Source organism: Allorhizobium borbori, assembly GCF_014196535.1.
GTDB classification, from domain to species: Bacteria; Pseudomonadota; Alphaproteobacteria; order Rhizobiales; family Rhizobiaceae; genus Ectorhizobium; species Ectorhizobium borbori.
Genome location: NZ_JACIDU010000004.1, coordinates 111724 through 166292 on the forward strand (window position 1 = coordinate 111724; position 54569 = coordinate 166292).

Below are 54569 nucleotides of genomic sequence, written 5' to 3' on the forward strand. Positions count from 1 at the left end.
CCGCGTAGTTGCGGTAGGCTTCGTCGGTACGGGTAGCGGAATCATGCGACGAGGCATATTGCGCCGACATGATCTCCATGGCCACGTCGATCAGGCCCATGGCCAGGATCGCGGACTCGAAACGTGCACGGTAGCGGCTTGGCTGCAGCAGAATGGCCTCCAGCACCACTTCCTTCATGTGGCGGCTGGCGCGCAGCACAAGCTCGATGGGAATGGCAAGGCGCGCGTGCACGATGCCTATGTGTCGCTGCTCGGTCAGCAGGTTCGGTACATCGGCAACGTCGAGGCGAGTGAAAAGGTGGGTAATCCAGCGTTTGAAGGAACTGTGGAGCCGGGCATCGACCGCCTCATGGGTCACGAAGGCGACGGCCTTGTCATCCTCAAGCAGGGTACGGTAAAATCGATCCGAGAAATCCGCTGCTCTCTGTTCCACCAGAACCGCCAGCAAGGCTGCTGCATCCGGTGAAACATTTCTCAAAAGGTGCTTCCACTGCTGTTCCATATGCCAATCGACCTGCATGGGGACGGACGCGGATACAATCCAGGACCATCATGGTGCCCGGATAACCTTATTCATGCAGCGCGCCACTATCCGCCGGCGAATATGAAGCTATGCTGAATGAAAGCGCCTCGTTAAGTTCCCGCTTAAATTCTAAAGTTTACCGTAAACGCCAGGTGTCGGCATTGTAAAGGGTTTGCGCTCAATCCGCCTCTGTTTCGAGTGCAATGGTAGCGAAACTCGCTAGCCAGTGTTCCCCCATGTAATCGCCGCCGCTCATGGTTGCGGGCAGGGCGGCGTCAAGGTGGCGCGCGCCGGCTGCGAACATGATCTGTCGGCGCGGGTCGTCTCCGGCCAGTGTTCGGGCCAGTGACCGCCAGCACCAGGCGCGGCTGAGGTTCAGCCCGTCCAGATGGGCGATCTTGCCATCGCTGCGATCCGAAACCACAGCCGGAGCAAAGACCGGGGCGGGAAGAGCGTCGGCGAGGCGCGGCAGGAAGCGGTCAAACCACGGCTGAAAATCGGCCTGCGGCAGAAGGCGGCGCATGCACTCGGCCTCGATCAGCGCCGGGGACAGGAAGTCGTCGCCCGACGGCTCACCCCAGGCGGGGCAATCCGCATCGGCGCCGTACCAGCGCAGCGCCGTTTCACGAAACAGTTCCAGCAGGGCCGTGTCGTCAGCGGTTTCCGCGTAGTCGGCGGCGAGGCGTAATGCAAAGGCTGTGTTGAAATGGGTCCCGACGCGCACGGGATAGGTGGCGAGCGGCAGGAAATCGCGAAAGCGCTGGACGAAGGTGTCCGTCAGTGGTTGCAGAGCAGCGGTCCAGCGTGTTTCGGGCAGAAGCCGCAATTCGGCGGCCAACTTCAGCAACCAGCCCCAGCCATAAGGCCGTTCATAGCCGCGCGCAGTGGGAGCGTTGAGATAGGCGCATTCACCCGCCACCTTTTCCGAAACCAGTTGCGTATCGAACAGGGCGCGAATATCGGCGGCCGTTTCCATTGCCGGAAAGCGCCGTAAAAGCCGGGCCAGCATCCAGTAGGCATGAACGCAGGAATGCCAGTCGTAACTGCCGTAGAAAACGGGATGCAGTTGCGCCGGCGTACGGGCATCCTCCGGACCGGCCAGCACATGGCCAGGCTTGTTGGGATATTCGCGCCGGACATGGCCAAGCGCGATCCGGCTGAAGCGGGTGGCTATGTCCTGCGTCAGGCCGGGCAGATCGCGCATGGCCGTCTCAGAACTCGACGGCTTCGACCTTGCGACCGACGAAGCGCAGGCCAATTTCGCCGGAGATCAGCTTCAACGCCTTGTCGCCGAAGAGATCGCGGCGCCAGCCGTGCAGGGCGGCCACTTCGGCATCCGCACCCTGCGCGGCAATCTTGTCGAGATCGTCGCTGGAGGCGATGACCTTGGCGGCTACGCCTTCCTTTTCGGCGGTCAGTCGCAGCAGCACCTTGAGCAGTTCGGTGGCGGCCTGCGCGCCTTCCGGGGCATGGTTCTGCTTGGCCGGCTGCGGCATTTCCGTCTTGGGCAGGGTAAGCGCCGCATTGACGGCGCCAACGATGGCGGCGCCCGCAGACGAGCGCTCCCAGCCCTTCGGAATGGTGCGCAGGCGCGACAACGCCTCGGCATCGCGCGGCTGCTGCTGGGCGATCTCGAACAGCGCATCGTCCTTCAGCACCCGCGAACGCGGTACGTTCCGGCTGCGGGCCTCACGCTCGCGCCAGGCGGCGATGGAGCGCAGCACGGCCAGTTCCGGCGGCTTGCGCAGGCGCGACTTGAGGCGCAGCCAGGCATCGTCGGGGTGAAGGTCGTAGGTCTCGCGGCTTTCCAGGATTGCCATTTCCTCGGTCAGCCACAGCGCCCGGCCATCGCGCTCCAGCTTGATCTTGAGCGACCGGTAGACGTCGCGCAGATGGGTGACATCCGCCAGCGCATAGTCGAGCTGCTTTTCGGAAAGCGGACGGCGGCTCCAGTCGGTGAAGCGCGACGACTTGTCGAGCTGGACGCCGGTGATCTTGCCGACGAGCTGGTCATAGGACACCGAATCGCCGAAGCCACAGACCATGGCCGCGACCTGCGTGTCGAAGATCGGATGCGGAATAAGGCCGCCGAGATGGAAAATGATCTCGATATCCTGCCGCGCGGCGTGGAACACCTTCACCACATTGGTATCGGCCATCAGGTCGAAGAAAGGCTTGAGGCTGAGGCCGGAAGCAAGCGGGTCGATCAGCACTTCCAGGTCGGGGCTGGCAATCTGGATCAGGCAGAGTTCCGGCCAGAAGGTGGTTTCGCGCAGGAATTCGGTGTCGACGGTGACGAATGCGGATTTGGCAAGCGCGCGGCATGCTTCTTCGAGCTGGGCAGTCGTTTCAATCATTTCGCTGAACTGGCTTTACTTGAAGGAAAAGGATTATTCTTCCTTCCCCTTTGAGGACGTGTTGTCAACACGTCCAGCCGCGAAAACGGACTGTCATCGCGATTCCTTGTCATCTTCCGCCGGGGCTGCCAGACGGCTGAACCACGCGGATGTGCGCAGCAGCGCCCGGAAACGTTGCCGGCGTTCGCCGGCCGGCACACCGGGCCGCGCCATCATGCGCCGTACCGTATAGGCCGTGAAACCGATCTGGATGATCGCGGTGTAGATGAAGAAAGAGCGGGGGCCGAAAATATCGAGCAGCATCGAGGCAAGCAGCGGCCCTGCCGTCGCTCCCATCGACCAGTAGAACAACAGGCCGGCGGAGACGAGCGCGTGCTGGCCCTCTCGGGCGAAATCATTGCCATGGGCCGAACAGAGCGAATAAAGGGGCAGCGCAAAGGCGCCGAACAGGAAGACCCCGACAATGTTCAGCCAGGTATCCGTACCAGCGAAGAAGGCGAGGAAGAGGCTTGTCGCCGCCGCGCCCATGGTGGTGGCAAGGATGACCAGCCGCCGGTCGAGACGGTCCGAATAAAGGCCGAGCGGATATTGCAGCACGACACCGCCGACGATGCCCGCGCTCATGAAGTTGGCGATGCCCGTCACGGACATGCCGATCTCGGTTGCATAAATCGGCCCGAGATTGCGGAAAGAGGCCATGGACAGGCCGACGCAGATGACGCCGACGACGGCCAGCGGCGAGATGTTCCATACTGTCTTCAATTCGAAATGGATCGCTTCCGGTACCGAAGGAGCGGAGCGGTCGGCAAGCGCAATCGGCACGATGGAAAGCGTGATGGCGATGCAGATCAGGCTGAAGATCGTTGGTCCCTCGACGCCCACCGCCGGCACCAGATATTGCACGGCGGTAACGGAGAAAAGGTCGACCAGACGATAGACCGAGAGTGTCCGTGCCCGGTTGGAATTCGTGACCATCGAGTTGATCCAGCTTTCGATGGCTGCAAAAAGGCTCGCTACACAGATGCCGATGACGAAGCGCATAGCGAACCAGAAGGGCGGCTCGATGACGAGCGACATGGCAAGCGAAGCGGCAGCCGTGATTGCAGCCATGGCGGCGAAGGTGCGGATGTGGCCGATGGCGCGCAGGATGCGGGCAACGTAGATGCAGCCGATCGCAAAGCCGATGGAATAGCCGGCGCCAATGGCACCGATCACCGAGGGGCTGAAGCCTTCGGCCCCGCCGCGCAGCGCGATATAGGTGCCCTGCAACCCGTTGCCGCCGATCAGAATGCCGGCGGTGGCGAGAAGCGGGATGAGCGGTCGGATGGAACTCATGCCGGGGCTTTCGATGCGGGTGGAATCAGGCTGCGAAATGGTCTGCACCGATTTGATAGCCAAGGCCTGCCCGCAAAGACAGCCCAAAACGGTCGTGGGACACCATGCGGCTTGACAAAGCGGCGTGTCCGTGCGCTTTTCCGCGCGGTTTTACCGCTGCGCCGCCGGCTGTTTCAGCCTGGCCCGCGCGCCCTTTTAAAAGTCCGGGATTGATTGAGATGCATCGTTACCGCAGCCACACCTGTGCCGCCCTGAGCAAGTCCGAAGTGGGCGCCACCGTCCGTCTTTCGGGCTGGGTCCATCGCGTTCGCGACCATGGCGGCGTCCTGTTCATCGACCTTCGCGACCATTACGGCATCACCCAGGTCGTCGCCGACCCGGATAGCCCGGCCTTCAAGGTGGCCGAGACGGTTCGCGGCGAATGGGTCGTGCGCATCGACGGTCTGGTGAAGGCGCGTGCGCCGGAAACCATCAACGCCAACATGGCGACCGGCGAAATCGAACTTTACGCGCAGGAAATCGAGGTGCTCTCCGCCGCCAAGGAACTGCCGCTGCCGGTGTTCGGCGAGCCGGATTATCCGGAAGACGTGCGCCTCAAGTACCGCTTCCTCGACCTGCGCCGTGAAACGCTTCACCGCAACATCGTCAAGCGTACGCAGATCATTTCGGCCATGCGCAAGGGCATGGGCGAGGCTGGCTTTGCCGAATACACCACGCCGATCCTGACGGCTTCCTCGCCGGAAGGCGCGCGTGACTTCCTTGTGCCGAGCCGTATTCATCCCGGCAAGTTCTTCGCCCTGCCGCAGGCGCCGCAGCAGTACAAGCAGCTTCTGATGGTGGCCGGTTTCGACCGCTACTTCCAGATCGCGCCGTGCTTCCGCGATGAAGACCCGCGCGCCGACCGCCTGCCGGGCGAGTTCTACCAGCTCGATGTGGAAATGAGCTTCGTGACCCAGGAAGACATCTGGGAAACGATGGAACCGATGATGACCGCCGTCTTCGAAGAGTTTGCCGAAGGCAAGCCGGTGACGAAGCAGTGGCCGCGCATTCCCTATGACGAAGCCATCCGCAAGTATGGTTCCGACAAGCCGGACCTGCGCAATCCCATCGTCATGGAAGCTGTCACCGACCATTTTGCCGGTTCGGGCTTCAAGGTGTTCGCCGGCATGATTGCCTCGAACCCGAAGGTCGAGATCTGGGCCATTCCGACCAAGACCGGCGGCAGCCGCGCCTTCTGCGACCGCATGAACGCCTGGGCCCAGTCGCAGGGTCAGCCGGGCCTCGGCTACATCTTCTGGAAGGAAGAAGAGGGCAAGGTTGCCGGCTCCGGCCCGCTTGCCAAGAACATCGGCGAAGAGCGCACCGCAGCGATCGCGGCCCAGCTTGGTCTGGAAGCAGGTGACGCCTGCTTCTTCGTGGCGGGTGAACCTTCCAAGTTCTACAAGTTTGCAGGTGAGGCCCGCAACCGCGCCGCCGACGAACTGAACCTCATCGACCGCGACCGCTTTGAATGCTGCTGGATTGTCGATTTCCCGTTCTACGAATGGAACGAGGACGAAAAGAAGATCGACTTCGCCCACAACCCCTTCTCGATGCCGCAGGGCGGTCTGGAAGCGCTCCAGACGCAGGACCCGCTGTCGCTGAAGGCCTACCAGTATGACGCGGTCTGCAACGGCTTTGAAATCGCCTCGGGCTCGATCCGTAACCAGTCGCCGGAAACCATGGTCGCTGCCTTCGAGAAGGTCGGTCTGAGCCAGCAGGACGTGGAAGAGCGCTTCGGCGGCCTCTACCGCGCCTTCCAGTATGGCGCGCCTCCGCACGGCGGCTGCGCTTTCGGCATCGACCGCGTGGTCATGCTGCTCGTCGGCGCCAAGAACCTGCGCGAAATCTCGCTGTTCCCGATGAACCAGCAGGCGCAGGATCTGTTGATGAACGCGCCGGCACCGGCATCGCCGACCCAGCTTCGCGAACTCGCGTTGCGTGTTGTGCTGGACCCGAAGAAGACGAACTGAGGTTCACACCTCCCGGAATGCGAAACGGCGGCCTTTCGGCCGCCGTTTCTGTTTTATTCCGGATCTTCGTTGGCGGTGACGGTCGTGTCGGTGCCGTTGAGGATTTCCAGCGGCGACGAGACGATCTGCAGCACCGGCACCGGCTTTTCAGGCGCATATTCGATGCTCAGGTTCTGCGGATTGCCGATGAAGGTCTGGATCGCGTTGGTAATGTTGTTTTCCGGGTCCTTGATGCCATATTGCGCCAGAAGCAGCGGCACCATGGCCTTGGCGGCGTCGCCGGCCTGCTTGCCGGAAATGCCCTGCGACTTGCCGGCATAATCCAGCGCGCGCTTGGTGAAGCCGTCGTCTTCGAACGACAGGCTGAGGTCGCTGACATTGATCTGCTGGGCAATCCCGAACAGGGCGAGCTGGCCAGCCTGCGCCTGTGCGGCATCGTCGCCGCCGGCGTTTTTCAGCGATTCCGTCGTCTGCTTGATCGAGCCGTAAAGCTGTTCCGTCATGCCCGTCAGGCCGAGATAGAGGCTGAGCGTGCCGAGCTTGTCGGCGGTCAACGTTACCTCGTCGAGCGTAATTTCACCATCCTGGGCGAGCCACGAGCCGCTGACGGCGAGTTCACCACGCAGCGAACTCATGCCGAAATCGGTCAGCCAGGCGGCATCCGACGGTTCCGGCGTGATGGCTACGGCGGTGGCATAGGTTTCGAAGGCCACGCCCGGGCCGTCTTCGGCCGGTGTCATGGAGGATTCGACGGACCCGATGGAAAGATACTGCTTGCCGTTGGTCGTGACCGTGATCGGGCCGATATTGGCCTTGTCGTAGTAGGACAGGGACTTGAGCCCCGGCGCCTTCGGATCGGCCGGCACAACGAGACCGCTGATCGAGATGGCCCCGATTGCCAGTTCCGTGCCTTCGTTCGTCGTCTTGACGGAGGGTGTCGTGACCTCGCCGATCACATAACCGCCATCGGCCTCTTCCTTGACATCGGTCAGGCTGACATCGCTGAGGGTGAAGGAATGATCCGGACCGCCCGCCTTGTCCGGAGCGGTGAAGGTGACGTTTTTCAGCACGACATTGTTGCCGCTGACATTGGTTTCTGCGGCGGAAATCTTCAGGCCGCCATTTTCGGCCTGCACGGCGTTGATCTTCGCCAGCAGCGCCTGCCCGTCAAGGGCCAGCGCCGGCAACGGCAGGAGCGCGGTGGACACGAGACCGGCGGTCAGGAGCGCGCGAACAGGGCGGAAGGTGGCGTTCGAAGCCATGCAAAAACCTCAGAGGTTCGAATTGGACAGGCGCAAATCTGTAGCGGTAAAGCGATAAGATTTGATTGCGGCGAATCTTAAGCTTTGCGCGGCTTCGTCGTCCACAGCCCATTTTCCCGGCTTTCTTGCCGGAATCGCCTTTTGGCGCTAGTCAGGGACTTATGGGCAAAAATCTTGTGCCGCCCGGCGGCGGATCTGACAATGGCGGACATATCCAGGCGGTCGATCTCAAGGCGGCGCTGGAAGAGCGTTACCTTGCCTACGCGCTTTCCACCATCATGCACCGGGCGCTGCCGGATGTGCGCGACGGCCTGAAACCGGTTCACCGCCGCATCGTCTATGCGATGAGCGAAATGGGCCTCAAGTCCAATTCGTCCTTCCGCAAATGTGCGAAGATCGTCGGCGAAGTGATGGGTAACTACCATCCGCACGGCGACCAGTCGATTTATGACGCGCTGGTGCGCCTGGCGCAGGATTTTGCCGTGCGCTATCCGCTCGTCAACGGGCAGGGCAATTTCGGCAATATCGACGGCGACAGCGCCGCAGCCATGCGTTACACCGAATCGAAGATGACGCCGGTGGCCGAGCTTTTGCTCGACGGGATCGCCGAGGACGCGGTCGATTTCCGCGATACTTACGACGAGTCGAATTCCGAGCCGATCGTTCTGCCCGGTGCATTTCCGAACCTGCTCGCGAACGGTTCCTCGGGCATTGCCGTGGGCATGGCGACTTCCATTCCGCCGCACAATGCCCATGAACTGTGCGACGCAGCGCTTCATCTCATCAAGCATCCCGATGCGCCGGTCGAAAAGCTGATCGAGTTCATTCCGGGGCCCGATTTCCCCACGGGCGGCATCATCATCGATGGCCGCGACCAGATCGTCGAAGCCTACAAGACCGGCCGCGGCGGGTTCCGCCTCCGCGCCAAGTGGGAGATCGAGGATCTGGGGCGTGGTGGCTACCAGATCGTCGTCACCGAAATTCCCTATCAGGTGCAGAAGTCGCGGTTGATCGAGAAGATTGCCGAACTCCTGATCGCCAAGCGCCTGCCGCTTCTCGAAGATATTCGCGATGAATCGGCTGAGGACGTCCGCGTCGTGCTGGTGCCGAAGAGCCGCACCGTCGATGCGACGCTGCTGATGGAATCCATGTTCAAGCTGACCGAGCTTGAAAGCCGCTTTCCGCTCAACCTCAATGTGCTGTCTGGCGGGCGCGTGCCCAAGGTCATGGCGCTGAACGAGGTGCTGCTGGAATGGCTGGATCACCGCAAGGACGTACTGATCCGCCGTTCGAAGTTCCGGCTGGCCGCCATCGAGCGCCGGCTGGAAATTCTTGGTGGTCTGCTGATCGCCTATCTCAACCTCGATGAGGTGATCCGCATCATCCGCGAGGAGGACGAGCCGAAGCCGGTGTTGATGGCGCGGTTCACGCTGACCGACAATCAGGCCGAAGCCATCCTCAACATGCGGCTGCGCAGCTTGCGCAAGCTCGAAGAATTCGAGATCCGCACTGAATTCGACAACCTGACGAAGGAAAAGGCCAACATTGAGGCTCTGCTGGCTTCGCCGGACAAGCAGTGGCAGACCGTTGCCTGGCAGATCGGCGAGGTCCGCAAGGCCTATGCCAAGGCCACCGAACTCGGCCGTCGCCGCACGCAGTTTGCCGAGGCGCCGCAGGCCGACGACGAGGCAATCCTGCAGGCGATGATCGAAAAGGAACCGGTGACGGTCGTCATCTCCGAAAAGGGCTGGATCCGCGCGCTGAAGGGCCACATTGCCGATGTCTCCGGCCTGACCTTCAAGGAAGGCGATGCGCTGAAGATTGCTTTCCCGGCGCAAACCACGGACAAGCTCATTCTGTTCACCACGGGCGGCAAGGCCTACACGCTCGGCGCCGACAAGCTCCCCGGCGGTCGCGGCCACGGCGAACCGATCCGCATCATGGTGGATATGGAGAACGATCAGGACGTTCTGACCGCCTTCGTGCATGACGCGTCGCGCAAGCTGATCGTTTCCTCCACGGCGGGTAATGGCTTCATCGTTGCCGAAAGTGACATGGCCGCCAACACCCGCAAGGGCAAGCAGGTGATGAATGTCGCCATGCCGGACGAGGCGCGTCTTGTGGTTCCGGTTTCGGGCGATCATGTTGCCGTGGTTGGCGAGAACCGCAAGATGGTGGTCTTCCCGCTGGAGCAGATCCCGGAAATGGCGCGCGGCAAGGGCGTTCGGCTGCAACGCTACAAGGATGGCGGCATCTCCGACCTTAAATGCTTCACCATTGCCGATGGACTGACCTGGGAAGACACGGCTGGCCGCAAGTTCGTCAAATCCAAGGATGAACTGATAGAATGGCTGGGCGACCGCGCCTCTGCCGGCCGCACCGTGCCGAAGGGCTTCCCGCGCTCGGGCAAGTTTTCCGGCTGAATCGATCTCTCAGGCAAGTGAACTAAATGCCGGAAAGGGATAGCTCTTCCGGCATTGTTGATTCAAGGGGTGAGGGGAACGCAGAAATCCCGAAAGAAGCGCGTGGCGCCTTCTTCATCAATCTCGCCGGCTGCGATGGCGAGAACGAAAGTGTAGAGGTGGGCTTCGTCGGCATCAATTTCGTAACCGTTTTCCATCAGAAAGACAGCCGAAGCGACGATGGCAATTCGCTTGTTGCCATCGATGAACGCATGGTTGCGTGCAAGTCCGAAGAGATAGGCTGCGGCTAGTTCCATCAGATCATCACAGCCATAAGCGGCTCTGTTGACTGGACGAGCGAGGGCCGATTCCAGAATGCCGGCATCTCTGAGGCCATAGGCACCGCCAAAACGTTCGATCTGCATTTCGTGCAGTCGCTCGATGACTGCACGGTGCAGAAAAATCGGCGCGCTCATTCTGCAAGCTTCTTCAGCGCGGTCTTGTACTTGTCCATGAAGCGCTCGGCGTGCTGAAGCTGGCGGGAGAAATCTTCGTCCGCGGCGCGGATCGACCATTCGCCGGCAGTGCTTTCCGAGATTTCCAGACTGTCGCCCGCTTTCAGGCCGAGCTTGTTCAGCACTTCCTTCGGAATGATGATGCCTTCGGAGTTGCCGATCTTGCGGATGGTGACGTTCACGGTGGAGCCTCGTTACGATGTTGTAACGGGGTTATAACATGGGCGCGGTAGCCCTGCAATTGTCGGGTATCAGCCGTCTGTTTCCGGATCGTAAAGCGCCCAGCCTTCCGGCTTCAGGTGTTCCTGCGGCTGGAAGCGGGTCTTGTAATGCATCTTCTGCGAGCCTTTGACCCAATAGCCGAGATAGACGTAAGGCAGGCCGAGCGCGGCGGAGCGACGGATGTGCTCGAGAATCATGAAGGTGCCGAAGGACCGCTTCGGCAGGTCAGGATCATAGAAGGAATAGACCATGGAGAGCCCGTCGCTCATGAAGTCGGTCAGTGCGACACCGATAAGCTGACCGCTCGGGCGACGCTCGATGCCGGAGCCTTCCTGCCGCAAGCGATACTCGATGAGGTGTGTGTTGACATGGGTGTCCTCCACCATCACCGCGAAATCGAGCGCCGTCATGTCGGACATGCCACCCTGCTGGTGGCGGCTGTCGAGATAGCGGCGAAACAGAGAGAATTGCTCGGCGGAGGGCGTCGGAGGCAAGACGGTGGCGATGATGTCGGCGTTGGCAGTCAGCACGCGCTGGAAGGAGCCGTTCGCCCGGAACTGGTCTGCAAGAATGCGGACCGACACGCAGGCGCGGCAACTTTCACAGGCGGGGCGATAGGCGATGTTCTGGGAGCGGCGGAACCCGCCCTGCGTCAGAAGATCGTTCATCTCGCTGGCGCGGGGGCCGGAAAGGTGGGTAAAGACCTTGCGTTCCACCTCTCCCGGCAAATAGGGGCACGTTGCCGGTGCGGTGAGATAAAACTGCGGTGAGCGTGTGGTCTGTGTGTTCATTCTAGTCGGGCTTGCCCCTGAATGCGCTCCTTCAATAATGGAAGCATGTCTGAAGAATGGAAAACGTCAAGCCACACTTATCTGCGGCCTGACGCTGTGAAGCATTATTGCCGCTCGCGGGCTCCCCGGCGAACGAATGTCCGCTCAAAGGGTGCGGATGGCGGCGGTTCCCACCAGCAGATCGTGGATGAGTCGCGACCGGTCGGTAAAAAGGCCGGCCAGCAGAATGAGCGGCGTCAGTACCGAATTCAGCACCCAGAAGAGAATGAGATGCACCATGGCGGTGACGAAATCGATCTTGCGCCCGTCCACCCGCACCAGCATCACGCCCATCATGCGCATGCCGGGGCTTGCCTGCGAGGCACCCCCGATCGAGAAGCCGAAATAGAGCGCGGCAACGATCAGGCCAAGGCCGGGGAAAAGATACCAGGCGAGGCCGAGCGTCGGGATGCCGAGAAGGAACAGCACGACAGCCGCTGGAACGATCAGGATGGCGATCAGCACATAATCCACGCAGAACGCGATGACCCGCCGTATCAACGTGCCGGAATAGGCACGCCAGTCTTCAGGGGCGGCATAACGGGAAACAGTATCAAGCGACATTTGACCCTCCGGCGAAAATCCTGATCAAGATATGGTGATTTCCGCCGGAAAAACAATGGAGGCCGGTTCAGGCCTTGCCGGCCAGCTTGCGCGCCACGTCCACTGCGAAATAGGTCAAAATCCCGTCACAGCCGGCGCGCTTGAAACAGAGCAGCGTTTCCATCGCCACCCGGTCGCCGTCGATCCAGCCATTGGCGGCGGCGGCCTTGATCATCGAATACTCGCCGGAGACCTGATAGGCGAAGGTTGGAAGCCCGAAGGTCTCCTTCAAGCGCCAACAGATATCGAGATAGGGCAGGCCGGGCTTGACCATCAGCATATCAGCCCCTTCTTCCACATCGAGCGCTGCATCGCGCACGGCTTCGGTGCCGTTGGCGGGGTCGATGTAATAGCTCTTCTTGTCGCCCTTCAGCAGGCCGCCGGTCGAAATCGCCTCGCGATAGGGACCGTAGCAGCCGGAGGCGAACTTCGTGGCATAGGCCATGATGCCGACATTCTGAAAACCGGCGGCGTCCAGTCCCTTGCGGATGGCGCCGATGCGCCCGTCCATCATTTCCGATGGTGCGATGATGTCGGAGCCGGCCTCGGCTTGCAGTATCGCGGCCTGAACCACCTGCTCGACGGTTTCATCATTGACGATCTCGTCGCCGCGCAGAATGCCGTCATGGCCATGACTGGTGAAGGGATCGAGCGCCACATCGGTAATGACGCCGATGTTCGGCACGGCCTTTTTGATGGCGCGCGTGGCAGCATTGATGAGGTTGCTGGCTTCAAGCGCATTGGAACCGGTCTCGTCGCGCAGTTCCATTTCGATGTTCGGGAAGGTGGCTATGGCGGGTATGCCGAGATCGGCCGCCTCGCGCACAGCCTCGACGGCAACATCCACGCTCATGCGGTTTACGCCGGGCATGGCCGGGATCGGTTCGCAGATGTTGGTGCCGGGGACGAGAAAGATCGGCCAGATCAGATCATCGACGGTCAGGTGATTTTCCTGCACCAGCCGGCGTGTCCAGTCGGCCTTGCGGTTGCGCCGCATGCGGCGGTGGCCGGTAATCTCGTCGACCAGATGTGTCTTGTCCTGCATGGTTTGGCGTCCCTTGCTGCCGTCAATTGTCTTTTGCTGATTATCACTAAGCCCCCAGCCGGAAAACTGCCTATTTCCGCCTGCAAGTGGGGTGTTTTGGCGCAGGCTGTCCTACCGGGCGTTCTGCGGCAGGCCATCGGCAATCTCGTAGTAATCACCCTTGTCCGCCACGAAGATGTGGAGTGCGAGCCGGGTGTTCGTCGCCCCGTCGAAGGCGCCCATGGCGATGGCGATCCAGTCCCGGTGCGGCGGATCGAAGAATAGCGAGGAACCGCAGACCGAACAGAAGCCGCGCCGCACCTTTTCGGATGACGAGTACCATCGCACGAATTCGTCTCCTTCGACGAAAAGCCGGTCCTTCGCCACTTCGGTCGATGCGAAGTAGTGGCCGGAGTGCTTGCGGCATCTGGAGCAATGGCAGGCATCGGGCGGGGCAAGTTCCCCTTCGACCCTGAACGTGATCTTTCCGCAAAGACAGGAGCCGCGATGCATGATGTTTCCCTCAAGCTTTCTGGATGCGGTGATCTTTGCCGGATTTACCGGTCATGCCCAGAGTGAAAATGACCGAAGCATGGCCGCTCGCTCACGGTGCGACGTATGAAACGGGGGAAGGTGGGGCGGCCATCTGGCGGGTGAGGGCGCTTGCCCTTATCCTCCGCCTATGGAGACCGATTCGAAAGGCACACCGAGAAATACGCTGACCGAGACCCTGTTCGTGGTGTTCCTGCGAATGGTGGCGGTGTCGTGTTTCTGGTTCGGCCTGCAATATTGGGCGATGCTGGTGGGTTATGCCGGGGGCGGCATGGCGCGCTTCGACCTGTTGCTGCCTGCCTGGCGGGCAGCCGGCGTTTCGCTGGCCGTCGTCTTTCCCGTAGCGGCATTGGGGCTGTGGCTGGCGGTCTCCTGGGGGCCGGTCATCTGGATCTGTGCCGCGCTGGGGCAGGTTCTGATGTATACGGTGTGGCGGGACGTCTTCGGCAGCAATATTCTGGTTCCGGCCATGCATGCGCTGATCGTCACCGTTTACGCGCTTTTCCGCATCGCGCTCTTCCTGGAACGGCGCGAAAAGGCCAGCCGGGTAAGCTCCGGTTTACCCTGATTGATGCGGGTTCGCTGGTAAGGGGCTGTTAAGGCTGCGTTTTAAGTAGAATTTTATGGGTATTCGATAGGGTCTCACTCAAGGCGGGAACAAAAGAAACACCGCCACCAAAACAGTGAGGCAGTCATGATCAACACCAAGTCCAAACAGCAGCCGCAGCCCGTTCACGAAGAGCAGGAAGAAGCCCTGCGTTCGCTCTACCTCGAATCGCTGCATCTGGTGGAACGTCTCCATCGCCGTCTTCTCGACGTTATCAAGGACGAGTTCGACCGTCAGGGGCGCTCCGATGTCAACGCCGTTCAGGCCCTTCTCCTGTTCAATATCGGCAACTCCGAACTGACCGCCGGTGAACTGCGCTCGCGCGGCTTCTATCTCGGCTCGAACGTTTCCTATAACGTCAAGAAACTGGTCGACCTCGGCTTCATCAACCACAAGCGCTCGCGTATCGACCGTCGCTCGGTCCGCATCAGCCTGACCGATAAGGGCCAGGAAATCGCCGAAACGGTTGCCAAGCTCTATGAGCGCCATGTCGGTTCGATCCAGAAGGTCGGTGGTATCGGTGAGAGCGAGTTTTCGGAAATGAACAAGCTGCTCCAGCGCCTCGACCGCTTCTGGAACGACACCATCGCCTATCGCATGTAATTGCGGCGGTCGCCGCAAGAGCAAAAACAAAATCGCGGCACGCTTTCTCCCGGGGGAAACGAAAACCGGACACGTCCTGACGGGCGTGTCCGGTTTCCTTGTGTTCACGCGCGGTTGAACGCGGGCCACGGCCATGCGACACGAATTGGCCATATTGATATGTGACCGCAATTGCAGGGAAAAGGGCTGAAGACTCAGGTTTTTCGAAGCCGGCGGCGGTAACGTGTTGAACGCGACGCGCCGCAATGCTTAAGCCTTTCCAAAGAAGAGCGGGCCTCGGTGCGGCTTTGTTAACGATGATCGATCATGATCCGCGTGCAGTCCGACAGTGGCTGGCCCGAAGTGCGTGGAATGAACGAGATGGTGCGATAGATGTCAGATAAGACCGGAATGGATGTGTTTTCTCGCCGCGCGGTGTTGCGTTCGGCTCTTTCGGCAGGGGCCGCGGCTCTGGCCGCACCGGCCTTTGCCCAGTCGGCCATGGATGATATTATCAATGCGCCCCGTCGCGGTAACTGGGACGACCAGTTCGACGCCAAGGTTTCGCGCGCGGCCGTCAACGTCACGTCCAACAACCCGATCCTCGGCCCGGGCTCGGCCCAGAACGTGCAACTGGCGATGTCTCAGTATCAGATGATCGTTTCGAACGGTGGTTGGCCGCAGGTGCCGGAAACGGCAAAGCCGCTCCAGCTTGGCGCCGTCGACTCGTCCGTGCAGGCCCTGCGCCAGCGCCTGATGATCTCCGGCGACCTGCCGCGCGATGCCGGCGTGTCCAGTTCCTTCGATTCCTACGTCGATGGCGCGGTGAAGCGCTTCCAGGCCCGTCATGGCTTGCCGACTGATGGTGTCATGGGCGAATATACGATGAAGGCGATCAACGTGCCCGCCACGACGCGCCTGACGCAGCTCCAGACCAATATGGTGCGTCTGCAATCCATGTCGGGTGATCTCGGCCCGCGTTTCGTCACCGTGAACGTGCCCGCCGCCATGGTCGAGGCTGTGGAAAGTGGCCGTGTGGTGATGCGCAATACCGCCGTCGTGGGCCGCATCAGCCGCCCGACCCACCTCATCAATTCCAAGATTTACGAAGTCATCCTCAATCCTTACTGGACTGCGCCGCGCTCGATCGTCGAAAAGGACATCGTGCCGCTGATGCGCAAGGACCCGACCTATCTGGAAAAGAACAACATCCGTCTGATCGACGGGCAGGGCAACGAAGTGAGCCCCTCCAGCGTCGACTGGAATGCGCCGAAGGCGCCGAACCTGATGTTCCGTCAGGACCCCGGCAAGATCAACGCGATGTCGTCCACCAAGATCAACTTTCATAACCCGAACAACGAATACATGCACGACACGCCCTCGCAGGGCCTGTTCAACAAGCTCATGCGCTTCGAATCGTCGGGCTGCGTGCGCGTGCAGAACGTTCGTGACCTCGTGCTGTGGATTCTCAAGGATACGCCCGGCTGGGACCGCCAGCACGTCGAGCAGGTGATCGCCAGCCGGCAGAACACGCCGATCAGGTTGCAGCAGGAAGTGCCGGTCTATTTCGTCTACATCACCGCTTGGTCGGCCAAGGACGGCGTCGTGCAGTTCCGCGACGACATCTATGAGAAGGACGGCGACCAGCAGCTCGCGCTCCAGACGACGACCGGCGTCGAGCCTGTCTCCAGCGACGACGACCTGCTTCCGCGCAACTGATCTTTCGTTCTGACCAAGAATTTCACCGGCCGCGCACCTTCCGCGGCCGGTTTGCTTTTCCGCCGCCGCCCGGTTTCAAGCGCGAATAGCGCGACAACGCGGGGTAAAATGCGTGTTGCATATTGCTCTTGGCGGGGCAGGCGGATAATACCCCTTCGCATCCGTTTGTCGCAGGAGCCCTTGCCATGTCCAACCTCGAAGCCTTCTTCAATCGCCCGCTCGCAGAGACCGATCCGGACATCTTCGGCGCCATCGGCAAGGAGCTCGGTCGTCAGCGCCACGAGATCGAACTGATCGCCTCTGAAAACATCGTTTCCCGCGCCGTTCTCGAGGCGCAGGGCTCGATCATGACCAACAAGTATGCCGAGGGCTATCCGGGCAAGCGCTATTACGGCGGCTGCCAGTTCGTCGATATCGCCGAGGAACTCGCCATCGAGCGCGCCAAGAAGCTGTTCGGCGTTAACTTCGCCAACGTCCAGCCGAATTCCGGTTCGCAGATGAACCAGGCCGTGTTCCTCGCGCTGCTTCAGCCGGGTGACACCTTCATGGGTCTCGACCTGAACTCCGGGGGGCACCTGACCCACGGTTCGCCGGTCAATATGTCCGGTAAGTGGTTCAACGTCGTGTCCTACGGCGTGCGCGAGGAAGATCACCTTCTCGACATGGACGACATTGCCGAGAAGGCGCGCAAGAACAAGCCGAAGCTCATCGTGGCTGGCGGCACCGCCTATTCGCGTATCTGGGACTGGAAGCGCTTCCGCGAGATCGCCGACGAAGTCGGCGCCTACCTGATGGTCGACATGGCCCACATCGCCGGCCTCGTTGCCGGTGGCCAGCACCCGTCGCCGTTCCCGCATTGCCACGTCGCCACCACGACGACGCACAAGTCCCTGCGCGGCCCGCGCGGCGGCATGATCCTGACCAACGACGAGGATCTGGCCAAGAAGTTCAACTCTGCCGTTTTCCCCGGCCTGCAGGGCGGCCCGCTGATGCACGTCATCGCCGCCAAGGCCGTGGCTTTCCAGGAGGCGCTGCAGCCGGAATTCAAGGAATACGCCGCGCAGATCGTCAAGAACGCCAAGGCGCTGGCCGAGACGCTGGTTGAAGGCGGTCTGGACATCGTGTCCGGCGGCACGGACAACCACCTCATGCTGGTCGATCTTCGCAAGAAGAACGCGACCGGCAAGCGCGCCGAGGCTGCTCTTGGCCGCGCCTATATCACCTGCAACAAGAATGGCATTCCCTTCGATCCGGAAAAGCCCTTCGTCACCTCCGGCGTCCGTCTCGGCACGCCGGCCGGCACGACGCGCGGCTTCAAGGAAGCGGAATTCCGTGAAATCGGCAAGCTGATCGTGGAAGTACTCGATGGTCTGAAGGTCGCCAATTCCGACGAAGGCAACGCCGCCGTCGAGGCTGCCGTCCGCTCCAAGGTCGAGGCTCTGACCGGCCGCTTCCCGATGTATGGCTATCTGGCGTAAGGGCTCGCCATGCGCTGCCCCTTCTGCGGTTCGGAAGATACCCAGGTGAAGGATTCGCGCCCGGCGGAGGATGGCACGTCCATCCGCCGCCGGCGTATCTGCCCGGATTGCGGCGGCCGCTTCACCACCTTTGAACGGGTCCAGCTTCGCGAACTCATGGTCGTGAAGAAGACAGGCCGCAAGGTGCCTTTCGACCGCAACAAGCTGGTGCGCTCTTTCCAGATCGCCCTGCGCAAACGCCCCGTCGATGCCGACCGCATCGAACGTGCCGTTTCGGGTATCGCCCGGCGGCTGGAAAGCTCCGGCGAAACGGAAATCACCTCGGAAGAAATCGGCCTGCAGGTGCTGGAGGCGCTGAAGAGCCTTGATGACGTGGGCTTCGTGCGCTACGCCTCGGTCTACCGCGATTTCTCCCACGCCGAGGATTTCGAGAAGGTGATCGAGGAAATTAACGCCAAGATTGCCCGCGATCCCGGTCTGGGTGGTTAAGCCATGACGGCGGCGCAAGACCGGCTCTTCATGGAAGAAGCCATCCGGATTTCGCGCCGCAACAAGGGTCAGACGGCTTCCAACCCCTGTGTCGGCTGCGTTATCGTCCGTGACGGCGAAATTGTCGGGCGCGGCGTGACCGCCCGTCTCGGTCGTCCCCATGCCGAACCGCAGGCGCTGGCCGATGCGGGCGAAAAGGCGAGGGGGGCGACGGCCTATGTTACCCTCGAACCCTGTTCCCATTTCGGCAAGACCCCGCCCTGCGCCAATGCGCTGGTCGCGGCGGGCGTTGCCCGGGTCGTCGTCGCGCTGACCGATCCCGATCCGCGGGTATCCGGGCGCGGCCTCGGCATTCTGGCGGATGCCGGCATTGCGGTGGAAAGCGGTGTGATGGAGGAGGAGGCGCGGCGCATGCTCGCGCCCTATCTCACCCGCCAGACGAAGAAGCGCAGCCATGTGATTCTGAAGCTTGCGGTTTCCGCCGATGGCATGATCGGTGTGAAGGGTGGCGGGCAGGTGGCGATCACCGGTCCGGAAGCCCGCGCCGAAGTCCATCGCTTGCGCGCCGAAAGCGACGCGATCCTTGTCGGTATCGGCACGGCGATCGCCGATAATCCCGAACTCACCGTGCGTCTGCCGGGAATGGAAGACCGTTCGCCGCTGCGCATCGTGCTGGATCGCGACCTGCGCCTTCCGCTGACCTCCAGGCTCGTGCAGACGGCAAAGGTCGTGCCTGTCATCGCCGTCGGTTCGCGCATCCATGGCGTTGGCTATGACGAGCGCCGTGCGGCGCTTGAGGCTGCGGGCGTCGAGGTCATCGAGACGGGGTCGCTTCCCGAACTTCTGGCGCTGCTCGGCGAACGCGGCATCAACGGCCTGATGGTCGAAGGCGGTGCGGTTGTGGCCGATGCCTTTCTCAAGGCCGGGCTGGTGGATGCGATCGCGCTTTATGAGGGGCCGGGCGAGATCGGCGCCGAAGGCATTGCATCGCCGCTGACGCGCGCCCATATCGGACCGGAATTCAGATTTTTGGGCGAAAGCCGCTTCGGCCCGGATCGCCGTTTCGACTACGAAAGGATTGACTGATGTTCACGGGGATTGTCACCGATGTCGGAACCGTCGAAAGCATCACGCCGCTGAACGAGGGCATTCGCCTGCGCGTGGCGACCGCCTATGATCCGGCCACCATTGCCATCGGCGCCTCCATTGCCCATGCCGGTACCTGTCTGACGGTGACGACGCTGCCCGCCGAAGGCGACAATTCCCGCTGGTACGAGGTTGAGGCATGGGAGGAAGCACTTCGGCTGACGACCATCGCCGGATGGGTGCCTGGCACCCGTATCAATCTCGAACGCGCGCTGAAAGTGGGCGATGAACTCGGTGGCCATATCGTTTCCGGCCATGTCGATGGCACGGCGGAAATCCTGTCGATCACCCCGGAAGGCGACGCCCAGCGTTTCCGCCTGCGTGCACCGGATGAGTTCGCGAAATTCGTGGCCCCCAAGGGCTCTGTCACGCTCGACGGCACGTCGCTGACCGTGAATGCCGTGGATGGCTCGACCTTCGATGTCCTCATCATCAGCCACACGCTGGCCGTTACCACCTGGGGCGAACGCAAGGCGGGCGACAGGGTGAACTTCGAGGTGGACACGATGGCGCGCTATGCAGCGCGGCTGGCGGAGTTCGGCTGAACATTCCGTTCAAACCTGCAAAAGCGTGAATTTGCTTGCCAGCAGGGGCAAGCCGTGGTTAGACGCGTCAATCCTGTAAGTACGTTGTTCCGTATCCCGGCCGCATGGCCGCTGAACCTGTTGGAAAACCGCGATGTCTGCTCCTGCTCCGCACCTCCTCATCGTTGAGGCCCGCTTTTACGACGATATTTCCGATGCCCTGCTCGATGGCGCCAAGTCCGCGCTCGATGCTGCTGGCGCGAGCTACGATGTCGTGACCGTTCCCGGCGCGCTGGAAATTCCCGCTGCCATCGCCATGGCGTTGGATGGCATGGATTCCGGCACGGTTGCCTATGACGGCTTCGTGGCGCTCGGCATGGTCATTCGCGGCGAAACCTATCACTTCGATATTGTTTCGAACGAATCGGCCCGCGCGCTGATGGATATCGCCGTCAGCGAATCCCTGCCCATCGGCAACGGCATCCTGACCGTCGAAAACGAGGCGCAGGCTTGGGCCCGTGCCCGCAAGTCCGAGCTGGACAAGGGTGGCTTCGCCGCCCGTGCGGCGCTGACGATGATCGAACTCAAAGACAAACTGGGCGGCTGAACATGACGCAGGACGACACCGGCCACCCGGTCAAACCGGCCAACCAGCGCGGCGCGGCACGTCTTGCCGCCGTGCAGGCCCTGTATCAGATGGATATCGGCGGCACAGGCGTTCTGGAAGTCGTGGCCGAATACGAGGCCTTCCGTCTCGGCCAGGAAGTCGATGGCGAAACCTATCTGAAGGCGGATGCCGCCTGGTTCCGCTCCATCGTCGCCGGCGTGGTGCGTGACCAGACGAAGATCGACCCGCTGATCAAGTCAGCCCTGCAGGACGACTGGGCGCTGTCACGCCTCGACAGTACGGTGCGCGCCATCCTGCGTGCCGGCACCTTCGAGATTCTGGAGCGCAAGGACGTGCCGATCCCGGTGATCGTCACCGAATATGTCGAGATCGCGCGCGCCTTCTTCGAGGAAGACGAACCGAAGCTCGTCAATGCCGTTCTCGATCGCATCGCCAAGCAGATGCGCGGAGACATTCGCAAGTAAGGAACAGACGCATGGATGCGATGCAGGGCGGCACGGTGCCGGGGCTTGAAGGGCAGATGCGCTCGGCCAGGCGTAATGTCACGCTGCTGGCGGCCGCGCAGGCCATTCTCGGCTCGGCCGGTCCCATGTCCTTTTCCGCCGGTGCGCTGGTCGGCTATGAACTGCTCGGGGACGACAAGTCCCTGGCAACCGCGCCGCTGACCGGTTTCAACATCGGTGTTGCCCTTGGCGCCATCGTCGTGGCCACCGCTTCCCGGTTTCTGGGCCGCAAGGCTTCCTTCATGCTCGGAGCGCTGCTGGCCGGTGCCGGCGGTCTTGTGGCATCGCTGGCGTTGTTCCGCTCCGATTTCTGGCTGTTTGCGGCGGGCTTGTTGCTGATCGGCCTTTCCGGCGGCTTCACCCAGAAAATCCGCTTTGCCGCGGCAGATGCCTCGCCGTCCTTCTACAAGGGTAAGGCCATCTCCTGGATTCTGGCCGGTGGCATCATCTCGGCTATCCTCGGCCCGCAGCTTGCCATCTGGGCGAAGGATTATTTCGCACCCGTCACCTTTGCCGGAACCTTCTTGGCGCTGGTTCCGTTGGCGGCGGCGGCCATTCTGGTCCTGTCCTTCCTGCGCCTGCCGCAAAAGCCGGTCGGGCACGATCACACCGATGAGCCAGCGCGTCCGCTCAGGGAAATCGTGCTGACGCAGCGTTTCCTCACCGGCCTTGTCTGTGGCATCGGCTCCTATGCGCTGATGACCTTCATGATGACCGGCGCGCCGCTCGCCATGGTCATCGGCTGCGGCATGCCCTCGGAAATGGCGACGCTCGGCATCCAGTGGCATGTCATCGCCATGTTCGGCCCGAGTTTCTTCACCGGCATGCTGATTGCCCGCTACGGCGCGGAAAAGGTCGTGGCGCTCGGCCTCGTCATTCTCATGGCCTGCGCGCTCGTCGCCCATGCCGGCGTCGAACTGTGGAACTTCTGGACGGCGCTTGTTCTGCTCGGTATCGGCTGGAATTTCGGCTTCATCGGCTCGACGGCCATTGTCGCGGCCAGCTATCGCCCGCATGAGGCCGACAAGGTGCAGGGCTTCAACGATATCGTGCTGTTCGGCACGGTGGCGTTGTCCTCCTTCTCCTCCGGCCGGGTGTTCACGGCCTATGGCTGGAACGTCATGAATCTCGTGATCTGGCCTGTCACCATCCTCTGCCTCGTTCTGATTCTCGCAGAAATGCGCGCGGCCCGTTTGCGCGCCGCAGCATCGCGCTGATTTTTCAAACGTTTAAGCATTGATTTTTCTCATTCTGCATTGCGGCGGAATGTCCTCTTTCCCTACACCTTTAGGCGTAGGGCTTGACGCCCCGCGCCAAGGGGACGCACTCTCCCTTCATAAATGGAGCGGGCGCCTGAACGATCGGCGCAATGCCGGTCGGGTTCCCGCCCCCCAAGGAGGAAATCATGGGGAGGCAGAGCGTATGAGTGTTGTCTACGGGGTTATTCTGTGTGGCTTGCTTTCGATCGTCTACGCCATCTGGGCGACGCGGTCGGTGCTGGCGGCGGATCAGGGCACGGCCCGGATGCGCGAGATCGCCGGCTTCATCCGCGAGGGGGCGACAGCCTATCTGACGCGTCAGTATCTCAGCATCGCCTTGGTGGGCGTGGTGGTGTTTGCCGGTAGCTGGTGGCTGCTCTCTGCCACGGCCGCCTTCGGCTTCCTCATTGGCGCTGTTCTGTCAGGCCTGGCTGGCTTCATCGGCATGCATGTTTCGGTTCGCGCCAATGTCCGCACGGCGCAGGCCGCGTCCGTCAGCCTGTCCGCCGGTCTTGATATCGCGTTCAAGTCGGGTGCCATTACCGGTCTTCTGGTGGCGGGGCTCGCGCTGCTTGGCGTCTCCGGTTATTTCCTGCTGCTCACGCAGGGTCTTGGCCATGAAAGCGGTTCGCGCGAAGTCATCGACGCGCTGGTTTCGCTCGGCTTCGGCGCTTCACTCATTTCCATCTTCGCCCGTCTCGGTGGCGGCATCTTCACCAAGGGCGCGGATGTCGGCGGTGACCTTGTTGGCAAGGTGGAGGCCGGCATTCCGGAAGACGATCCGCGTAATCCCGCGACCATCGCCGACAATGTGGGCGACAATGTCGGCGACTGCGCCGGCATGGCGGCCGACCTTTTCGAAACCTATGCCGTTTCGGTGGTGGCGACGATGGTTCTCGCCGCGATCTTCTTCGCCGGCACCACGGTTCTCGATGCCGCGATGATCTATCCGCTCGCCATTTGCGGCACCTGTGTGGTGACATCCATCATCGGCTCCTTCTTCGTGAAACTCGGCGTCAACGGCTCCATCATGGGCGCGCTCTACCGCGGTCTTATCGTCACGGGTCTGCTCTCCATCGTCGGCCTCGGGCTGGCCACCAGCCTCACCGTTGGCTGGGGCCAGGTCGGCGCGGTGGATGGACTGGTGGTCACCGGCACCAACCTGTTCATCTGCGGACTGATCGGTCTGGTCGTGACGGCATTGATCGTGGTGATCACGGAATACTATACCGGCACCAACAAGCGCCCGGTGAATTCCATCGCCCAGGCCTCGGTCACCGGCCACGGTACCAATGTCATTCAGGGCCTTGCCGTTTCGCTGGAATCGACGGCGTTGCCGGCGCTTGTCATCGTCGGCGGCATCATCGCGACCTATCAGTTTGCCGGCCTGTTCGGCACGGGCATTGCCGTCACCGCCATGCTCGGCCTTGCCGGCATGATCGTCGCGCTCGACGCTTTCGGCCCTGTGACCGACAATGCCGGCGGTATCGCAGAAATGTCCGGCATGGCGCCGGATGTCCGCAAGGCGACCGATGCGCTGGATGCGGTGGGCAACACCACCAAGGCCGTCACCAAGGGCTATGCCATCGGCTCCGCCGGCCTCGGTGCTCTGGTTCTCTTCGCGGCCTATGCCAATGACCTGAAATACTTCATCGCCAACAGCGACAAGTATCCCTATTTCGCGGGCATCGGCGAGGTCTCCTTCAACCTCTCGAACCCCTATGTGGTAGCCGGCCTGATTTTCGGCGGCCTCATTCCCTACCTCTTCGGCGGTATCGCCATGACGGCGGTAGGGCGCGCGGGCGGTGCGGTGGTCGAGGAAGTGCGCCGTCAGTTCCGGGAGAAGCCCGGCATTATGGCCGGCACGGACCGCCCGGACTACAGCCGCGCCGTCGACATGCTTACCAAGGCGGCGATCCGTGAAATGATCGTGCCATCGCTTCTGCCGGTTCTGGCGCCGCTCGTCGTCTATTTCGGCGTGCTGATGATTTCCGGCTCGAAAGCCTCGGCCTTTGCGGCGCTTGGCGCATCACTGCTCGGCGTCATCGTCAACGGCATCTTCGTGGCCATTTCCATGACCTCCGGCGGCGGCGCCTGGGACAATGCCAAAAAGAGCTTCGAGGATGGCTTTGTCGACAAGGACGGCACGCGCCACATGAAGGGCTCGGAGGCGCACAAGGCATCGGTCACGGGCGATACGGTCGGTGATCCTTACAAGGATACAGCCGGTCCGGCTGTCAACCCGGCGATCAAGATCACCAACATCGTGGCACTTCTGCTTCTGGCCGTTCTGGCCTGAGGCAAGGTCCCTGAAAACGAAAAACCCCGCTTCTTTCGAGGCGGGGTTTTTTGATGGAAAGGCAAGCGCCGGATCAGTTGGAATTGGCGCCCAGCATCTGGCGAACCATGTAATTGTTGTTGCCGCCGCCGCCGACACCGGACATGAGCTGCTGCAGGAAGGTCAGATCCTTGCCGCCCGTAGGGGTCGTGCGCGAGATCATGTCGAAAACCTTGCCGTCCTGAAGGGTATAGTTGGCGCGGCGTTCCACGACGCCATCCTTGTTCAGATAGATCGCCAGAATGCTCTGCTCGACAAGCTTCGGCTTCTGGAAAGCCATGGAGCGGGTGCGCTTCTGGGAAATGTAATAGAGCACTTCATTGTCGAAGGTTGCCGTGGAAGACGGCGTGCCGAGTGTCAGAAGCGCCTGCTCGCGGCTCGCGCCTACCGGCACCAGATCCAGCGATTCCTGATCGACCACATAGCCATTGTGCATCACCTCGGCCGTTGTGCAGCCGGAAAGCGCGGCAATGCCGGAAAGCGCGGCAATGATAAGGACGGTCTTGCCGCCGAATTTCCTGTCAGGCTTCGAATACCGCATTTTCAACGACATCTCTCCAAGGTTCAGAACACGCCTTGCGGCCTGCCTCTGCCATGCGCATATCATTATGGCCTTTCCGGGGAAAGTCTCCGGATTGGACCGCGAACTGGCGCCGCAAGCGGAGAAATGCCCGGTCCCCGGTCGCGAAGGCCAGGGCGCAAGGCATGGCTCGCCTAAACAGCATTGCAATTCGCGCATGCTTCGGTAAACCAGCTTTCGCATTCATGCAACACGGGTTAAGGCGGGGCGGCGACTATTCGCAGCCGCTTTTCGGAAATTTCGATGATCTTTGGACTGTTTTCCAGGCGAAACAATAACGGCAAAATCCTTGAGAGGCAGTACGAGGCCCTGACCACCGCTGCCCGCCAGCCCCGGTTCTATTCGGCTATGGGCGTGCCAGATACCGTTATGGGCCGTCTTGAAATGATTTCGCTGGTCATGATCCTGTTTTTCCGCCGCACCCGCTTTTCGGGCGCAAGCGGTCAGGAGCTGGCGCAGGAGATCATCGACGCGTTCTTTCAGGATATCGATCACTCGATCCGCGAACTGGGGGTCGGCGATCCCTCCGTACCCAAACGCATGAAAAAACTGGCGGGGCGCTACTACGGCCGCCTCGAGGCCTATGCCGCCGCCCTGGATGCCGGTGACCGGGAGGCGTTGGCCGCAGCGCTTCGCCGCAATATCCATCCCGAGGTTGACAATGCCCCGTCCATGACTGAATTGGCCGACTGGGCCATGCTGGCCGAGCGTCATCTGGCCACTGTTTCCGAGGATGACGTGGCGGCGGGCCGGGTGACGCTACCTGAAGCGGTTGCTGTGGCCCATGAACAGGCGGATGCCAGCAAGAAAGAGACGGACTGAGATGACGAAACCGAACAAGGACGATGTTCCCTTTTCCTACCCGGTGAAGGTCGGTCATATTTCCGCCAATCCGGTCGAGGTTCATGTAGAGGCTGATGCGGAGGAGCGCGCCGGCCTTGCCCGCCTCTGGCGCATTCTCGAGGTGAAGTCGCTGAAGGCGACAATGACGGTGTCCCGCTGGAAGCGGGATGGCGTCCGTGTCAAGGGGCACGTCTCGGCCGCGATCGTGCAGGCTTGTGTCGTCACGCTCGACCCGGTCGAGGCCGCGATCGAGGAAGACTTCGAACAGATCTTTGTGCCCGAGGGCTCCAAGCTGGCGCGGCTGATGACCGGCGACAGCGGAGAAATGGTGCTCGACCCCGAAGGTCCGGACATGCCGGAGAGCTTTGCGGGCGATTCGATTGATGCCGGCGAGACCGTTGCGGAATGCGTGGCGCTGGCAATCGACCCTTATCCGCGCAAGCCGAACGCAGAATTTGCCGCCCATATCGAAGATGATGGGGAAAAGGACAGGAAACCTTCGCCTTTCGCGGTTTTGAAGGATTGGAAAAAGGACTAAGAGGGCTTCGCCGGACCACATTGAAGTTGTCAGGGGCTTCGAACCGGGTATTTTGAGCCTAAAACACCGCCAGCGGGCGGTTGGGAAGGAAACGAAGGCGTGATCAAGATTTCACTCGACGTCATGGGAGGCGACTTCGGGCCGGAAGTTGTCATTCCCGGTGCTGCCAAGGCGTTGGAGCGGCACCCTGAAGTGACGTTCGTTCTCTATGGGCAGCGGGAAAAGTGCGAACCCTTTCTGGAGCGCTTTCCGAAGCTGAAGGAACGCAGCGAGCTTCATCACTGCGATGTCGCCATCGGCATGGATGAGAAGCCGAGCCAGGCGCTTCGTCGCGGTCGCAACGTGTCCTCCATGTGGCTGGCGATCGACGCGGTGAAGGAAGGCAAGGCCGACGTTGCCGTTTCCGCCGGCAATACCGGCGCGCTCATGGCTATGGCCATGTTCTGTCTCCGCATGATGCCCAACATCGAACGCCCCGCCATCGCCGGTATCTGGCCGACAGCGCGCGGCGAAAGCATCGTACTCGACATCGGCGCCACCATCGGCGCGGATGCTCGCCAGCTTCTCGATTTCGCGCTCATGGGCGGCGCCATGGCGCGTGCGCTCTTCGATATCGAATCCCCGACCGTTGGTCTGCTCAATGTCGGTGCCGAAGAGGTGAAGGGCAATGAAGAGGTCAAGGAAGCCGGGCGCCTGCTGCGCGAGGCAAACCTTTCGAGCCTGACCTATTACGGTTTTGTCGAAGGCGACGATCTCGGCAAGGGCACGGTCGACGTGGTTGTGACGGAAGGCTTTACCGGCAACATCGCGCTCAAGGCTGCCGAAGGCACGGCGAGGCAGATGGCCGCCTTCCTGAAAATGGCCATGTCGCGCACGCTGATGGCGAAGATCGGCTATCTCTTTGCGCGCGGCGCCTTCCGCATGCTGCGCGACAAACTCGATCCGCGCAAATCCAATGGCGGGGTTTTCCTCGGCCTGAACGGAATTGTCATCAAGAGCCATGGCGGCACTGACGCCGAAGGCTATGCGGCGGCAATTGACGTTGCCTATGACATGGTGAAGAACGGTCTGAGCAAAAAGATCGAAAACGATTTGAAAATCTATCATGCAGGGCAGCAGCCCCCGGCCGGTCCGGAAGCGGCATGAACAAAAGGGCAGGAAAACCTATGATTCGTTCTGTCGTGCGCGGTTTCGGAGCCGCTCTGCCGAAGCGTGTGGTGACGAATAGCGAACTGGAGAAGACCGTCGATACCACCGACGAGTGGATCGTTCAGCGTACCGGCATCACCCAGCGCTACATTGCCGCCCCGGAGGAAACCTCCGCTTCGCTGGGCGCCGATGCTGCGCGCGCTGCGCTGGAAAACGCCGGCCTGACGCCTGCCGATATCGATGTCATCATTGTTGCGACCTCGACGCCGGACAACACCTTCCCGGCGACGGCCGTGAACATCCAGTATCGCCTCGGCATGACGCACGGCTTCGCCTTCGACATGCAGGCTGTATGCACCGGTTTCGTCTATGCGGTGACCACCGCCGACAGTTTCATCCGCTCCGGCCAGGCCCGTCGCGTTCTGGTCATCGGCACGGAAACCTTCTCCCGCATTCTCGACTGGACTGATCGCACCACCTGCGTTCTCTTCGGTGACGGTGCCGGGGCGATCGTTCTGGAAGCCGAGGAGGGGGCTGGAACGGTTGCGGATCGCGGCGTATTGGCGGCCAGCCTGCGCTCAGATGGTTCGCACAAGGAAAAGCTCTATGTCGACGGCGGCCCGTCCACGACAGGCACGGTGGGCCATCTGCGCATGGAAGGCCGCGAAGTGTTCAAGCATGCGGTCGGCATGATCACCGACGTCATCATCGATGCCTTCGACAAGACCGGGCTGACGCCGGATGACCTCGACTGGCTGGTGCCGCATCAGGCAAATCGCCGCATTATCGAAGGGTCCGCCAAGAAACTTGCCATTCCGCTGGAAAAGGTGGTCATCACCGTCGATCTGCATGGCAATACCTCCGCAGCCTCCATTCCGCTGGCGCTGGCGGTCGCAGCTTCGGACGGGCGCATCAAGAAGGGCGATCTCGTCATGCTCGAAGCGATGGGCGGCGGCTTCACATGGGGCTCGGTTCTCTTGCGCTGGTAAGCGGCGATTGACGAAGGTCTGTCGCGTCAAGTGCTTGTAAACGCTTGACCGATGGGGGGAAGGGCAATAGTCTCTCAACGCTTCGTAGCTTGTGCGCCAAGGCGGATGGCATGCGCTCGAAGCGCTTGCATGCGGATGCTGCCGGTTTTTTGATCATGAGTGATCGAAACGGTGCATTTCGTGGGGAAGAGGTTTCAAACGGGGCGGAAAACCATGGCCGGAAAGACCGTAACACGTGCTGATCTCGCAGAATCTGTTTTCCGTAAGGTCGGATTGTCGCGGACGGAATCAGCGGAACTGGTCGAAACCGTAATTGACGAGATTTGCAACGCCATCGTACGTGGCGAGACAGTCAAGCTCTCTTCCTTCGCCACCTTTCAGGTGCGCAGCAAGAACGAGCGCATCGGTCGCAACCCGAAGACGGGTGAGGAAGTACCGATTTCACCGCGCCGCGTCATGACCTTCAAGGCGTCAAACGTGCTGAAGCAGCGCATTCTCAAGTCGCATCTGGCGCGCAAGGCCAAGCTCAAGACATCGGCAACCGCTGCCGTCTCCTGATTTCGCTGCCGTTTCGCCGGCTGGTCCGGAAGGTTCTGGACGGCGAACAGCTTTCGCTTGAATTCGTTTCATTCATCAATTGAGATGTACGCCATCCGCCCGGTCGATTCGGGCGGTGTGTCCACGCAATACGGCAACGCGGACCGACATCCGCCGCACCGGAAAGACAAGGCTGGAGCCGCAGGGAATGGACGTTGACAAAAGCCCTGATGCGTTTCGCACCATCAGCGAGGTAGCGGACGATCTCGATCTGCCGCAGCACGTCCTGCGCTTCTGGGAAACGCGCTTTCCGCAGATCAGGCCAATGAAGCGTGGCGGCGGTCGCCGCTATTACCGTCCCGATGACGTGGAGCTGCTGAAGGGCATTCGCCACCTTCTTTATGATCATGGCTACACCATCAAAGGCGTTCAGAAGCTTTTGAAGACGAACGGAAACCGTTTTGTCGTCGCCATCGCCAATGGTGACGTGGCCGCCATGGATGCGCTCGTGGCTTCGGCGCAGACGGAAAAGAGCGCGGAGCCCCGCGTCGTTCATCCCGATGAGGATCAGATCGTCGGCCGTCCGAAGGCCAAGCCAAGCGGCCGCTTCTTCGGCTTCGGCGGCAGCGACGACGATATGCCCGAAGTCTCGATCGGGAAGGGCGGGTCCGTCGGCAAGGAAGACCGGGCCCTGCTGCAGGAAGCGCTCTACGATCTGCTGGAATGCAAGCGTCTGCTTGATCAGGTGCGCTGATCCCCCTCGGGCACGGATTTGAGTGGCGGGCAACGGAACCTCCGTGCGTTCCGCGCGTTTCTCCTTCAACATCAGGTTCTTGAAGGAGAAAATCTTGAACAATCGAAGCGGTCTTTACCTCATTATTGGCATTCTCATTGCTGCGGTTGTAGGCCTCGGAGCCTATGCCTATCGCGAGGAAACGAAGCCGGAGGGCATCGAAATGAAGATCGGACCTGACGGCGTGAAGATCGAAAAGAACTGATCATCATGGCGGAACAGACGGCAGCGTCTTGCGCTTTTCGTCTGTTCCACTCGTTTGTCAGGCGGCTGGCCGAAAACGGTCCTGAAAATTTCGGATGGCAGACTTTTCCGCTTGCGCAGGCTGGGTCATGCGGTTATGGAGTGCGTGCTTCCTATGAAGCGGGTCGGAGCGTAGCGCAGCCCGGTAGCGCACTTGACTGGGGGTCAAGGGGTCGTGGGTTCGAATCCCGCCGCTCCGACCATTTCTTCAATCACTTAGCCCCCATGCGGTGATTGGTTCCAGCGCGGTTCGCGTGCTGTTTTCTGCAGATAGTTTTTCACGGATGAGAAGATACCTCACAGGCATCATCAAGCTTGCCTGCGTGCCTGTTCGCGCTGGTGGCGCCGTTCCAGCGCCACGCAGCCCCAGATAATGCCGATCAGGATGTAGAAGTGGCGCCAGTGGTCGGTGTCGATGACGTTACCGATCAATGCGTGCCCGAAATAGGTGATCCAGGCGATCATCAGGAACGGCTGCCACGGCCGGTCGCGCAGGAGAAAGCGGAAGCCGGAAAACAGCGTCGTGACGGTCATGCCGATCCAGCTTACGAAGCCGATCCAGCCGTAGGTCGTCAGCGACTTCAGCCAGGTGTTGTGCTCATCCTCGGGAAAGATCGTCGAAAACACCAGGGGGCCGATGCCGAGCGGCTTTTCCATGGCCATGAGGAAGCCGATCTTGTGACGCTCGAAGCGCCCGAGATGGCCGCCATCGTAATCCTGCACCAGCTTGGTACGGCTCGAAAGCAGTTGTGACACCTGCTCGGATTGCAGGGCGATTACCAGCGCGGCAACGATCATGACCACGGCAGCCAGCGACAGCACGACGATCTTCATCCGGAAAGCGCCACTGCGCTCCTTCAACAGCATGATGAAGACCAGCATGACGGATGCGAAGGCGAACATCGCCCATGCCGCACGCGAGAACGACAGGAAGATGCCGAGCACGAGAATGAGCAGGCCTATGCTTCTGAGCGGGGCGGCGGATAGTCTCTGTGTCAGCAGCCCGTGCATCAGATAGAGGGCAGGGGCCACGAGAAACGGGCCAAAGACGTTCGAATCCTGAAAAGCACCCTTGGCGCGGTCAAAACGCGTGAAAACTTCAGCGCCGGGAAAGGCGTGGAAATAGCCGAGAATACCCAGAACCGATGTCAGGATGGCCGCAGCCACCCAGGCCTGAAACATCAACCTGAGGCGCGTATGCCTGTCTTCGATCACCGCCGAATAGAAGACGGCGCTGAGCGCCAGAAAGATCGAGACGGCAATGTAGATGAGGCCGCCACCGAAGTTCGTCTTCATCACCGTCAGCGACAGCAGGCCACCGGCATTGAAGACCAGCAGGAAGGCGAGAAGGCCGCCGGTGGTGCGGCTGATTTTAAGACCCATCAGGAACCAGATGGCGACCTGCGCCACCATCAGCACTTCATAAGGGGCGGGCTCCGAAATCACGAAACCGGACAGGAAGACGCCAAACGCCAGAACGCCCGATCCGATCAACCGCATGGCGGCGATGGGGGCGTTGATGCCGTCGCGCCGGAGTGATGAGCCGGCGCTATGGGAAGCGAGCATGGTCAATAGGCGTTTTCCGTCTTGAGCAACCGGATCGGCGTGAGGAACAGGATCTTCAGATCAAACAGCAGCGACCAGTTCTCGATGTAATAGAGATCGAAGGCGGTGCGGAAACGGATCTTGTCGCTGTTGTCGACCTCGCCGCGCCAGCCGTTGATCTGCGCCCAGCCGGTCACGCCGGGCTTGACGCGGTGGCGCGCGAAATAGCCTTCGGCCACGTCGGCAAATTTCAGATCGCCGGACTGGGCGGAAATGGCGTGCGGACGCGGGCCCACCAGTGAAAGTTCGCCGCGCAGCACGTTGAAAAGCTGCGGAAGTTCATCGATGGATGTCTTGCGGATGAAGCGGCCGACCGGGGTCACGCGCGGGTCGCCCTTAGTCACGGCCTGCTTGGCGGTTGGATCGCACAGGTCGGTATACATCGAGCGGAACTTGAAGACGTTGATGACTTCGTTGTTGAAGCCATGGCGCTTCTGCATGAAGAAGACCGGGCCCTTGGAGTTCTTCTTGATGGCGATCGCCGTACCGATGAAGATCGGCCACAGTAACATCAGGGCGACGACGCTGAAGAAGATGTCGAATACGCGCTTGGCGACCGAATCCCAGTCACGGATCGGCTTGTCGAAGATATCGAGCATCGGCACGGCGCCGATATGCGAATAGGAACGTGGACGAAAGCGCAGGCGGTTGGCATGTGCGGCCAGGCGAATATCCACCGGCAGCACCCAGAGCTTGCGGATCAGATCCATGATGCGGCCTTCCGCCGAAAGCGGCAGGGCGACGATCAGCATGTCGATGCGCGCAAGGCGGGCGAACTCGACCAGTTCGGACACGGTGCCGAGCTTCGGATAGCCGGCAACGATATTGGGCGAGCGGTCGGAGTTGCGATCATCGAAGATGCCGCAAATGCGGATATCGTTGTCCGGTTGCTGTTCCAGTGCGCGGATCAGGTCCTTCGCGCCCTGACCACCGCCGACGACGACGGCACGGCGTTCCATCAGACCGTTGCGGCCCCAGTGGCGCACGCCGATGGCGAACAGGAAGCGTTCCACAAGAAGGAAGGCGCCCGCACCACCCAGCCAGAAACCGAGATGTTTGGCATCGTAGATGGCGAGCTTGCCGGTGAGATGAAAGAGCCCGGCCAGAACGGCGGAACTGAGCGCCCACGCAGCGATGATGCGCTTGAGGTTGACGCTCGGTGCCCGGAGAGCGGAAATCTGATAGAGATCGAGCGCCTGCAGGGCAATCACGGTGAGGCCTGCGCCGAGGATGAGCAGCAGGGTGCGTAGCAGGAAATCCACCGCGCCAGCATAACCGACAACCGCACCGGCGGCGAGGCCGATGGCCAGCAGCGAGGTGAATTCGAAAAGGCGGAACTGGCCGATGACGATGTTCGGCGTGCGGCTGTGTTCACTGAACTGCTGGGCGATACGCCGCGCCAGAGGGTTGAGCGTGGGGGCTTCCCCGGGGCTCGATTCCGCGTTCGAGGGCGGCGCACCGCCTTCGGTCAGCCTGCGCTTCAGGGCTTCGACGTCGAACTGTTCGTTTTTCTCGATCTGGTTCATGGCTCTTCTCGTTCTCCCTTGAGAAAAGCCATATCAGCAAGATGCTAAAAAACGTTTAGCCGGTGGATTGCTCCGCCAGCGCTTCCCGGTACAGGTCGAGCATGCTGCCCGCCATCACCGAGGTCGAAAAACTGGCACGCAACACATCTTGGGAGGGCATGATGCTGCTCTTCCACTCCGGTTCTGTCAGGGCGCGCGCCATGGCGGCCGCGAGCGCATCGGCACTGCCGGGTTCGACCAATGCCTGGCTGTCGGCGCCAAGCATTTCGGGAATTCCACCGACACGTGAGGCGATGACGGATTTTCCGGCGGCGAGCGCTTCCAGCACGATATAGGGCAGGCTTTCGTTGCGCGAGGGCACGACCACGATGTCCGTCAGCGCGAACGCTTCCCGCGCGGGCATGGCCGGACGAAGCGTGAGGCGGCTTCCGAGCCCGAGCAGGCCGATCCTGTGGGCATATTCATCGCGCTGGGGGCCGTTGCCGACGATGAGGCCATTGAGCGGCCGTCCGACGATACGTTCGGCGCGCAGAAACGCCTCGATGAAGACATCCGGTCCCTTCAGGTCGCGTAGATTGCCGATATAGAGCAGGTCGACGCCCTCGGGCACTTTTTCAACCGGAATGAATTCGGCGGCGCTGATGCCGTTATAGATTCGCCGCCACTTGGCGCGGGGTTCGCCGACCCTGGAGAAGTAGGTATTCTTCTCGTAGTCGCACACGAAGACCAGCCGGTCGGTGAAGCGCTCCATGAAACGTTCCGCGCGCAGGATGATCTGGCCCTTGAGGCTGGCGCGGCGGAAATGGAGGCTGCCGCCATGCGGCGAATAGAGGCGGGCGACGCGATACCTGTTAACCCGCAGGAATGAGCCGATGATGCGGGCGATGACGCCACCCTTGGCGCCATGACCATGCAGAACATCAGGCTGCAAGCTCTTGATATGATTATAGGCCTTTTTCAGGGCCACGAGATCCGACGGCTTGATCGAACGCTCGATCGGCGTGCGGATCAGGCCGAGCGCAAGCTTCGGCTCCAGTTCGGCCAGAAGCTTTTGTTCGTATTCGCCGTCCGTCTTGGTGTCGCACAACACACCGACCTGATGGCCAGCCGCCACATGCTCGTCGACAAGATCGCGAACATGGCGGAATACACCGCCCGCCGGGGCGCGCAAGCAATGCAGGATGCGGAGCGGCTTTTCTTCTGTCATCGATCAGAACAGACGTTCGCGGACATAGATCGTGTCGCCGGCGAGAATGGGGTCCGAAATGCTGACGCGGCCGGTCATGATCTCGCCGTTGATCTTGCGGGTAATATCCACGTCGCGCTGGTTGGCGCGGGGCGAATAGCCACCGGCAATGGCGATGGCGTTCTGCACGGTCATGCCCGCGACATAGGAATATTGGCCGGGCTGGCCCACTTCGCCCATCACGAAGACGGAGCGGTAGCGGTCAACCTCGATGGTCACGTCGGGATCGCGCAGGTAGCCCTGTTGCAATTTCTGGGCAATCGCCTTTTCAAGCTCGGGCAGGGTGCGGCCGCGGGCCGGCACCTGTCCGACGAGCGGGAAGGAGATGTAGCCCGCCTGATCGACCATGTAGGTATTGGTGAGGCCGGCCTGTTCGAAGACGGTGATGCGCAGGCGGTCGCCGCTATCCAGCCGATAGGGCTGGATGGTCGCCTCCTGGAAAGCTTTGGGAGCGGGTTGGTAATGCGTGCAGCCGGAAAGCCCGGCGGCGGCAAGCGCAAGCCCGATCATCAGGGCATGTTTCGACGCGGCGAAACGTGACAGGACGGACGACATACGCATCATGCTCCAGACAAGAGGATTGTGTGAAGCCGTTATCAATCCGTTAGGGTTAACGGGCGGTAAATGGGAGCATAAATAGTCTATCGCGATGACAATTCCGACAATCGGGAAGGGGGCCTACCCCCATTAACGCTTGAGTTACCATGATCCTTTACGCTCCGGGCATGTAAGCGTTGTTTTGGAGTCTGGCATGTATGGCGTAACCAGAAACAATCAGGATGTGGACATTGATCTTGTCCAGCTTTTCCGCGCCATCTGGCAGCGAAAGCGAACCGTCCTTGCCGTTACGGCTGTTGCTGCCGGCCTCGCCTTCGTCGGCGCAAGCTCCATCGACAAGCAATACAAGAGTGAAACGCGGCTTCTGATCGAACCGCGATCACTGGCCACCGAGACCGCGCAGGGTGGACAGAACCCGCCGGACGAACTGGCCGTTTCCTCCCAGGTGCAGCTCCTGCAATCCACCGACCTCATCAAGCAGGTGGCGCGTGAACTGAAGCTCTTTGAACTCGATGAGTTCGATGGCGGCGGCTCCGGCGGCCTGCTGTCCCTGTTCGGACTGGGCGGCGGTGACAAGGAACTCGCGCCGGAAGAGCGCGCCCTGAAGGCGTTCCGCGAACGGCTGACCGTCTATCAGGCCGAAGGTTCCCGCGTCGTTGCCATCGAGTTTGCCTCGCGCGATCCCAAGCTGTCCGCTGCAGTCGCCAACAAGATCGCCGGTGTCTATCTGTCGCTCCAGAGCGGCGCCAAGCTCGATACCAGCAGCGAAACCGCCCGCTGGCTTGAGCCCGAGATTGCCAATCTGCGCGACAAGGTGCGCGAGGCGGAAAAGAAGGTGGCTGACTACCGGTCGTCTTCCGGCCTCTTGCAGACCAGTGAAACCCAGACCTTCGCCACCCAGCAGCTCAGCGATATTTCCGCCGAAGCCGTGCGCGTGCGCGGCGAACGCGCCGCTGCCGAAGCGCGTGCTGAAAATGTGCGCGCCGCACTGTCCGCCGGCCGGGAAACCGATTCGCTCGGTGATATCGTGGCGTCGCCGGTTATCCAGCGTCTGAAGGAGCAGGAAACCAACATCCGCTCGCAGATTGCCGACCTTTCGACCTCTATGCTCGAAGGACATCCACGCCTCAAGGCGCTGCGTGGCCAGTTGGCGGGCATACGGGATCAGATCCAGTCCGAAACGCGCCGGGTTCTGGCAAGCCTCGAAAACGAAGCGAACGTGATGCGCCTGCGCGAAAAGCAGCTTACCCAGCAGCTCAACACGCTGAAGGCCGAATCGGCCCGCGCCGGTGAAAGTGAAGTGGGTTTGAAGGCGCTGGAACGTGAAGCCGCCGCTCAACGCCAGCTTCTCGAAACCTACCTGTCCCGGTATCGCGAAGCCGCCTCCCGCATGGACCCGAACGCTGCCCCGGCCGATGCACGCATCATTTCGAGCGCCGTCGAGCCGCGCGAACCGTCCTTCCCGAAGGTCATCCCCATCACCATCGTCGCTGCTCTGGCCGGCTTCATTCTGGCGGCAGTCTTCGTCATGCTGACCGAGCTTTTCTCGGGTCGTGCACTGCGCCCGGTTGAAGAACTTGACCACGAAGAAAGCGCGCCGGAGGCCGTTCCCGCTGTTGCACGCAGGCAGTCTGCCCGCGCTCAGGGTCCCGCCAGCCTGCTCACCGCAACCGATGCGGATGAGGACGCCGAGGTCGCACCGGTGGAGCCGACGGATACCGAGGCCTATTCCCTGACCGCCATCGCCGCCGCCATCGCGTCCGGCCCCTATGCCGGTCTGCCGATCGTCGCCGTTTCACCGGATGGCGATACCGGTTCCACCCTGACCGTGGAAATGGCGCGCCATCTGGCGTCCGGCGGCCTGCGTGTGCTCATCATGGACCTGACGGGCTCCGGTCTGCCGACGGCGATGGCGACTGAACGCGCCGATCTGCCCGGGCTGACCGACCTTCTGACGGGCAAGGTTGCCTTCGGCGATATCATTCATCCCGATATGCATTCACGCGCTCATATCGTGCCCCAGGGCACCGCCGATATCCGTACGGCGCTGCGCTCGGTCGAGCGCCTGCCGATGATCCTTGCCGCCCTGACGGAGGCCTATGAACGGGTGATCGTGGAATGCGGACCGGTTGGAGGCGCCGATATCGCCAAGCTTCTGCGTGGGCGCAAGGCGGCTTTGCTCATCGCCATGTCGGAACTCGATGAAGAGCGGCTAACCGAAACGGTTGCCGATTTCGAGGACGCAGGGTTCGAGGATGTGCTGTTGCTGGCTGGCCCCGTGCCAAACCAGCCCGAAGCAGGCGACCGTCAGGCCGCCTGATCCTCGTCCCGGCTTTCCTGTGCCGGGGCTTGCCGTCCGGCCCGCAGGCGCTGAATGGCATCATAAAGCCGGCGGTGCCGCTTGATGAAGGCTTTGGCCCTGATCCGCCCGAACTCCACCGTCCGCGCCACATGGCCGAGGGCGTTGACCGGAATGACAAGATCGTGGAGCCCGGTTTCCGCCGAGCACCAGCTCAGCTTGTAAGGCTGTTCTCCGACGCCAAAATCAAAGAGCGCATATCCCTCGTTCACGCATTGCTCGATCATCAGCCAGAACAGGAACTCGCCGGGGCTGGTGTCGGCGGCATAGGTTTCATCGATCGAGCCGAACTGGCACAGGACATGATCGCCATTGAGCGAGAGCCCGGCAATCGCCGCGATGTGGCCTTCATGTTCTCCCTTCAGGCGGAGGGCATGCAGTTTCAGCGGTACGTGGCGCATATCGGTCTGCACCCGCATCAATCCGTGAAAGAAAGCCTTCGTTTCCGCATCCCGGAATACATCCGGCAGGCCGAGGGCGGCAAAGCGCTGGGCTTTCTGCTGGAAGAACAGGTCGAGCAGATATGATTTCTCGCCGGAGGTTTCGGCCACGATATGCTCGTAGCCGCCGAGCGCTTCCAACCGGCGCTGCTGGTTGCGGAATTTCTTGCGGCGGCGCTTGGCATTAAGCTGCTTGATGGTTGCTTCCATGGAGGCGAAGAGCGGAAGCTGGAAGCTGCGGTTGTGGTTCTCGACCGCGCCGATCACCGTGAATGGATTGACCGTGCCGCGCCAGGCAAGTGGCAGGTTGCGGAGCGCCAGAAGATCGGCGCGACCGGACAGAAGCTGCGCGACGGTCGCGGCAAAGGCCTTGCCGTCGACAATGGCATCGCCACGGCGGAAAGAGGCCGCAATCAGGCCCGTGTTGAGATTGCTGAAATCGTCGGCCACGAAGCGCGCGACCCGCACGCCATGGTTTCGATGAATATCGAGCGGCAGGAGGAACAGCGTGCGACCAGCGCGCTCACCGCGCAGGATGGCCAGTGGTCTGCCCTTGGCCTTGACCCAGCTTCGGCACCAGTCCCAGCCATGATGCAGCGAATTCAGCGGGTCGCGTTCCAGCAGACGCCATTCCCCGAGCAGCGGTTCCATGGTTTCGAACAGTTCAAGGGTGAACTGATTCGTTGCGTCTATGACGCTTGCGTCAGGCCGCGGTCGTGTGACAGGCTGCATCGCTTCCGCACGTACGGCTTCACGGATTCGCTCGATGGGTTCCTTGAGGGCAAGCACGCCATTTCTCCCCGGATGTTTATTGGGGGAGACCTTACGCGGCGAAGGCGTAACGGGAAGTTTAAGGCGAGGACTTCACACCCGGCGATTGAAATCGCGGTAAATCGCCGGTCATCACATTCATTCAAATGCGAATGAATGCCTACTGCACCCGCTTCGGGCCTGCCATCCATTTGATGATGAGCATGGCCGGCAGCACCCAGAGAAGGCCGCTCAGCAGGAAGTAAAGCAGGTTTACCCATACGGGCGTTTCCGCCAGAAGGGCGGAGGCGACCGCAACGGCAACCAGCGCATAGACAATCACCAGCACGACGATAAGGATCGTGCCGATGAAGGAGCGGAGCCGTTGCGGAAGCGCCATGGTCGTTTCCTTATGCCGACAGCATCAGGTCGAGGTTCTGGACGGCAGCGCCCGAAGCACCCTTGCCGAGATTGTCCAGCAGCGCGACGAGGTTGACGTGCGCGCCGCCCTTCTGGCCGAACACGAAGAGCTTCATCGTGTCCTTGCCGGCCAGTTCCTCGGCATCGACGCGGGGCAGGGCGGCGCTGTCTTCCAGCGACACCACCTCGACAATCGACTGTCCGGCATAATGGGCAACGAGCGCCGCATGGATCGTCTCCAGCGACGCGCCTTCCGCCAGACCGGCGAGATGCAGGGGAACCTGCACGATCATACCCTGCGGGAAGCGCCCGACGGACGGCGCAAACAGCGGTGCGCCCGCAAGCTTGCCATAGGTGGTCATTTCCGGGATGTGCTTGTGCTTGAGCGTCAGCCCATAGAGGAAATGGTTCACGGAAAGGGCTTCCGGATGGTTCGGGTCTTCCATCTGGGCGATCAACTGCTTGCCGCCGCCGGTATAGCCCGAAACGGCGTTCACCGACACCGGATAGGCGTCCGGCAGAAGGCCTGCCTCGCGCAGCGGGCGGATGAGGGCGATGGCGCCGGTCGGATAGCAGCCGGGATTGGCGACGAAACGGGCCGAACGGATCTTGTCCGTCTGCGCCTTGTCCATCTCGGCAAAGCCGTAGGCCCATTCCGGATCGACGCGGTAGGCGGTCGAGGTGTCGATCACACGGACCTTGTTGTTGCCGGAAACCATCTTCACCGCCTCGCGGGACGCTTCGTCCGGCAGGCAGAGAATGGCGACGTCAGCCGTGTTCAGCAGGTCTTCGCGAAGGGCGGCGTTGCGGCGCTCGGCTTCGGGGATCGAAAGCAGTTCGACATCGCGGCGGTCGGCCATGCGGGTGCGGATCTGCAGCCCCGTCGTGCCGTGTTCGCCATCGATGAAGATCTTCGCTTTCATGATCGTTCTGCCTTTTCAAAAGGTTGGTGGTCTTTCCGGAATCAGTTTGCCATGCGCCTGATTCAGTTTCTTAAAGACGTTCGAGCAACCGCCCGGAACGCAGGCCAAGCATATACATTGCAACGGTTGCCCCGGCAATGGCGGTGAGGTCGGCGTGGTCATAGGCCGGCGCCACTTCAACGATGTCCGAGCCGCGCACGTCGAGCGCCGAGAGGCCGGCGAGCACCGAGAGGATCTTGGCGCTGGAAGGCCCGCCCGCGACCGGAGTGCCCGTGCCAGGCGCAAAAGCCGGATCGAGGCAGTCGATATCGAAGGTCAGATAGGCCGGGGCATCGCCGACGTGATCGAGGATCGTTTTTGCGATTGCGGCGGCGCTCATTTCCTCGACGTCGTAACCGTGAAGAATGCGAATGCCGAAATCCTGCGGCGCATGGGTGCGAATGCCGATCTGGATGGAGCGGGTCGGATCGATGACGCCATCGCGCACGGCGCGGCCGACGAAGGAGCCGTGGTCGATGCGCTTGCCGTCATCGTCCCAGGTGTCCTGATGCGCGTCGAACTGAACGAGCGCCAGCGGTCCGTGCCTGGCGGTATGCGCCTTCAGCAGCGGCCAGGTGACGAAATGATCGCCGCCCATCGTCAGCAGATAGGAAGCGCTTTTCAGAATCTTTGCCGCTTCACGTTCGATGGTTGCCGGCGTCTTCTGATGGTTGCCATAGTCGAGCAGGCAATCGCCGTAATCGATGGTCGGCATATTGGCGAAGATATCGCGATGGAACGGATATTGCGGATCGTTGTCGAAGATGGCCGATGCCCGCCGGATTGCCTGTGGCCCGAAGCGCGCGCCCGGCCGGTTCGAGGTGGCGGCATCGAAGGGAATGCCCCAAACGACGGTATCCGCGCCCTTCAGCGACTTCGTGAAGCGCCGGCGCATGAAGGACAACACACCCGCATGGGTGGGGTCCGACGCGGCGGAGGTCAAAGACGTCGTGGTAATGGCGTGGTCGATGGTCTTGTTGGCCATGGTGGCTTCCCCGGAAAGATCTGGAGGCAAGGTGAAGCGGTGTCGCTGAAATTGCAATTGCACAAAAGAAAAAGGCGGAGCCGAAGCCCCGCCTTTCCAGAATTCCCGTAGGAAGCGATTAGCGCTTCGAGAACTGGAAGCTGCGGCGGGCCTTGGCCTTGCCGTACTTCTTACGTTCAACAACGCGGCTGTCGCGGGTCAGGAAGCCACCCTTCTTCAGAACGGAGCGCAGGCCCGGTTCGAAGTAGGTGAGGGCCTTGGAGATGCCGTGACGAACGGCACCGGCCTGACCGGAAAGACCACCACCGGCAACGGTGGCGATGATGTCGAACTGACCCGTGCGAGCAGCGGCCAGAATCGGCTGCTGAAGGATCATCTGCAGCACAGGACGGGCGAAGTATGCCGAAAAGTCCTTGCCGTTGATGATGATCTTGCCGGAGCCAGCCTTGACCCATACGCGGGCGACAGCGTTCTTGCGCTTGCCGGTGGCGTAGGAACGGCCAAGGGAATCGACCTTGCGGACGTGGACAGGAGCAGCTTCGGTCTGAGCCGGAGCGAGGTCCTTGAGGGAAGAAAGGTCAGCCATGCTCAGGCGCTCCGTACGTTCTTCTTGTTCAGCGAGGCGACGTCGAGAACGACCGGCTGCTGGGCTTCATGGGGATGGTTGGAACCGGCGTAAACGCGGAGGTTCTTCATCTGGCGACGACCGAGCGGACCACGCGGGATCATGCGCTCGACAGCCTTCTCGAGAACGCGCTCCGGGAAGCGGCCTTCGATGATGGCGCGAGCCGTGCGTTCCTTGATGCCGCCCGGATAACCGGTGTGCCAGTAGTACTTCTTGTCGGTGTACTTGCGGCCGGTCAGGACGACCTTCTCGGCGTTGATGACGATAACATTGTCGCCGTCGTCAACGTGGGGGGTGTAGGTGGCCTTGTGCTTGCCGCGCAGATACGTGGCAATGATGGTGGCGAGGCGACCAACAACGAGGCCTTCGGCGTCGATGATGATCCACTTCTTTTCCACTTCGGCAGGCTTCTGAACGAAGGTACCCATAGTGTTCAACTCTCTTTGTTTGGACCCGTAAGCCGCAAGCGGCGTCAGGCGTTTCTTGATAGCTTGGTACGGGTTTTCACCCGACATGAAGACGGATTTCACCAATCCGCACATTCGAGGCGGCTTATAACCGCAGCGGTTCATTCGGTCAATATTCATGAAATTCGCGACCTGAAAAATACTTGTGTTAAATCAAAGAGATAGATGTGTGGTTTTTTAATACCACATAATTGTGTATGATTTTCAGCGGATCAAATGCTGAGTTAGATCAGATCGACCGACAGGAGATCGGTTCCGTCTGCTGACCAGGACGTATCTACAGACAGTGCATAGGGAATCCAGTCGGTCAGCCTTGCCAGCACGCCGCTCTGCCGGAATGGGTGTCCTTTCAGCTTGATCGGCCATGTGGCCTGGACATGCAGCGTCTGGTCGGCGGCCGATGAGCCACCAGTAAAGATGGCCGCTGGCAGCCATGATCAGTATCTTCGGCAGAATCGACAAGGCGACGAGGCCGCCGAATGGCAGGATCAGTGGGCTGCTGGCGATCCCGGCAATCGTCCATGCAACAAGGTATGGCCGTTTTCCGGTAATGCCTTTCCACTCCGTGAATATTGCGAAAGCGAGAAGCATGAGACGCGCCAGCAATATCCAGCCGATCTGAAAAAGCAGAAATCCGGCACTGCCTGCAAACGCGCTTGTGGCGTATTGCATCAGGCTCGAACCCGGTCTCATGCCACTGGTGCCGGTAATGATCGCGGTGAGAATGTCCGCCAGATTCGCGCCGTAACTCTGGAGCATGAGGCAGAGCAACGTGACGAAAAACACCGCCAACATTCGGTTGAGAAAGGCTGCGGTGCGGCCGGCGGATATTGCGTCATCGTTCATATGGTGAAAATGTTCCGCGTGCCCTGGCTCGTCAAGGCGAGCGGGCCGATTGGATACATGTACAGGTAGTACCGGAGGAGGGCGCCATGGCTGAAATCGTATCGCTGCACAAGGACAAGGACGAAGCGGGGGGTATCCTTTTGTCCATGCAGGACGAGGGCGTTCTGCGTCTGACCCTCAACAACCCGCCAGCCAATGCGCTGTCGATCGCGCTGATGGAGGCGTTGACGGCGGAACTGGACAGGGCCGGTTCGGACAAGTCCGTGCGCGTGGTGGTGATCGCGGCTGCGGGCAAGCTGTTTTCCGCCGGCCACGATCTCAAGGAAATGACTGCCCACCGGGGCGATGAGGATGGCGGCCGCGCCTTCTTCGAAAAGACCATGCGGCTCTGCGCCGATCTCATGCTGAAGATCACCCATCTGCCGAAGCCGGTGATTGCCGAAATCAACGGTCTGGCGACGGCGGCGGGCTGCCAGCTTGTGGCAAGCTGCGATCTCGCCATCTGCACGGATACCTCGACCTTCTGCACGCCGGGCGTCAATATTGGCCTGTTCTGCTCGACGCCGATGGTGGCCGTGACCCGTGCGGCCCATCGCAAGCAGGCAATGGAAATGTTGTTGACCGGTGAAACCATCGACGCCTCGACGGCCAAGGATTTCGGGCTCGTCAACCGCATCGTGCCGAAGGAATATCTGACGCAGGTGGTGATGAAGTATGCCGCGACCATCGCCGCGAAATCGCCGCTGACGCTGAAGATTGGCAAGGAAGCGTTCTATCGCCAGATCGAAATGCCGCTGGAAGAAGCCTATGACTACGCCGCTCAGGTTATGGTCGAGAACATGCTGAACGTCGATGCCGAGGAAGGCATCTGCGCCTTCCTGCAGAAGCGCCATGCGGAATGGAAGGGCGAGGCATGAGTTTCGACCGGCGTGTCTCGCTCATCACCCTCGGTGTGGCCAATGTCGAGGCGAGTGCGGCTTTCTATGAAAAGCTTGGCTGGACGCGCTCATCTGCCTCGCAGGGCGATATCGTCTTCATCAAGCTGAAAGGGTTGGCGCTGGCACTGTTTCCGCGTCACGAACTGGCGAAGGATGCCGGTGTCGAGGATACGGTGCCGGGTTTTTCCGGCGTCACGCTGGCGCACAATCTGGAGACACCGGAGGCGGTCGATGTTGCGTTCGCGCTGGCGCTCTCTGCCGGCGCAAAACGCGTCAAGACGCCGGAAAAGGTGTTTTGGGGCGGCTATTCCGGCTATTTCGCCGATCCGGATGGACATTTGTGGGAACTGGCCCACAACCCGTTTTCACCGCTCGATGAAAACGGCCACATGGTTCTCCCGGACTGACGCTGCTCAGAGCTTGAGATTGCGTGGTACGACCCGCATCGGCCATGCATCGTCCGGCTCGGGCAGGCGTTCGCAACGCAGCACCGGGCAGCGATCATTATCTCTGGAGGGCACGTAGGCGCGCTCGGCATATTCATCGATGCTGCACTGGCTGGAGCTGCGCACATATCGATCGTAGAGCGTCAGGCCCGCCTTGTTCTTCGAAGGGTAGCGCAGTACCGCCGCTCCCTCGTTGCGCAGCGCGTTGCGAATGCTTTCGCAGGCCATGCCGGGCGTGTTGTAGCGCGAAATCGCCAGCGCCGGCGATGCAGCGGCCACGGCGACAAGCGCGATCAGGATTTTTTTCATGACGGTCTCCCTTTCATGCGTTCAAGGGTGAGATATGGTTCGAAAGAATAACGGCAAGGAGGAGCCATCCATGAATCATGACCGCTACGATGACGATTACATTCTGGACATTCTGAAAACCGTCAAGGTTATCGCAATGGTCGGAGCCTCGCCGGACCCGTCGCGTCCGTCCAATTCCGTCATGCTTTACCTTCAGCAAAGTGGATACAAGGTGATTCCGGTGAATCCGGGGCAGGCGGGCAAGACCATCAATGGCGCGACCGTTGCCGCGTCGCTCGCCGACATCGATGAGCCGGTGGATATGGTCGAGGTATTCCGCGCGTCCGACTATCTGCCGAAGGTGGTGGAGGAAGCGCTGGCTCTGCGGCATACGCCCAAGGTCATCTGGTCTCAGCTTGGCGTGCGTGACGATTCGGCTGCGGCGCTTGCCGAGCAGGCCGGCGTAAAGGTCGTGATGAACCGTTGCCCGGCCATCGAAATTCCGCGGCTTCTGGGCGGTCCGGCCCACTAATCAGCCGCGGTCGAGCAAGTGGGGCGTGGCGCGCATGGTGTTGAGTTGCTGTGCATTGGCGCAGAAGTCATCGAGATGCGCAGCCGCGCTCCCGTCAGCCAGATGATTGCGGCACTGGCCTTTACTGGGGCAGCCGGCACAACGCTCTGCCATTTCCGCAAATTGCGGCTCTGCCGCCGCTTCCACCGGGTCGATGTTGAGGACGCGCATCATCCGGATCATTTCGCTGCATGCGGATGGGTCGCGTTCGGCAATCGCCACCAGACTGGCACGGGAGAGGCCGTGCCGCCCGGCAATGGCATCGAGCGAGCAGATGTCGAGGACAGCGAGGATTTCGGCATCCCAGCTTTCCTGGCATCGGGCCGTCCACCATTCGCGAACATGCGGCATGATGGCGCTGGAAGAGGGTTCGGGGCAAACAGGCATGACGGCTCTCCGGGATAACGGCGGAATTTGGAATGCCTCCCCCAAAGATCGCATTGATTACGATCAAACTTTTCCGTTTAACATCATTCTGCCGTCGCATCTGCAGTTAACATTTCCGTGAGGCGCGCTATGATCGCGCCGATCCGGAAAAGTCCGGCACGGCATTCAAGATGAAAGAGCCCGGTCATCCGCCTTGTGTGGGAAGATCGGCGTCAAGGGAGGATTAAAATGACCGAACAGAAGCCCGGCTTCGCAACCCTGTCCATTCACGCCGGGGCCGCCCCGGACCCGACCACGGGTGCGCGCATCACGCCGATCTACCAGACGGCGTCCTATGTGTTCAACGATGCCGATCATGCGGCCGCACTCTTCGGGCTTCGCCAGTTCGGCAACATCTACACCCGCATCATGAACCCCACCCAGGCCGTGCTGGAAGAGCGCGTCGCGGCGCTGGAAGGCGGCACGGCAGCGCTGGCCGTTGCCTCGGGTCACGCCGCGCAGATGCTCATCTTCCACACGATCATGCGTCCCGGCGACAATTTCGTCGCCGCCAAGCGTCTCTACGGCGGTTCGATCAACCAGTTCGGCCATGCTTTCAAGAGCTTCGGCTGGGAAGTCCGTTTCACTGACACCAGTGATCTCGCGGCCATCGAAGCGGCCATCGATGACAAGACCCGCGCCGTCTTCATCGAAAGCCTCGCCAATCCCGGCGGCACCTTCGTCGATATTCAGGCGATTGCCGACGTGGCCCACAAGCACGGCCTGCCACTGATCGTCGACAACACTATGGCCTCGCCCTATCTCGTGCGGCCGATCGAACACGGCGCCGATATCGTCGTGCATTCGCTGACCAAGTTCCTTGGTGGCCATGGCAATTCCATGGGCGGCATCATCGTCGATGGCGGCACGTTCGACTGGTCGGCCTCCGGCAATTATCCGATGCTCTCCGAACCGCGCCCGGAATATTCCGGCATTGTGCTGCATCAGGCGTTCGGCAGTTTTGCCTTCGCCATTGCCTGCCGCGTGCTTGGTCTGCGCGACCTCGGTCCGGCCATATCGCCATTCAACGCCTTCATGATCCAGACCGGCATCGAAACGCTTCCGCTGCGCATGCAGCGCCATTGCGATAATGCGCTGGCCGTGGCGCGCTGGCTGAAGACGAATGACAAGGTGGCCTGGGTGAACTATGCCGGTCTTGAGGACGACCCGAACCATGCGCTCCAGCAGCGCTACTCGCCGAAGGGCGCCGGTGCGGTCTTCACCTTCGGCATCAAGGGCGGTCTGGAAGCCGGCAAGACCTTCGTTCAGGGCCTGAAACTGCTTTCGCACCTCGCCAATATCGGCGATACGCGCTCGCTGGTCATTCATCCGGCCTCCACGACGCATGCGCAGCTTTCGCCGGAACAGCAGATCGCCGCCGGTGCCGGACCGGATGTGGTTCGGCTGTCCATCGGTATCGAGGACGTCGCCGACATCATCGCCGACCTCGAACAGTCTCTCGCCAACGTCTAACGAACAGGAAACAGGTGCATGGAAACGAGTATTGCCTTCGACATCGATGGTATAGAACCGGAACTGGGCGAGCCTGCGGAGGGTCGCCTGATTTCCGGTGCGCCTGTTTTCCGCACCTGGAACCTCGAGGAAGACGACGAGGACGGTCTTTATGCCGGCATATGGGAGGCGACGCCCGGCAAGTGGCGCGTCTCCTATACGGAATGGGAATATTTCAATGTCCTGTCCGGCCATTCGATCCTGACCGAAGACGGCGGTGAACCGTTGCACCTGAAGGCCGGTAGCCGCCTCGTCGTGCGGCCGGGCTTCAAAGGCACCTGGGAAGTGATCGAAACTACCCGCAAGGACTATGTCATCCGCCTTTGAGGCGGATGAATCATGCCCGCAGGACAATTGCCAGCAGCGGCGCGGCCAGAACGTTGACGAGGCCGACCAGAACCATGACAAGACCGGCGATCGAGCCTTCCTCGGCGCCGATCTGGCTGGCGCGGGCAACGCCTGCACCATGCGCGCCCATGCCGAACAGGGCACCACGCGCCAGTGCTGTGTGGACCGGCAGGACCTTCAGAAGAATATCCCCGACAGCCGCCCCGGTGACGCCGGTGACGACGACGAACAGTGCCGTCAGATCAGGAATGCCGCCGATATCGCCTGAAATCGTCATGGCAAAGGGTGTCGAGATCGAGCGCGGCAGAAGGCTGAGGCGCAGCACGTCGTTGAGATCGAAGAGCCGCGCCATGCCATAGGCGCAGACGATAGCCGTCAGTGAACCCGCAGCAACGCCGAAGGCCAGAACCGGCCAGACGCGGCGGATGAGGCCACGCTGTTCATAGATCGGAATGGCGAAGGCAACCGTTGCCGGGCCAAGCATCAGCATCAGCCAGTGCGTCGAACGGATGTAATCGGCATAGCCGGTATGCAGCGACAGGGCGATGGCGATCAGCGCGACAGGCGTGACGAGCAGCGGAGAGGTCCATGTGCGCGGAAAGCGCCGGTAGATACGCTTCGCCAGCATGTAGAAGGCGACTGTGAGTGCCGACCAGAAAACGGTCTGAAACAGTGGGTCATTCGGCAGCATGGAGCGGGCTCCTTCCGTGGCGCAGCATCATCCGGTAGCCGAAATCGACGGCCAGCGCGGTAACGAACATGACGGCGGCAGTGCCGAGAATGATGACGGCGAGAACCTTCAGCCCCGTCAGTCCGATGAATTCGCGGTGATCCATGACGGCCAGAACCGCCGGCACGAAGAACAGCAGCAGCTCCGCGATGAACCAGCGCGCTCCGCGGCGCATGGAGACGAGCCGGAGCTTGCCACTGGCCAGCAGCGCCAGAACGATGAACAGGCCGACGACGCCGCCCGGCACCGGCAATTGCAGGGCGGAGGCGACGAGGTTGCCGGCCAGCCAGAACAGCACGATCAGCCCGATCTGCCCGAACATGCTGCGATGCATGAAGTGGCGAAGGGCAAGGTGGACGCGGCGAAGCGGTGTGGTCTGGTTGGTCATGGCGCTATCGGAGGTGGGGTGGATCTGGCTTTTCTTATACGCCGCATTGCGATATGAAGAAAACGAATTGAATTCATATAAACCAGTCTTGTTTGGAATAGTATGGAACTGCGAACGCTAAGGGCTTTTGTGGAAGTGGTGCGCCGGGGCGGCTTTTCCGAAGCGGCCAAGACCGTGTTCACCACACAATCGGCGGTGAGCAAGGCGGTGCGCCAACTGGAAGACGAGCTTGGCCTGACCCTTCTCGACCGCATCGGCCATCGTTCGACGCTGACGGCGGCGGGTGAGATCGTCTATCGCCGGGCGCTGACCATGCTGGCCGAGCGGGACGACCTTCTGGCCGAACTCGAGGAATTTCGCGGGCTGAAGCGGGGGCGGCTGAGGCTCGGCTTGCCGCCCATCGGTTCGGATGCACTGTTTGCACCTCTCTTTGCCATCTACCGCAGCCGCTATCCCGGCATCGAGATCCAGCTTGTCGAACACGGTTCCAAGCGGCTGGAGGAACTGGTGCGTGATGGCGAGGTCGATCTCGGTGGTTCTCTCCTGCCGGTCTCGGAGGCATTCGACTGGCAGGAGGTGCGGCTGGAGCCGATCCATGTGTTGTTGCCGGAGGATCATCCGCTGGCGAGCGAGGAGGCCATTCCGCTGGAGCGCCTGAAGGACATGGCCTTCATCCTGTTCGATGCCGGCTTTGCGCTGAACCCGATCATTCTTGAGGCCTGCCAGAGCCGAGGCTTCGAGCCGCAGGTGGCGGCGCGTTCCAGCCAGATCAATTTCATCGTCGAACTGGTGGCCGCGGGGCTCGGTGTCGGTTTCCTGCCGCGTCTCATCGCCCGTCAGCGGGTGCATGCGGGTGTCGTCCACCGTCCGGTCATCGATCCCGGCATGAACTGGCACATGGCCTTCGTCTGGCGGCGTGGCGCCTATCTGCCCCACGCCGCCCGCGCCTGGCTGGAACTGGCGGCGGAGGTGTTTCAAAAGAAGGGGCAGGCCCAGTCCTGACGGCCGTTGACAGCGGGCAGTCCGTTTGCTCCATTGCGGCGTCGCCGCGTTCATGCGGTGGCGGATCGACTTGACGGGGTGCCGGTGAAGCCGGCTGAGATGGCGAATGGAAACACATCGCTGAACCCGCAGAACCTGATCCGGTTAGCACCGGCGGAGGGATCAAGCCATTGAGACGACGCCTTTTTGGCGCGCGGCATGCCTTGTCTTCCGTATCGTGCGGCCGGTACGCAAACCGGGAAGACACGGATGACCCACCCCCCCTTTGACCGCCTCAAGGATACCTGCCGTAATGACTGGCAAGCCTATTGCGAGCACGACTTTCTCGTGCAGCTTGCCTGCGGCACGCTGCCGGAAGACGCCTTTCGTCATTATCTGAAACAGGACTATCTGTTTCTCGTCCACTTTGCCCGCGCCTGGGGGCTGGCGGTCTACAAATCCGGGGATCTTGCCGAAATCCGTTCGGCGCTGGCGACGTTGAAAGCCATTGTCGATATCGAGATCGACCTGCACATCGGCTACTGCCGCGAATGGGGCATCGAACCGCAAGACCTCGCCACCCTGCCGGAAGCGCGTCCGACCATGGCCTATACGCGCTATGTGCTGGATGCTGGCCATCGCGGCGATCTTCTCGACCTGCATGTAGCGCTTGCGCCCTGCGTGGTCGGCTATGCGGAAATCGCCCGCTGGATCATGGCGCAACCCTTCACCGTGCTGGACGGCAATCCCTATGCGGCGTGGATCGAGATGTATGCCGGTGATGAATTTCAGGAAGCGGCGATGGCCGAAGTCGACTGGCTGAACGCCCGGCTGGGCGGCGTGGCACCGGACCGCTTTTCAGCGCTTGCCAGAACCTTCCGCGATGCGACGCGGCTGGAAATCGACTTCTGGCAGATGGGTCTCGACCTTCGGGAGTAGGCGAGCGTTACCAGTCGAGGTCGAGCCGCTCCAGCCCGTGGAAGTGATAGACATCCTTCACGCGGGGCGTTTCCTTGATTTTCAGGCCGGGCAGGCGCGCGAAGAGGAGCGGTATTACGACATTCAGTTCAAGCCGCGCCAGCGGCGCACCGATACAGAAATGGATGCCGGCACCGAAGGACAGGTTCGCGGCCTCATTGCGCTCCGGCTTGAAGGTGAGGGGGTCGGGAAAGGTTTTGGGGTCCAGATTGGCAGCGGCCAGGACCATCCCGATCTTGTCGCCACGCCTGAAGGAAACGCCGTCGATCTCGGCGTCTTCCAGACACCAGCGGTCGAAAATGTGGACCGGCGCGCAAATGCGCAACGTTTCCTCGACCGTGCGCTCCGTTGCCGCCGCATCGCGAAACAGTTCGGCGGGATCGAGCCCGCTTTCGAGGATAAGGCGGACGGAATTGCCGATCTGGTGCACCGTCGCCTCATGCCCGGCATTGAGTAGCACGATGACGGTCGACACCAGTTCGTCGTCGCTCAGGTGCTGGCCGCGATGCTCCGTGTGGATCATGTGCGAAAGCAGATCGTCACGAGGCTCCGCCCGTCGCTCCGCGATCACGCCACGCACATAGGCGGCAAATTCCGTTGCCGCGCGCTCGGCGGCGTCTTCGTCGGCGCGGCTGCGCTTGAACATATACATGCCGACATAATCATGCGACCACTTGAGGAGTTGCGGCCCCATCTCCTCCGGAATGCCCACCATGCGCGCGATCATCGTCACGGGGATCACGTCGGCGAAGGTCGAGAGAAGCTCCGTTTCGCCGTCCTTCTCGAAACTGTCGATCAACCGGTTCGCCAGCGCGGCGATTTCCGGGCGCATGTGCTCGATTTGACGGGAGACGAAGGCGCGATTGATGAGGGTCCGAAGGCGCGTGTGTTCCGGCGGCTCCAGTTCCAGCAGCGACCAGGACTCGGCTGCATCGAAATTTTTGAGGTGCGGCAGGGGCTCCGGCAGGCCAAGTTCTTCACGGCTTGCCACATGCAGGATCTGCCGCCCGAACCGCCGGTCGCGCAGGAGCGCGTTGACATGGTCATAACCGGTCACGAACCACATACGCTGTTCTTCCCAGTAAAAGGTGGGGCACAGCGCATGGAGCGCGGCATAGGTCGGGTTCGGGTTCGTGTAGAAAGCCGGATCGCGCGCATTGAGGCGAACGTGGCGGGTTTTCGGGTCGAGGCTGAGAAAGGGCGTGATGGTCTGCATGATCGATGCTTAACCTGAAACGGCGCCGGACGGAACGGCTCTCATCCGCCGCGACCGATAAGGCCCATGTGGTGCAACGCCGCGACCTGACGATCGGTGCTGTCACCGATGGCGGCTTCATCCTCCAGCGAGACGATCGCGACGCCATCTTCGCAATCGAGGCCGATCCGGTCGCGGCCGGCCCGCTTGGCGGCGTAAAGCGCCCGGTCGGAACCGTCGAGCAGGGAAAAGAGCGTCGTCCCCTTCGGCGCCATTGCAATCCCGGCGCAGGCCGACACGATAATGTCGGTTCCGGAAACCGGGATCGGCGTGTGCCGCAGCGCCTCGCGGATCCGGCTGGTCACCTCGACGGCATCCGCTGCCGATGATACCCGAAGCGCGCAGGCGAACTCTTCGCCACCCAGGCGACCGACAACGCCGCGCCCGGCCATGACGGCATCCATGATGCGGGCGAAGGTGACCAGAACGCTATCGCCGGCGTGATGGCCGTGGGCGTCGTTGATTCGCTTGAAGTGGTCGAGGTCGAGATGGGCGAGCGCCACAAGCGGCCGTCCCGGTATCGATGTTGCGTTGAGCGTATCGAAGGCATTTTCGAAGCCGCGTCGGTTCAAAAGGCCCGTCAGCGGGTCGGTCGCCGCCAACCGCTTCAGGCGGTCCTCGTTGTCGATCATCATCAGTCTTGTGCCGAAGACAAGCATGCCCACCACGCAGAGCGCCGCCACCCCCGCCAGAGGGGGCGCGTAGGGAATGTCCGCGAATGTCGGGGGCTTGTAGAGAAGGACGATCACGATCATCGTAACGGACAGCGTGGCCTGCAGGAAGAACATGGCGGCAAGCCCGCTGCGCGTTTTCGAGAGAAGGCCGCCGCGTTGCAAGAGTGCCATGCCGGTCAGGCCGTGCCCGATGACTGCGGCGGTATGGTAAAGGGCGATACGCGCATAAAGGGTCTCACGGATCTCGGGAAACAGCATCCCGCCTGTCCAGATAAAGGCGGGAATGAAGATCGTGAAGGAAACCGGGCGTGAATCGAGCGACAGGACCCCGGCCAGCAACAGGCCGATGCCGAAAGTGGCGGAGGTGTTCGCAACCTGGATCGAGATGAAGTCCGGGAGGTATCCACGCATCGCCACGCCTGCAAGGCCAAGGCCATGCAGGCCGGAACCGATGCACCAGAACAGGAGAGTTGGCGAGCGGCGGACGAAGATCCAAAGACCAAGCAGCATCGCGGAAAGCGAGGCGGCTTCCAGTGACCAGATCAGCAGTCCTGTCTTGATGTCGATCACGATGGTTTCCGCGTTTGGGGGCTGGGCAGAATTTGCACGCGCGCATTTTACGTTGCGTTAACAAACGGACCCGCAACGGGTGCGTGACAGGGGATGATGTCAAAAATCCTGCCGGCTGTCGATTTGGTGGTATCCCGTTAACGCTGCGATCACTCTATCGTGTGCGAACCTGTAGCCATGTGGCTTTTGCATGACACGCCGTCTTGAAGTGCGGGGCGGTCACACTCTATGTATGGAGTCCACGATATTCGAAATGATTCCCGATGCGGCAGCCTGTGCGGGATTATGGAACGAAGGACCGATATGCGAAATCCAGTTGATACCGCTCTGGCTTTGGTGCCGATGGTTGTCGAGCAGACGAACCGTGGCGAGCGCTCCTACGACATTTTCTCGCGTCTCCTGAAGGAGCGCATCATCTTCCTCACCGGCCCGGTCGAGGATCAGATGGCGACCCTCGTGTGCGCCCAGCTTCTCTTCCTCGAAGCAGAAAACCCGAAGAAGGAAATCGCGCTCTACATCAATTCGCCGGGCGGTGTCGTCACCGCCGGCATGGCGATCTACGATACGATGCAGTTCATCAAGCCGGCCGTATCGACGCTTTGCATCGGTCAGGCTGCTTCGATGGGTTCGCTTCTCCTCGCCGCCGGTGAGAAGGGCATGCGTTTCGCAACGCCGAACGCCCGCATCATGGTTCACCAGCCTTCGGGCGGTTTCCAGGGTCAGGCGTCGGACATCGAGCGTCACGCCCGCGACATCATCAAGATGAAGCGTCGCCTGAACGAAGTCTATGTGAAGCATTGCGGCCGGACCTATGAAGAGGTTGAGGCAACGCTGGATCGCGACCACTTCATGGATGGCGAAGAAGCGCTCTCCTGGGGTGTCATCGACAAGGTTCTGACGTCGCGCGTGGAAATGGAAGGCGCGACGGAAGCCTGATTGTCGCCGTTCTTTGTCGGCCCCTCACTGTCTTGTGCAAAAGAGGGGCTTCAAACAGATGAGGAACGGGATAATACTGTTGAAGCCGTTAATGCTATGTTGGGTGTTGCCGGCATAGCATCCCGGATCAAGGGGATGTCGTTGCAGCCGGAGAAAA

At 61.3% G+C, this 54569-nt stretch carries 58 protein-coding genes, 1 tRNA gene and 1 riboswitch (1 of these 60 running past the window's edge); of the genes, 30 read left to right on the forward strand and 29 right to left on the reverse strand.

Features of this window, described 5'->3' with window-relative positions; translation table 11 throughout:
- The 4 genes from GGQ66_RS06295 to GGQ66_RS06310 form a co-directional block, all read right to left on the reverse strand.
- Window positions 1–478 carry the beginning of a GGDEF domain-containing protein gene (locus tag GGQ66_RS06295; RefSeq protein ID WP_183790589.1) on the reverse strand. The gene continues 881 nt to the left of window position 1, outside the view, so only the first 478 of its 1359 coding nucleotides appear in the window; the start codon lies at window positions 476–478; the stop codon falls past the left edge of the window.
- A gap of 223 nt (window positions 479–701) precedes the next feature.
- Window positions 702–1727, reverse strand: coding sequence for a DUF2891 domain-containing protein (locus GGQ66_RS06300; RefSeq protein ID WP_183790591.1), 1026 nt, complete (start codon window positions 1725–1727; stop codon window positions 702–704).
- Between the two features lie 7 nt (window positions 1728–1734).
- Window positions 1735–2880 (reverse strand): ribonuclease D, encoded by a 1146-nt coding sequence (gene rnd / locus GGQ66_RS06305; protein ID WP_183790593.1) that lies wholly within the window; start codon window positions 2878–2880, stop codon window positions 1735–1737.
- Window positions 2881–2973: 93 nt separating this feature from the next.
- Window positions 2974–4215 carry an MFS transporter gene (locus tag GGQ66_RS06310; protein WP_183790963.1) on the reverse strand — a complete coding sequence of 414 codons (1242 nt, stop codon included), beginning with the start codon at window positions 4213–4215 and terminating at the stop codon, window positions 2974–2976.
- 218 nt (window positions 4216–4433) lie between these two features.
- Between GGQ66_RS06310 and aspS the strand changes: the two genes are divergently transcribed.
- Window positions 4434–6227, forward strand: a complete 1794-nt coding sequence (gene aspS, locus GGQ66_RS06315; protein WP_183790595.1) for an aspartate--tRNA ligase — start codon at window positions 4434–4436, stop codon at window positions 6225–6227.
- 53 nt (window positions 6228–6280) lie between these two features.
- Here the strand turns inward: aspS and GGQ66_RS06320 are convergent, their stop codons facing one another.
- A complete protein-coding gene (locus GGQ66_RS06320; protein WP_183790597.1) occupies window positions 6281–7489 on the reverse strand; it encodes an aq_1923 C-terminal domain in 1209 nt (402 codons plus the stop codon).
- 161 nt (window positions 7490–7650) lie between these two features.
- On the opposite strand from GGQ66_RS06320, the gene parC reads away from it, so the two are divergent.
- Window positions 7651–9912, forward strand: a complete 2262-nt coding sequence (parC, locus tag GGQ66_RS06325) for a DNA topoisomerase IV subunit A (RefSeq protein WP_183790599.1) — start codon at window positions 7651–7653, stop codon at window positions 9910–9912.
- Between the two features lie 62 nt (window positions 9913–9974).
- Here the strand turns inward: parC and GGQ66_RS06330 are convergent, their stop codons facing one another.
- The 6 genes from GGQ66_RS06330 to GGQ66_RS06355 all read right to left on the reverse strand — a co-directional run bounded on the left by GGQ66_RS06330 (window position 9975) and on the right by GGQ66_RS06355 (window position 13598).
- Window positions 9975–10367: a type II toxin-antitoxin system death-on-curing family toxin gene (locus GGQ66_RS06330; protein ID WP_183790601.1), complete on the reverse strand. Its 393-nt coding sequence runs from the start codon at window positions 10365–10367 to the stop codon at window positions 9975–9977.
- A complete protein-coding gene (locus GGQ66_RS06335; RefSeq protein WP_183790603.1) occupies window positions 10364–10588 on the reverse strand; it encodes an AbrB/MazE/SpoVT family DNA-binding domain-containing protein in 225 nt (74 codons plus the stop codon). The genes GGQ66_RS06330 and GGQ66_RS06335 overlap by 4 nt, the downstream gene beginning before the upstream one ends.
- Before the next feature lie 69 nt (window positions 10589–10657).
- Complete coding sequence (locus GGQ66_RS06340; RefSeq protein ID WP_183790605.1) at window positions 10658–11419, reverse strand: arginyltransferase; 762 nt, start codon at window positions 11417–11419, stop codon at window positions 10658–10660.
- Window positions 11420–11563: 144 nt separating this feature from the next.
- Window positions 11564–12022 carry an RDD family protein gene (locus tag GGQ66_RS06345; protein WP_183790607.1) on the reverse strand — a complete coding sequence of 153 codons (459 nt, stop codon included), beginning with the start codon at window positions 12020–12022 and terminating at the stop codon, window positions 11564–11566.
- Window positions 12023–12089: 67 nt separating this feature from the next.
- Complete coding sequence (gene hemB / locus GGQ66_RS06350; protein ID WP_183790609.1) at window positions 12090–13106, reverse strand: porphobilinogen synthase; 1017 nt, start codon at window positions 13104–13106, stop codon at window positions 12090–12092.
- 111 nt (window positions 13107–13217) lie between these two features.
- Window positions 13218–13598, reverse strand: a complete 381-nt coding sequence (locus GGQ66_RS06355) for a GFA family protein (protein WP_183790612.1) — start codon at window positions 13596–13598, stop codon at window positions 13218–13220.
- 169 nt (window positions 13599–13767) lie between these two features.
- On the opposite strand from GGQ66_RS06355, the gene GGQ66_RS06360 reads away from it, so the two are divergent.
- The 11 genes from GGQ66_RS06360 to GGQ66_RS06410 all read left to right on the forward strand — a co-directional run bounded on the left by GGQ66_RS06360 (window position 13768) and on the right by GGQ66_RS06410 (window position 24871).
- Window positions 13768–14205, forward strand: a complete 438-nt coding sequence (locus GGQ66_RS06360) for a DUF6163 family protein (RefSeq protein ID WP_183790614.1) — start codon at window positions 13768–13770, stop codon at window positions 14203–14205.
- A gap of 126 nt (window positions 14206–14331) precedes the next feature.
- Window positions 14332–14847 (forward strand): transcriptional regulator LdtR, encoded by a 516-nt coding sequence (ldtR, locus tag GGQ66_RS06365; protein WP_183790617.1) that lies wholly within the window; start codon window positions 14332–14334, stop codon window positions 14845–14847.
- A 372-nt stretch (window positions 14848–15219) separates the two neighbouring features.
- Window positions 15220–16545, forward strand: coding sequence for a L,D-transpeptidase family protein (locus GGQ66_RS06370; protein ID WP_183790620.1), 1326 nt, complete (start codon window positions 15220–15222; stop codon window positions 16543–16545).
- Window positions 16546–16730: 185 nt separating this feature from the next.
- On the forward strand, window positions 16731–18023 hold the full coding sequence (glyA, locus tag GGQ66_RS06375; protein ID WP_183790622.1) for a serine hydroxymethyltransferase: 1293 nt from the start codon (window positions 16731–16733) through the stop codon (window positions 18021–18023).
- Window positions 18024–18032: 9 nt separating this feature from the next.
- Complete coding sequence (gene nrdR, locus GGQ66_RS06380; protein ID WP_183790624.1) at window positions 18033–18512, forward strand: transcriptional regulator NrdR; 480 nt, start codon at window positions 18033–18035, stop codon at window positions 18510–18512.
- Window positions 18513–18515: 3 nt separating this feature from the next.
- Window positions 18516–19598, forward strand: coding sequence for a bifunctional diaminohydroxyphosphoribosylaminopyrimidine deaminase/5-amino-6-(5-phosphoribosylamino)uracil reductase RibD (gene ribD / locus GGQ66_RS06385; RefSeq protein ID WP_183790627.1), 1083 nt, complete (start codon window positions 18516–18518; stop codon window positions 19596–19598).
- Entirely contained in the window at window positions 19598–20203 is a 606-nt protein-coding gene (locus GGQ66_RS06390) for a riboflavin synthase (protein ID WP_183790629.1), read from the forward strand. Before ribD ends, GGQ66_RS06390 begins: the two co-directional genes overlap by 1 nt.
- 133 nt (window positions 20204–20336) lie before the next feature.
- Window positions 20337–20789 carry a 6,7-dimethyl-8-ribityllumazine synthase gene (locus GGQ66_RS06395; protein ID WP_183790631.1) on the forward strand — a complete coding sequence of 151 codons (453 nt, stop codon included), beginning with the start codon at window positions 20337–20339 and terminating at the stop codon, window positions 20787–20789.
- A gap of 2 nt (window positions 20790–20791) precedes the next feature.
- Entirely contained in the window at window positions 20792–21274 is a 483-nt protein-coding gene (nusB, locus tag GGQ66_RS06400) for a transcription antitermination factor NusB (RefSeq protein ID WP_183790633.1), read from the forward strand.
- A gap of 20 nt (window positions 21275–21294) precedes the next feature.
- Window positions 21295–22530, forward strand: coding sequence for an MFS transporter (locus GGQ66_RS06405; protein ID WP_183790965.1), 1236 nt, complete (start codon window positions 21295–21297; stop codon window positions 22528–22530).
- Window positions 22531–22735: 205 nt separating this feature from the next.
- Window positions 22736–24871, forward strand: coding sequence for a sodium-translocating pyrophosphatase (locus tag GGQ66_RS06410; RefSeq protein WP_183790636.1), 2136 nt, complete (start codon window positions 22736–22738; stop codon window positions 24869–24871).
- A 73-nt stretch (window positions 24872–24944) separates the two neighbouring features.
- On the opposite strand, the gene GGQ66_RS06415 is transcribed toward GGQ66_RS06410, so the two are convergent.
- Window positions 24945–25463 (reverse strand): outer membrane protein assembly factor BamE, encoded by a 519-nt coding sequence (locus tag GGQ66_RS06415; RefSeq protein ID WP_183790639.1) that lies wholly within the window; start codon window positions 25461–25463, stop codon window positions 24945–24947.
- A 270-nt stretch (window positions 25464–25733) separates the two neighbouring features.
- Here GGQ66_RS06415 and GGQ66_RS06420 point away from each other — a divergent pair, with 270 nt between their 5' ends.
- From GGQ66_RS06420 to GGQ66_RS06455, 8 genes are all read left to right on the forward strand, one after another.
- A complete protein-coding gene (locus GGQ66_RS06420; RefSeq protein WP_183790641.1) occupies window positions 25734–26312 on the forward strand; it encodes a ubiquinol-cytochrome C chaperone family protein in 579 nt (192 codons plus the stop codon).
- A gap of 1 nt (window position 26313) precedes the next feature.
- Window positions 26314–26871 carry a YceD family protein gene (locus GGQ66_RS06425; RefSeq protein ID WP_183790643.1) on the forward strand — a complete coding sequence of 186 codons (558 nt, stop codon included), beginning with the start codon at window positions 26314–26316 and terminating at the stop codon, window positions 26869–26871.
- Window positions 26872–26970: 99 nt separating this feature from the next.
- Entirely contained in the window at window positions 26971–28017 is a 1047-nt protein-coding gene (gene plsX, locus GGQ66_RS06430; RefSeq protein WP_183790646.1) for a phosphate acyltransferase PlsX, read from the forward strand.
- Between the two features lie 20 nt (window positions 28018–28037).
- On the forward strand, window positions 28038–29009 hold the full coding sequence (locus tag GGQ66_RS06435; protein WP_183790648.1) for a beta-ketoacyl-ACP synthase III: 972 nt from the start codon (window positions 28038–28040) through the stop codon (window positions 29007–29009).
- Between the two features lie 213 nt (window positions 29010–29222).
- A complete protein-coding gene (locus GGQ66_RS06440; RefSeq protein WP_183790650.1) occupies window positions 29223–29567 on the forward strand; it encodes an integration host factor subunit alpha in 345 nt (114 codons plus the stop codon).
- Between the two features lie 187 nt (window positions 29568–29754).
- Entirely contained in the window at window positions 29755–30300 is a 546-nt protein-coding gene (locus GGQ66_RS06445) for a MerR family transcriptional regulator (RefSeq protein WP_183790653.1), read from the forward strand.
- 94 nt (window positions 30301–30394) lie between these two features.
- Entirely contained in the window at window positions 30395–30544 is a 150-nt protein-coding gene (locus GGQ66_RS06450; protein ID WP_183790655.1) for a hypothetical protein, read from the forward strand.
- Between the two features lie 164 nt (window positions 30545–30708).
- Window positions 30709–30785, forward strand: a tRNA-Pro gene (locus tag GGQ66_RS06455).
- 106 nt (window positions 30786–30891) lie between these two features.
- Here the strand turns inward: GGQ66_RS06455 and GGQ66_RS06460 are convergent.
- The 4 genes from GGQ66_RS06460 to uppC are packed head-to-tail and all read right to left on the reverse strand — an operon-like array spanning window position 30892 to window position 35469.
- Window positions 30892–32148 carry an O-antigen ligase family protein gene (locus GGQ66_RS06460; protein ID WP_183790968.1) on the reverse strand — a complete coding sequence of 419 codons (1257 nt, stop codon included), beginning with the start codon at window positions 32146–32148 and terminating at the stop codon, window positions 30892–30894.
- A gap of 2 nt (window positions 32149–32150) precedes the next feature.
- Window positions 32151–33713 carry an undecaprenyl-phosphate glucose phosphotransferase gene (locus GGQ66_RS06465; protein WP_183790657.1) on the reverse strand — a complete coding sequence of 521 codons (1563 nt, stop codon included), beginning with the start codon at window positions 33711–33713 and terminating at the stop codon, window positions 32151–32153.
- A 55-nt stretch (window positions 33714–33768) separates the two neighbouring features.
- Complete coding sequence (locus tag GGQ66_RS06470) at window positions 33769–34920, reverse strand: glycosyltransferase family 4 protein (protein WP_183790659.1); 1152 nt, start codon at window positions 34918–34920, stop codon at window positions 33769–33771.
- Window positions 34921–34923: 3 nt separating this feature from the next.
- Window positions 34924–35469 (reverse strand): polysaccharide export protein UppC, encoded by a 546-nt coding sequence (uppC, locus tag GGQ66_RS06475; RefSeq protein WP_237358813.1) that lies wholly within the window; start codon window positions 35467–35469, stop codon window positions 34924–34926.
- A gap of 241 nt (window positions 35470–35710) precedes the next feature.
- Between uppC and GGQ66_RS06480 the strand changes: the two genes are divergently transcribed.
- Window positions 35711–37837: a GumC family protein gene (locus GGQ66_RS06480; protein WP_183790661.1), complete on the forward strand. Its 2127-nt coding sequence runs from the start codon at window positions 35711–35713 to the stop codon at window positions 37835–37837.
- Here GGQ66_RS06480 and GGQ66_RS06485 read toward each other — a convergent pair.
- From GGQ66_RS06485 to GGQ66_RS06515, 7 genes are all read right to left on the reverse strand, one after another.
- Window positions 37825–39105, reverse strand: coding sequence for a GNAT family N-acetyltransferase (locus tag GGQ66_RS06485; protein ID WP_370686304.1), 1281 nt, complete (start codon window positions 39103–39105; stop codon window positions 37825–37827). The genes GGQ66_RS06480 and GGQ66_RS06485 overlap by 13 nt on opposite strands.
- Before the next feature lie 142 nt (window positions 39106–39247).
- Window positions 39248–39466 (reverse strand): DUF2842 domain-containing protein, encoded by a 219-nt coding sequence (locus GGQ66_RS06490; RefSeq protein WP_183790663.1) that lies wholly within the window; start codon window positions 39464–39466, stop codon window positions 39248–39250.
- Window positions 39467–39476: 10 nt separating this feature from the next.
- Window positions 39477–40409 (reverse strand): N-acetyl-gamma-glutamyl-phosphate reductase, encoded by a 933-nt coding sequence (gene argC / locus GGQ66_RS06495; protein ID WP_183790665.1) that lies wholly within the window; start codon window positions 40407–40409, stop codon window positions 39477–39479.
- A 70-nt stretch (window positions 40410–40479) separates the two neighbouring features.
- Window positions 40480–41433: an agmatinase gene (gene speB / locus GGQ66_RS06500; RefSeq protein ID WP_183790667.1), complete on the reverse strand. Its 954-nt coding sequence runs from the start codon at window positions 41431–41433 to the stop codon at window positions 40480–40482.
- Window positions 41434–41551: 118 nt separating this feature from the next.
- On the reverse strand, window positions 41552–42019 hold the full coding sequence (rpsI, locus tag GGQ66_RS06505; protein WP_183790669.1) for a 30S ribosomal protein S9: 468 nt from the start codon (window positions 42017–42019) through the stop codon (window positions 41552–41554).
- A gap of 2 nt (window positions 42020–42021) precedes the next feature.
- On the reverse strand, window positions 42022–42486 hold the full coding sequence (rplM, locus tag GGQ66_RS06510; protein WP_183790671.1) for a 50S ribosomal protein L13: 465 nt from the start codon (window positions 42484–42486) through the stop codon (window positions 42022–42024).
- A gap of 243 nt (window positions 42487–42729) precedes the next feature.
- Entirely contained in the window at window positions 42730–43371 is a 642-nt protein-coding gene (locus GGQ66_RS06515) for a hypothetical protein (RefSeq protein ID WP_183790673.1), read from the reverse strand.
- A gap of 86 nt (window positions 43372–43457) precedes the next feature.
- Here GGQ66_RS06515 and GGQ66_RS06520 point away from each other — a divergent pair, with 86 nt between their 5' ends.
- The gene (locus GGQ66_RS06520; RefSeq protein WP_183790675.1) at window positions 43458–44288 is read left to right on the forward strand and encodes an enoyl-CoA hydratase; all 831 of its coding nucleotides are present in this window, start codon (window positions 43458–43460) and stop codon (window positions 44286–44288) included.
- Window positions 44285–44716, forward strand: coding sequence for a VOC family protein (locus tag GGQ66_RS06525; RefSeq protein WP_183790677.1), 432 nt, complete (start codon window positions 44285–44287; stop codon window positions 44714–44716). Before GGQ66_RS06520 ends, GGQ66_RS06525 begins: the two co-directional genes overlap by 4 nt.
- 6 nt (window positions 44717–44722) lie before the next feature.
- On the opposite strand, the gene GGQ66_RS06530 is transcribed toward GGQ66_RS06525, so the two are convergent.
- Window positions 44723–45064 (reverse strand): hypothetical protein, encoded by a 342-nt coding sequence (locus tag GGQ66_RS06530; protein ID WP_183790679.1) that lies wholly within the window; start codon window positions 45062–45064, stop codon window positions 44723–44725.
- A gap of 70 nt (window positions 45065–45134) precedes the next feature.
- On the opposite strand from GGQ66_RS06530, the gene GGQ66_RS06535 reads away from it, so the two are divergent.
- Window positions 45135–45575 carry a CoA-binding protein gene (locus GGQ66_RS06535; RefSeq protein ID WP_183790681.1) on the forward strand — a complete coding sequence of 147 codons (441 nt, stop codon included), beginning with the start codon at window positions 45135–45137 and terminating at the stop codon, window positions 45573–45575.
- On the opposite strand, the gene GGQ66_RS06540 is transcribed toward GGQ66_RS06535, so the two are convergent.
- Window positions 45576–46001 (reverse strand): DUF6455 family protein, encoded by a 426-nt coding sequence (locus GGQ66_RS06540; RefSeq protein ID WP_183790683.1) that lies wholly within the window; start codon window positions 45999–46001, stop codon window positions 45576–45578.
- 228 nt (window positions 46002–46229) lie between these two features.
- Here GGQ66_RS06540 and GGQ66_RS06545 point away from each other — a divergent pair, with 228 nt between their 5' ends.
- Together GGQ66_RS06545 and GGQ66_RS06550 are read left to right on the forward strand one after the other, a co-directional pair.
- Window positions 46230–47513, forward strand: a complete 1284-nt coding sequence (locus GGQ66_RS06545; protein WP_183790686.1) for an O-acetylhomoserine aminocarboxypropyltransferase — start codon at window positions 46230–46232, stop codon at window positions 47511–47513.
- 18 nt (window positions 47514–47531) lie between these two features.
- A complete protein-coding gene (locus GGQ66_RS06550; RefSeq protein ID WP_183790688.1) occupies window positions 47532–47879 on the forward strand; it encodes a cupin domain-containing protein in 348 nt (115 codons plus the stop codon).
- Window positions 47880–47889: 10 nt separating this feature from the next.
- Here the strand turns inward: GGQ66_RS06550 and GGQ66_RS06555 are convergent, their stop codons facing one another.
- Window positions 47890–48591, reverse strand: coding sequence for an LrgB family protein (locus tag GGQ66_RS06555; RefSeq protein ID WP_183790690.1), 702 nt, complete (start codon window positions 48589–48591; stop codon window positions 47890–47892).
- Window positions 48578–49018 (reverse strand): CidA/LrgA family protein, encoded by a 441-nt coding sequence (locus tag GGQ66_RS06560; RefSeq protein WP_183790692.1) that lies wholly within the window; start codon window positions 49016–49018, stop codon window positions 48578–48580. Before GGQ66_RS06560 ends, GGQ66_RS06555 begins: the two co-directional genes overlap by 14 nt.
- A 102-nt stretch (window positions 49019–49120) precedes the next feature.
- On the opposite strand from GGQ66_RS06560, the gene GGQ66_RS06565 reads away from it, so the two are divergent.
- Together GGQ66_RS06565 and GGQ66_RS06570 are read left to right on the forward strand one after the other, a co-directional pair.
- Window positions 49121–50020 carry a LysR family transcriptional regulator gene (locus GGQ66_RS06565; RefSeq protein WP_183790694.1) on the forward strand — a complete coding sequence of 300 codons (900 nt, stop codon included), beginning with the start codon at window positions 49121–49123 and terminating at the stop codon, window positions 50018–50020.
- A gap of 64 nt (window positions 50021–50084) precedes the next feature.
- Window positions 50085–50199: riboswitch (TPP riboswitch) on the forward strand.
- A gap of 70 nt (window positions 50200–50269) precedes the next feature.
- Window positions 50270–50938, forward strand: a complete 669-nt coding sequence (locus tag GGQ66_RS06570; protein WP_183790696.1) for a TenA family protein — start codon at window positions 50270–50272, stop codon at window positions 50936–50938.
- Between the two features lie 7 nt (window positions 50939–50945).
- On the opposite strand, the gene GGQ66_RS06575 is transcribed toward GGQ66_RS06570, so the two are convergent.
- Both GGQ66_RS06575 and GGQ66_RS23310 read right to left on the reverse strand, forming a co-directional pair.
- Window positions 50946–52193 (reverse strand): cytochrome P450, encoded by a 1248-nt coding sequence (locus GGQ66_RS06575; RefSeq protein ID WP_183790698.1) that lies wholly within the window; start codon window positions 52191–52193, stop codon window positions 50946–50948.
- A gap of 41 nt (window positions 52194–52234) precedes the next feature.
- Window positions 52235–53476: a GGDEF domain-containing protein gene (locus tag GGQ66_RS23310; protein WP_183790700.1), complete on the reverse strand. Its 1242-nt coding sequence runs from the start codon at window positions 53474–53476 to the stop codon at window positions 52235–52237.
- A 303-nt stretch (window positions 53477–53779) separates the two neighbouring features.
- Here GGQ66_RS23310 and GGQ66_RS06585 point away from each other — a divergent pair, with 303 nt between their 5' ends.
- Window positions 53780–54412 (forward strand): ATP-dependent Clp protease proteolytic subunit, encoded by a 633-nt coding sequence (locus GGQ66_RS06585; RefSeq protein WP_183790702.1) that lies wholly within the window; start codon window positions 53780–53782, stop codon window positions 54410–54412.
- Window positions 54413–54569 lie beyond the last annotated feature (157 nt).

What these genes read in the sequence shown, in the direction of transcription:
- ldtR (WP_183790617.1), top strand. Translation starts at nt 14,332, where the DNA reads ATGATCAACACCAAGTCCAAACAGCAGCCGCAGCCCGTTCACGAAGAG.
- GGQ66_RS06445 (WP_183790653.1), top strand. Translation starts at nt 29,755, where the DNA reads ATGGACGTTGACAAAAGCCCTGATGCGTTTCGCACCATCAGCGAGGTA.
- speB (WP_183790667.1), bottom strand. Translation starts at nt 41,433, where the DNA reads ATGGCCAACAAGACCATCGACCACGCCATTACCACGACGTCTTTGACC.
- GGQ66_RS06415 (WP_183790639.1), bottom strand. Translation starts at nt 25,463, where the DNA reads ATGTCGTTGAAAATGCGGTATTCGAAGCCTGACAGGAAATTCGGCGGC.
- GGQ66_RS06555 (WP_183790690.1), bottom strand. Translation starts at nt 48,591, where the DNA reads ATGCTGCCGAATGACCCACTGTTTCAGACCGTTTTCTGGTCGGCACTC.
- GGQ66_RS06345 (WP_183790607.1), bottom strand. Translation starts at nt 12,022, where the DNA reads ATGTCGCTTGATACTGTTTCCCGTTATGCCGCCCCTGAAGACTGGCGT.
- GGQ66_RS06360 (WP_183790614.1), top strand. Translation starts at nt 13,768, where the DNA reads ATGGAGACCGATTCGAAAGGCACACCGAGAAATACGCTGACCGAGACC.
- nrdR (WP_183790624.1), top strand. Translation starts at nt 18,033, where the DNA reads ATGCGCTGCCCCTTCTGCGGTTCGGAAGATACCCAGGTGAAGGATTCG.
- GGQ66_RS06410 (WP_183790636.1), top strand. Translation starts at nt 22,736, where the DNA reads ATGAGTGTTGTCTACGGGGTTATTCTGTGTGGCTTGCTTTCGATCGTC.
- GGQ66_RS06320 (WP_183790597.1), bottom strand. Translation starts at nt 7,489, where the DNA reads ATGGCTTCGAACGCCACCTTCCGCCCTGTTCGCGCGCTCCTGACCGCC.
- hemB (WP_183790609.1), bottom strand. Translation starts at nt 13,106, where the DNA reads ATGCAGGACAAGACACATCTGGTCGACGAGATTACCGGCCACCGCCGC.
- uppC (WP_237358813.1), bottom strand. Translation starts at nt 35,469, where the DNA reads ATGATCGGGCTTGCGCTTGCCGCCGCCGGGCTTTCCGGCTGCACGCAT.
- GGQ66_RS06395 (WP_183790631.1), top strand. Translation starts at nt 20,337, where the DNA reads ATGTCTGCTCCTGCTCCGCACCTCCTCATCGTTGAGGCCCGCTTTTAC.
- GGQ66_RS06560 (WP_183790692.1), bottom strand. Translation starts at nt 49,018, where the DNA reads ATGACCAACCAGACCACACCGCTTCGCCGCGTCCACCTTGCCCTTCGC.
- GGQ66_RS06575 (WP_183790698.1), bottom strand. Translation starts at nt 52,193, where the DNA reads ATGCAGACCATCACGCCCTTTCTCAGCCTCGACCCGAAAACCCGCCAC.
- GGQ66_RS06355 (WP_183790612.1), bottom strand. Translation starts at nt 13,598, where the DNA reads ATGCATCGCGGCTCCTGTCTTTGCGGAAAGATCACGTTCAGGGTCGAA.
- argC (WP_183790665.1), bottom strand. Translation starts at nt 40,409, where the DNA reads ATGAAAGCGAAGATCTTCATCGATGGCGAACACGGCACGACGGGGCTG.
- nusB (WP_183790633.1), top strand. Translation starts at nt 20,792, where the DNA reads ATGACGCAGGACGACACCGGCCACCCGGTCAAACCGGCCAACCAGCGC.
- GGQ66_RS06300 (WP_183790591.1), bottom strand. Translation starts at nt 1,727, where the DNA reads ATGCGCGATCTGCCCGGCCTGACGCAGGACATAGCCACCCGCTTCAGC.
- GGQ66_RS06330 (WP_183790601.1), bottom strand. Translation starts at nt 10,367, where the DNA reads ATGAGCGCGCCGATTTTTCTGCACCGTGCAGTCATCGAGCGACTGCAC.
- GGQ66_RS06310 (WP_183790963.1), bottom strand. Translation starts at nt 4,215, where the DNA reads ATGAGTTCCATCCGACCGCTCATCCCGCTTCTCGCCACCGCCGGCATT.
- GGQ66_RS06540 (WP_183790683.1), bottom strand. Translation starts at nt 46,001, where the DNA reads ATGCCTGTTTGCCCCGAACCCTCTTCCAGCGCCATCATGCCGCATGTT.
- rnd (WP_183790593.1), bottom strand. Translation starts at nt 2,880, where the DNA reads ATGATTGAAACGACTGCCCAGCTCGAAGAAGCATGCCGCGCGCTTGCC.
- GGQ66_RS06340 (WP_183790605.1), bottom strand. Translation starts at nt 11,419, where the DNA reads ATGAACACACAGACCACACGCTCACCGCAGTTTTATCTCACCGCACCG.
- GGQ66_RS06425 (WP_183790643.1), top strand. Translation starts at nt 26,314, where the DNA reads ATGACGAAACCGAACAAGGACGATGTTCCCTTTTCCTACCCGGTGAAG.
- GGQ66_RS06525 (WP_183790677.1), top strand. Translation starts at nt 44,285, where the DNA reads ATGAGTTTCGACCGGCGTGTCTCGCTCATCACCCTCGGTGTGGCCAAT.
- GGQ66_RS06390 (WP_183790629.1), top strand. Translation starts at nt 19,598, where the DNA reads ATGTTCACGGGGATTGTCACCGATGTCGGAACCGTCGAAAGCATCACG.
- aspS (WP_183790595.1), top strand. Translation starts at nt 4,434, where the DNA reads ATGCATCGTTACCGCAGCCACACCTGTGCCGCCCTGAGCAAGTCCGAA.
- GGQ66_RS06535 (WP_183790681.1), top strand. Translation starts at nt 45,135, where the DNA reads ATGAATCATGACCGCTACGATGACGATTACATTCTGGACATTCTGAAA.
- GGQ66_RS06480 (WP_183790661.1), top strand. Translation starts at nt 35,711, where the DNA reads ATGTATGGCGTAACCAGAAACAATCAGGATGTGGACATTGATCTTGTC.
- glyA (WP_183790622.1), top strand. Translation starts at nt 16,731, where the DNA reads ATGTCCAACCTCGAAGCCTTCTTCAATCGCCCGCTCGCAGAGACCGAT.
- GGQ66_RS06420 (WP_183790641.1), top strand. Translation starts at nt 25,734, where the DNA reads ATGATCTTTGGACTGTTTTCCAGGCGAAACAATAACGGCAAAATCCTT.
- GGQ66_RS06570 (WP_183790696.1), top strand. Translation starts at nt 50,270, where the DNA reads ATGACCCACCCCCCCTTTGACCGCCTCAAGGATACCTGCCGTAATGAC.
- GGQ66_RS06565 (WP_183790694.1), top strand. Translation starts at nt 49,121, where the DNA reads ATGGAACTGCGAACGCTAAGGGCTTTTGTGGAAGTGGTGCGCCGGGGC.
- GGQ66_RS06530 (WP_183790679.1), bottom strand. Translation starts at nt 45,064, where the DNA reads ATGAAAAAAATCCTGATCGCGCTTGTCGCCGTGGCCGCTGCATCGCCG.
- rplM (WP_183790671.1), bottom strand. Translation starts at nt 42,486, where the DNA reads ATGGGTACCTTCGTTCAGAAGCCTGCCGAAGTGGAAAAGAAGTGGATC.
- GGQ66_RS06545 (WP_183790686.1), top strand. Translation starts at nt 46,230, where the DNA reads ATGACCGAACAGAAGCCCGGCTTCGCAACCCTGTCCATTCACGCCGGG.
- GGQ66_RS06585 (WP_183790702.1), top strand. Translation starts at nt 53,780, where the DNA reads ATGCGAAATCCAGTTGATACCGCTCTGGCTTTGGTGCCGATGGTTGTC.
- ribD (WP_183790627.1), top strand. Translation starts at nt 18,516, where the DNA reads ATGACGGCGGCGCAAGACCGGCTCTTCATGGAAGAAGCCATCCGGATT.
- GGQ66_RS06370 (WP_183790620.1), top strand. Translation starts at nt 15,220, where the DNA reads ATGTCAGATAAGACCGGAATGGATGTGTTTTCTCGCCGCGCGGTGTTG.
- GGQ66_RS06435 (WP_183790648.1), top strand. Translation starts at nt 28,038, where the DNA reads ATGATTCGTTCTGTCGTGCGCGGTTTCGGAGCCGCTCTGCCGAAGCGT.
- GGQ66_RS06405 (WP_183790965.1), top strand. Translation starts at nt 21,295, where the DNA reads ATGCAGGGCGGCACGGTGCCGGGGCTTGAAGGGCAGATGCGCTCGGCC.
- rpsI (WP_183790669.1), bottom strand. Translation starts at nt 42,019, where the DNA reads ATGGCTGACCTTTCTTCCCTCAAGGACCTCGCTCCGGCTCAGACCGAA.
- GGQ66_RS06470 (WP_183790659.1), bottom strand. Translation starts at nt 34,920, where the DNA reads ATGACAGAAGAAAAGCCGCTCCGCATCCTGCATTGCTTGCGCGCCCCG.
- GGQ66_RS06440 (WP_183790650.1), top strand. Translation starts at nt 29,223, where the DNA reads ATGGCCGGAAAGACCGTAACACGTGCTGATCTCGCAGAATCTGTTTTC.
- GGQ66_RS06460 (WP_183790968.1), bottom strand. Translation starts at nt 32,148, where the DNA reads ATGCTCGCTTCCCATAGCGCCGGCTCATCACTCCGGCGCGACGGCATC.
- GGQ66_RS06550 (WP_183790688.1), top strand. Translation starts at nt 47,532, where the DNA reads ATGGAAACGAGTATTGCCTTCGACATCGATGGTATAGAACCGGAACTG.
- GGQ66_RS06515 (WP_183790673.1), bottom strand. Translation starts at nt 43,371, where the DNA reads ATGAACGATGACGCAATATCCGCCGGCCGCACCGCAGCCTTTCTCAAC.
- parC (WP_183790599.1), top strand. Translation starts at nt 7,651, where the DNA reads ATGGGCAAAAATCTTGTGCCGCCCGGCGGCGGATCTGACAATGGCGGA.
- GGQ66_RS06520 (WP_183790675.1), top strand. Translation starts at nt 43,458, where the DNA reads ATGGCTGAAATCGTATCGCTGCACAAGGACAAGGACGAAGCGGGGGGT.
- GGQ66_RS06465 (WP_183790657.1), bottom strand. Translation starts at nt 33,713, where the DNA reads ATGAACCAGATCGAGAAAAACGAACAGTTCGACGTCGAAGCCCTGAAG.
- GGQ66_RS06490 (WP_183790663.1), bottom strand. Translation starts at nt 39,466, where the DNA reads ATGGCGCTTCCGCAACGGCTCCGCTCCTTCATCGGCACGATCCTTATC.